This is a genomic window from Zooshikella sp. RANM57, from assembly GCF_050749885.1.
Taxonomy (GTDB): Bacteria; Pseudomonadota; Gammaproteobacteria; order Pseudomonadales; family Zooshikellaceae; genus Zooshikella.
Map to the genome: position 1 here is coordinate 173,015 of NZ_JBOIUB010000009.1, position 57,671 is coordinate 230,685.

Genomic DNA, 57,671 nt, shown 5'->3' on the forward strand with positions numbered 1-57,671 from the left:
CAATAGAAACATGTTCTGGAAATATACCAAGTAAAGCTATTTTGCCACCATGACTTATATTTTTGATAAGGGTCTGCAATGCGTAGGCATTACCTGACATTTCGAGAGCAATATCATATTCATGTTCTACACTGTCTAGGGGGGTATGTAGTACATTTACCGTGTGAGTTGCGCCCATTTTATCAGCTAATGCTAAGCGATATTCGTTCACATCTGAAACAATAATGTTTTTTGCACCAACATACTTGGCTATTTGAGTTGCCATGAGTCCTGTAGGGCCTGCTCCAGATATAAATACGGATTCACCAATAAGGTCAAAGGAAAGGGCTGTATGTACTGAGTTCCCTAAGGGATCAAAAATAGCGGCAATTTCATCAGGGATATCTTTAGGTACTTTTATAATATTTTTGGCTGGAAGAGAAACATACTCTGCAAAAGCACCTGGACGGTTTACACCTAAGCCAACAGTATGTGCACATAAGTGTGACTTACCGGTTCTGCAGTTTTTACAATAATCGCAGGTGATATGGCCTTCCCCTGAAACACGTTCACCTACTTTAATATTTTTGACATCTTTTCCCACTTCAATGACATGACCTACAAATTCATGTCCAATATGCATTGGCACGGGGATTGTTTTTTGTGCCCATTTGTCCCAGTTATAGATATGTAAATCTGTGCCACAAATTGCGGTAACATCGACTTCCACAAGAACTTCATGCGGATCAATTGTTGGTACGGGCACATCTTCCATCCAAAGGCCGGGTTCAGGTTTGGATTTAACTAAAGCCTTCATGATACACCTGCTGCGAAAATACTTCCTTATCTATGCAAACAGAAACAGATAAAAAAATTGGAGATTTCGTTAAATAATTAAAAGCGGTTTATGTGTTATGTTAAGTATCATCAACCTTGTCCAAGAATACGCTTAACCAAGTTAATACCATTGAGTTTAACCGGTTTATTTTAGGGCTAAGTATGGCAGGTTAAATAATAACTGTCCTGGGCGTATATTGACTCTCCCGTTCAAAATGATTTCTCTGATTACATGAGTTGTGATCCTTGTAAATGTTTAGTCCGTGTCATTAAATTGGGCTGCTGCATAAAATTGGCTATGCAAAAACTTATCAATGACTTTATATATAACTAACTAAGCGTTAGAGGGCTGACAGGTCTTTTGTAATAAGTCAGTGATCCACTCCTAGCTTATATATCCTACAAATAAGTGTTTATTATCTCAAAGAAATAAGTTGGTACAGACATATGCTCGGTAATGTAGAAATAAGAGATGTAAATAATATTCAAGGAATGGGAATTGACTCTACAGCAGCATATCCGGCTCTGTATAGATGAATACCCATTGCAAGTTTCGGTACCCTGCACCTTTAAGATAAAGTGAGAAGTGTTAGGTTAACCTGAGTTTTGTTTTTGTTTCAATCGAGTTACCTGCATACTAGTATCTGGCACTTACTGCTCGATTATAATCAAAATAATGACTTGTTTCGAGAGTATGAGATTTTGTAACCAATTATATGAATTTATTGTATAAGATATGTGAATATCCAACAAAATGAGTTTTGCTTAAGAATTACTCAGTGTATAGATATATACAACTAACAGTGTATAATGTAACAGTTTTATTGAATTAATGCTACTATAGAATCACGCCAATAAGGAAGTTCAAACCATTACGGATAGTAGTTACTATATGAAGTGTATAAAATTTAAACTTTTACTGCCTATATTATTGATGGTATTTGCCACTCAGGGAGCTGCATTCTCAGTAGAGCCGGAAAAGGTGCTTCAGCTTCCTACACCTGAAGAAACCTGTGAAGGTGTGCAATGGTGTGATTGGACTGCCATTAAAAAAAGTTGGCCACAAGCAGGACGCCGTAAGTCTTTGGTCAAGATTTCAAATGAGCTTTTTGAGGTGAGTATTCCACAAGGATTCAATTATCAACATATTTATGGTGGGCTCCCTTCTTACTCATTACTTTATGATGATTTTAGAATCGGTATTTCTGTGAAACAGACGCCAGAACCTATAGCAGGTAAACATGCAGATCTGATACAAGCAGCAAAAGAAAAACAAGGTAAAAATCACTTAGTACCTATTGATCTTTTTAAAATTGCTTATTTGAATACTAAAAAAGTAAAAGAGCCTGAAAATTTATATCAAAAAACAATTTGGCGGTTGGCATTTTTGTACAAAGCATCAGAACAGCTTATTAGCGTACCAGAGTATTACTCTGTTGATGATATTTCAGCGTACATGATGGAAGTTAAGCGTGGAAAAGTTAAATACAGAGTAACAATTGTGACAACAACAAATGAGCAGAATAAATATCTTAAAATAATTGATGATGGTGCGCCAAAACAACTTGTCTTAGATATCCTTAGCAGTGTGAAATTAGTTTCAAGTCAACATCGTTATGCATCAAAAAAACATGAGCCAACGTCATTGAGTGGCATTGTCTGTTGTGATGTATGAATTCTTAAATGAATATTTAGAGTTGGTGTGTCTTGCTGAGTATTGTTTTTAATTGTTGGTTTGTAAGTTGATAGCACGTAGTTTTGGATAAAAACTACCATGATCTTTATCAATCCAGCAATTTAAAATAAATATTAGATTGTCCCTTTATGGAGTAAGCTACGCTCTAATTATTTTTATCTGCCAAAACGCCAAGCAAACATAAGATAATGAGCAGTACAGGGAATAAAGTTTGGTTGTTAAATGATGAGATTGCGGCATGTAAGTATGGAGGAAAAACTATAATTGATAAGCCACTAAATATTAAACAAAGTGTAATAAGTAGTAATGACCTTAAAAAGCTATTTAATGATGATAAGCGTTTCCGTAAATAGCGGGAAAGTTGACTACCAAACATCATCAATAGCACAGCAATGATGCTTAAGGATATTTCATCAAGATAAGATCGTACCCATTGTGACATTGAGGTTACTGTGCTAATGATTACATTCATATTAATTACATAAAGTTTTCTAGTAGTGTATTAAGGTATAGCAGTCCTTTTGGTGTTGCCTGTAATTGATTTGAAAATGGCATTAACAAAGATTGCTTTTGTGCAGAGTCTAATTGATTATAAATTGATTGCAATGACTCCCCTGTTCTGTCTAAAAAATAGTGACTTGGTACACCATTATTAAGTCGTAGAGTATTCATTAAGAATTCTAATGGGCGATCTTCTGGTAGAATATCTCGATGACCAGCCAAGTAATTTTTACTAAGGTCCAGGTAGTCTTTGGGCATTCTGGTTTTCCAGAAACGATATATTTTATCTTTGTCTGGTAACGTTATTTTGCCATGTGCGCCAGCACCAATTCCCAGGTAGTCACCAAACTCCCAATAATTCATATTATGTTTAGAGCTATGCTTTTCTTTTGCATAAGCAGAAATCTCATACTGTTGAAAACCAGCTTTATGAAGCAGTTTCTGACCAGCTTGCTGGATTGCAAATAGACTATCATCATCGGGTAATTTGGGCGGTTTAGAAAAGAAAACTGTATTGGGTTCTATTGTCAGTTGATACCAGGAAATATGCATAGGTGAGAAAGAAATTGCCTGGTTTAAATCAAAGAGTGCATCATCTATTGACTGTTTTGGTAAGCCAAACATTAGATCTATGTTAATATTGTGAAAACCTGCTTTTTTCGCCATATCGATAGCTCGCAGGGCTTCTTGAGAATTATGAATTCTACCCAAGCGTTGTAATTGTTGGGATTGAAAACTCTGCACGCCAATGGATAAGCGGTTAATACCTATTTGGTAATAGCCACTAAACTTGGCTTGCTCAAAGGTTCCTGGGTTTGCTTCAAGCGTAATTTCAATATCATCAGCAAAAGGTATTTTTTGCTGTATTTCTTTTAGTAAATAATTAAAACTTTTTGCTGAAAATAAACTAGGAGTTCCGCCTCCGATAAAAATACTTTGTAGTGAACGTCCTTGGACTAAGTGAAGATCAGCTGTTAAATCATCAATAAGCGCCTGACAGTATTCCCTTTCAGGGAGGCTATCCTGAGCTGTATGAGAGTTAAAGTCACAATATGGGCATTTTTTTATACACCAGGGTATGTGAATATATAAGCTTAGAGGCGGTAACTTTAATGACATAGTGAATTCACTACTTTTTTAATTCACGTAATAGATAGGCCATTGCTTTGGCTCGGTGGCTGAGTTCATTCTTAATACCGGCAGGTAATTCAGCAGCAGAGCAGTGTTCAGTGGGTACAAAAAATAAAGGATCATAGCCAAACCCATGTTCACCACGAGGTTCTTCTAAAATAAGTCCTTCCCAGGTTCCCTGACAAATTAAAGGGGTAGGGTCATCTGCATGTTTTAAGTAAACAAGAAGACATTGAAAGCGCGCTGTACGTTGCTGTGTTGGGATATTAGCGAGTTCACTGAGTAGCTTTTCAATATTTTCTGCATCTGAGGCTTGTTCACCTGCAAAACGAGCAGAGAAAATGCCTGGAGCACCATCCAGAGCATCAACTTCTAAACCAGAATCATCAGCGATTGCTGGGAGCCCAGTAATGCGAGAAGCATGGCGTGCTTTGATGATGGCATTTTCAACAAATGACAGGCCTGTCTCCGCAACCTCGGAAACCCCCATTTGATTTTGAGGAAGCATTTTTATATTTAGACTGCCAAGTAAATGCTGTAGCTCATTTAGCTTACCTTTATTATTACTGGCTAATACAACTTGTTGGATATCTCCAGGCATAGGTCAGATTAATCCTTATAAAACTTCTTGGTGAATTTAATAGAGATTGGAGATGACTTTTCACTAGCGGTCACAGATATATTGAAGTGAAGAATTTCTTCATTGCTGTAAGGAAATGTAGCTAAGTAATAAATAGCTTTTTGTTCTTTTACTTCATTAAATGCTAATGTGCTTTTTTGTTGTAAAAGATTCACGGCTGAGCCTGAGACTTTTGCTGTTACAGCTTCAGACCCTGTATTTGTTTTGTGTTGTACGGAAATATTGATAACACCTGTTGTTCCACTTCTGGGTATATTGTAACGCTTTGCTATTTCTGGCTTAAGAAAGGTACTAGGAAAAGCACTGTAGTGGGCAGTATAGTCGCCTTGTGTTTTGCTGTTAGTTTCTTCTGCGTAAGTGTTTGGTAAGTAGAAAAGCATCAAAACAACAATAGTAAACACTTGCAACAGCTTGTTGCTTACGGAGGAGTCCTGTGAATATAAATACGTTTTTGAAAAGTTAGATTGCTTGAACATGGCCAACCTCAAGGTGTTAAGACAAGAATATTTTCAGTGTGCAGGTAAGGAAAACATTTTATAATTTGTTGATTTGTAATTTCAGCCAACATGAGTGGAACTGAATTGTTATACCAATACACTGTTTTCATTAGAGTGATTGTTATTGCTAATATATTTAGGTTTAATTCTACTTTATGACATAACAACAAGTTACTTTTCAATATCAATACTGTCCCCAAACAGCATGCTACCTATTTAATGACTTTATAAGTAAGCGTATTCAAAAAGAAAGTATAGCTAGCATTAGGCTTCTCTTCTGTCATCTCGTTGAATGTTATGTCTAACTTCTTGCTAGGCGATAAATGGCGATTTCACCAAATACATTAGGTAAAACATGAAATAGCCAGTGTCCTTGGTGAGATTGGTCTACAACCGTCCTATTCAAAATTCGCAGACGTTTTGTTTGGCACAATTCTTCAAAGTCTTTGAAGGTACAGAAGTGAATATTGGGTGTGTCATACCACGTATAAGGCATAAACTTTGAGACCGGCATTCTGCCTCGCTGAGCAAGGTAAAGTCGGCAGCGCCAGTGCCCAAAGTTGGGGAATGTGACTATGCATTCATGACCGACACGCATCATTTCATCAAGCACAAGGTGTGGGTAGTGAACAGCTTGTAGTGCTTGAGTCATTACAACAGTATCAAAGCTATTATCGGAAAAATTTGATAAGCCTTGGTCAAGGTCTTGCTGTATGACATTGACGCCTTTAGTCAGGCATTCGTTGATATAGATTTCATCTATTTCCAGGCCATATCCTTGTATGTCCTTGTGAGTCTGCAAGTGTTGAAGAAGTGTTCCGTCACCGCAGCCTAAGTCCAGTACTCGGCTATTAGGTGTAATCCAAGGCTCAATGATCGCAAAATCGGTACGCATATTATGCTACTTCCCTAATGATACGTTTCATGTATGCGTGAAAAGCTTGTTTGTAACGGGCGATAGGTAATAGGAATGCATCATGGCCTTCTGGGGCATCAACTTCCAGATAGCTGACATCTTTTTTAGCATTTAGCAGTGCATCTACAATTTCTTTAGAACGTTCAGGAGAGAACCGCCAATCTGTTGTGAAAGAGACCAGTAAATATTTGCATTGGGTATGGGCTAGTGCAGCGGTAAGGTCTCCATCAAATTCAGCGGCGGGGTCAAAGTAGTCTAATGCTTTTGTCATTAATAGGTAGCTATTAGCATCAAAGCCTTCTGAAAAGACTTCACCTTGATAACGTAAATAACTTTCAACTTGAAAATCCACATCATAGTTGAAGTTCAGGTGCCCACTGCGCAGGTCTCGACCAAACTTACTCCGCATGGCGGCGTCTGAAAGGTAGGTGATATGGCCTACCATGCGCGCTAACATCAAGCCGCTTTTCGGGTATGTTGCGTTTTCAAGATAACGACCACCATGAAAATCTTCATCCTTCATAATGGCTTGGCGTGCAACTTCATTAAAGGCAATATTTTGGGCTGATAATTTTGGTGCTGAAGCGATAATTAGCGCATACCGAAGCCGTTCAGGGTACGCCATACTCCACTGAAGCGCCTGCATTCCACCTAAACTACCACCAATAACCGCAGCCCACTGCTCAATAGCAAAGTGGTCTGCTAGTGCTGCTTGAGTATTTACCCAGTCAGTAACAGTTACAACAGGAAAGTCTGGGCCAAAAGGCTTGCTTGTTTCAGGGTTAATAGATGTAGGTCCTGTGGAGCCATGGCAGCCACCTATATTATTTAGCGAGACCACAAATAACTCATTGGTATCAATAGGCTTACCTGGGCCTATGTAATTATCCCACCAACCAGGTTTTCGGTCTGACATTGAGTGATAGCCAGCGGCATGGTGGTGTCCACTCAGTGCATGACAAATAAGTACAGCATTGGTTTTTTGGGTATTGAGGGTTCCATAGGTTTCTACTTTTAATTGGTAGCTATTCAGTATTCGTCCACAAACGAGTGTCAGTGGACTATCAAAAATAATCGTTTCGGGCGTAACGAGGCCTACAGAATCGGCAGGAATTGTTTCTGGCATATACTTCAAAAAACCAATAATGAGAGTAACAAGCACATGCTATACCCTTCATGGAGGGTACACTTTCAGTTAGCGAATGTTGTTCGTATATCACAGCATATCATCAACTGAAACAATACCATAGCGGTTGAAAGCCTATGGCACAACAAGCAAGTTAATACTATATCAGCTAAGCGTCAGATCAGTTAAAAGGCAGGAAAGGTAGGCCATGAGCTTTGTTAAGGTTTGACTATTTACACTATGGCCTGAGGAAGTACTTTTGTAGTGGTGGATATTAAAATGGCATATTGCCATTAAAATCTGTATTACCTGTTGGTGATAAGTCACTGCCCATAAAAGTATCTGCAACAGCAAGTTGTTTCTCTCGATCATTAATAAATAGACCCAACTTCTCTGCACGCCATTGCTGACCAGTATCAATCATAAGGTTTTTCAGTTGCACCATTTGCTGTTCAATCAGCTGTTTTTGTTCCAGGGTGTGCTGAGTCAGGGGTAACAAAACATCTTCGTCCCAATAAAGTACTTCTTTTTGTAGGGCGTTAAGTACTTTCTTTGTATTCAATAACAGTGCATTGAAAAAGCGTTGAACGGTTAACCCATCTTTAGTGATGTAATCCTTTAACTGGAGATTAATGCCTTCTGCACGACTCTGTAACGCTCTTAACTGACGAATAAAGCGATTGAGGTCGAATTGAGGAGGCTTAAAGGCTTCTGTATTTGTATTATTATCATGATTTCCATGCTTTCTATAAAGTGAGGCTGCAAGCTTATTTGCCATGCCAACCTCCATTTGCAGAGAGCTTAAATCAAGGTAAATCATTCTAAAGAATTCAGAGATGCCTTGAGCAAGGCTGGCACCAGGTTGCCAGTTATTAGCTAGGTCCGGCTTTATTTTAAACAGGAATTGCTCAAACTGTTTTGTTTCAGCCGCTGCCTGCAAAAGTTCAGACTGTCTGGCTAGCATCCGTCGATTTGAGCGTAATGTCAGTAATCGTTTATGGAAAAGGTCGTGTTCTTGCCGTGTTTGCTGGTTAAATGAATCAATAATGGCTTGGTTATTATGATCGTTACTGATTTTTTGTTGTTGTTCCCGTAGCTCATTGTGACGCTCAACCATACTATTTCGGCTGTTATGCATCAGATCGAGTGTACCCCGTAGAACATTCTGGTTTAGTAAGCTTTCCTTATGCTGACTAATTGCGTTGGAAATTTCTTCTTCCAAAGACTGAATGCGGCTTCGTTCCAAAAAGCGAGTATTACTTTTGGTTTTACCTAAGATTGCATGCTTGGCTGAAACCGGGAGTATTCGTGCAGCCTCAAGTGACAATTTTTTAGCCACTGTACGACAACGGTGGTCAATGGTTAAATTAGTGAACCGTTCACCTTCTAGTTCATCCCACAGTAAATCTATTTTGTTTAGAACGGGAATGAGTGATTTATCAGTCTCATCCAGAAATGTTCGTATATGTTGACGCCACAGTGTTAAGTCACCCAGCCCTACACCATTATCTGCACTGACTACAAAACAAATAGCTTGTGCGGTATTTAGAATATTTAGGGCTACTTCTGGCTCATTACCATAAGCATCTAAGCTGGGCATATCAAAGATTCGAATGCCATGACGAAGAAGGGGGTGATCAAAGTTAATGACAGCATAACGCCAGCTAGGAATAAATACGGTTCCAGGTTTGGCTTCATTGGTTTCGAGTGCTCCAGGGGAAAAGCCTAATGCGATAGCTTCTTCCACTGAGACTTGCTTTGTCCGCGAAACTTCATTGAAGGCTTTTGTTAAATCTTCAGTGTTATTTGAGCGGAGGGTAATCGTCGTCCAGTGACTGAGCACAGCCTGGTAGTATTCTATTGGTTGGTCACTTTTACGGGTTTCGATTGGAAGTAGTCGAATAGCTGGTTCTAATGCTGGGTCAAAGGTTAGCTCTGTGGGACACATAGTCGTACGACCTACCTCACTGGGCAGTAGTCGTTGTCCATACGTGGCAAAAAATAACGCATTGACCAGCTCTGTTTTCCCTCGGGAGTTTTCACCCGTGAAAACCAACCCTATTCGATCTTCATTGAGCAGCCGAGTGGTTCGAGAAATACGCTGCTCTAATTCTTGGTTATCAAGTTTATTATTTTTTAACCAAGCATTATAACGGGCTAGCTGATTTTTGAGGTCAAGCTTCCATTGAATATAGTTTTCTATTTGGCATACTAGCTGGCCACGACTCATCGATGACTACCTTCTTATCCTGTTGCCGCTGCCTTACATCCAAGCAAAGAGATTCCCGCCATTTTCAGGCATGTCATATCAATTAAACGAAGCGGAAGCGAATTGGTCAATGTAAGTAAGAGGGGAATGTGACGAGCTGCGCAAAACTGTCAAATAATTGACATTTAATCTTATATTTTAAGTCACTTGTAGTGTTTTCTAATAAAAATACTCAATCAATATAGAAGAAATGCATGGCAGCTTTTTTGAGTAACAGGGTAATTCATAGTACAAGTGTCTTGCATATTTATTGAGTAGTCTTGCGAGGATGTGCTTCATCCATTTAATAAAAAAGCGCTTGTATAAGCGCTTATGGAAAAAAAGATCGTGCTAACCGTTGTGATTAGTGAAGAGGCATTACTACACTGCGGATACTTAAAGATAGAACTTCGCTGTTGATACTTGCCAGGCTGACCAATAATCCTTGCTCAACAAAGAAAATGATAAAAATAACCACCATAACTGAAAAGTCGAGTCCGCCTAATGGTGGTATTACTCTTCTCACTATGCGTGTTACAGGTTCGGTAATTTGTTGGAGAATAATCAAGGCAGGGTTGTAGCTTCCTGGTGCAACCCAACTTGCTATCGCAATAATAATAAGTGCAAAAAAATAAAATTTAAGAACAGCGGCTAATAAACATAGAAAGGCAGTAAATATTACTGCAAAAACACTTAAATCTGTGGGGGAAATCCCATCAAAAGCAGCAATGATATACAACAGAAGTATTTGAATAATAAAAGCCAAGGCCAAACTCGCAGTATCAATCCCCCCCACACTAGGAACAATGCGGCGCAAAGGTACTAAAAGAGGATTCGTCGCTTTAACAATAAATTGTGAAATAGGGTTGTAAAAGTCAGCGCGCACAAGCTGCAATAAAAGGCGAAGCAGAACCGCTAAAATATAGAGTCCTACTACAGTCTGTAAGATGTAATTAAGTGAGCTGAGTATAGGCGAATGCATAGATTTATTAATCCTTGCTGATTTCTGGAGCGCATATTCTTGTTAGGTCAGCTTTTTACCATGTTGTGTCACTGTTATCTGTTGACGGCTGACCTTTAGTGATTAATCAAATAAGGATGTTAGCCTTTATTTTCAATAGTTGTGTTACTTAGCCTACTAAGTTCTTGTGCGCGTTGTTTTGCGGCAGTTGTTGCGTTATTGACCAACTGTCGAAGGTTATTTTGTTCAAACACACTCAATGCCTGAGCTGTGGTTCCTCCAGGCGAAGTAACGTTTTGTCGTAAAGAGGCTATTTCCTGATCACTTTCAATGGCCATTAAGGCTGCGCCTTTGGCTGTTTGCATAACCAATTGCTTTGCTATCTCAGGAGCGAGTCCATGTTGAATAGCTGCCTCAATAAGAGACTCCATAAACAGGAAAAAATAAGCGGGACCGCTGCCTGAAATGGCCGTTATTGTATCAAGCGTATTTTCATCCTCTACCCAGCAAGTGGTGCCTACAGCGTTGAATATTGACTCACAGTAAGCTTTTTGTTCCTCAGACACGCTGTCATTAGCATACAGTCCTGTTGCTCCACACCCAATCATTGCTGGCGTATTAGGCATTGCTCTAATAATGGGGAGCTCAGTAATAAAATGTTGTTGAATGAATGATGAGGTAATACCTGCGGCAATGGATAAAAACAGCGTTTTATCTAAAGAGGGTTGGTTACTTAAGCCATTGAGTACATCTGACATCACTTGAGGCTTAACAGCCAAGATGACGATATCGGCATGCTTCGCTGCTTCATTGTTATCGCTACTGGTGTTGATACCCAAGTTTGTTGCAAGAGATGTTAACGCTTCCTGTTTAGTATCTGTAGCCCAGATTAAGTTAGGTGAATAACCTTGTGTTAATAACCCGTTAATGATGCTTTTAGCCATATTGCCTGCACCAATAAAAGCAAGCGTTGGTTTGTGCATAAGAACTCCTTTTTGGTTACTTGTTGCAGGCTAGTTATTTTCTGGCGCCAAATAGGGCTGTACCAATTCGTACAATTGTGGCTCCCTCTTTTATCGCTACTTCCATATCATTGCTCATCCCCATGGATAATGTATCGAGTTTTGCTTCAGGGAATGTGTGTTGAAGGTGTTTTAACGCTTGAGCCAGTCGATGAAACTGTTGCTGTTGAACTGTTGGGTCTGATGTGGCTAAGGGTATTGCCATGAGTCCACGTAAAGACAAATTAGACAGTTGTAGTATTTCAGCCGCTAAAGGCTCCAGCTGGTCGAGTAAAACCCCTGACTTAGATGGTTCTTCACTAATATTTACTTGAATACATATATTAAGTGGGGACATACCCGAGCGGGCATTATTTAAGCGTTGTGCTATTTTTAAACGATCTACACTGTGTACCCAAGAAAAATGTTGAGCAATGGTTTTGGTTTTATTGGACTGAATAGGACCAATGAAATGCCAACTAATATTTAGGTGAGAAAGTTTACTTATTTTGAACAGGGCTTCCTGTAAATAATTTTCACCAAACAATGTCTGGCCTGCCGCATAGGCTTCTTCCAGTGACTCAAGAGGCTGGTTTTTACTAACGGCTAATAGTTGTACAGCGTTTTCACTTCGCTCAGCCAGTTGCTGAGCCGTGCTTATTTGTTGGCGTAGGGCGTGTAGGTTATTAGCTATGTTTGACATGGTAAACCACGATTCAGACTGCTTGGTAAGAGGATAATAAACCATGTCATCTTAAATCAAAATGTTCACAAAGGCTTTCAGTTCAAAAAGAAGCCATACTTATCCTTGAAAAAAGTGTGTTATGGCGAGGCTGGTCTTAAGCTGGATAGCTAGCTGCACAGGTAGATTAGGGCTTTTGGAAAGACAGAGCTAAGCTGTAAAAAAAGAAGTTATAAATGTTTGGGGAACTCAAATGGATATCACTGAGTTGTTGGCATTTAGTGCAAAACAGGGTGCATCAGACCTTCATATTTCTGCAGGATTGCCTCCTATGATTAGGATTGATGGCGATGTTCGTCGCATCAATCTCCCACCCATGGAGCATAAAACAGTCCATGGTTTGATTTACGATATTATGAATGATAAGCAACGCCGTGATTATGAAGAGTTTATGGAAACAGACTTTTCATTTGAGGTGCCAGGTGTTGCTCGTTTCAGGGTTAACGCATTTAACCAGAACCGTGGTGCAGGTGCAGTATTTCGGACCATTCCTTCTAAAGTGCTCACTATGGAAGAGTTGGGCATGGGACAAACATTTAAAAATGTCTGCGCCATTCCTCGAGGAATTGTACTGGTAACGGGACCAACCGGTTCCGGTAAGAGTACAACTCTTGCGGCTATGTTGGACTACATTAATGAACATCGTTATGAGCACATTTTGACCATTGAGGACCCGATTGAGTTTGTCCATGAGTCAAAAAAATGCTTGGTTAACCAGCGGGAAGTTCATCGAGACACATTAGGCTTTGCTGAAGCCTTGCGTTCAGCGTTGCGGGAAGACCCGGATATTATACTGGTCGGTGAAATGCGGGACTTGGAGACTATCCGCTTAGCCCTGACAGCAGCTGAAACAGGTCACTTAGTATTTGGGACCTTGCATACTACCTCAGCAGCAAAAACCATTGACCGGGTGGTTGATGTATTCCCTGCTCAAGAAAAATCGATGGTTCGTTCTATGTTGTCTGAGTCACTGCAGGCTGTTATCTCTCAAACGCTGTTAAAACGAATTGGTGGTGGTCGTATTGCTGCCCATGAAATCATGATTGGTACACCCGCTATTCGAAATCTGATTCGTGAGGACAAGATAGCTCAGATGTACTCAGCGATTCAAACGGGTGCCAGTGTGGGGATGCAAACACTGGATCAATGTCTTAAAGACTTGCTGCAACGTGGCCTGATTTCCAGAGAATCAGCCAAAGAAAAAGCCAAAATACCTGAGAACTTTTAAAGGAGTTTTCGCTATTGATTTTTCAGCATTTTCATTGGAGTTGGTTTTATGGAATTTGAGAAGTTATTACGCGTGATGGTGGAAAAAGCGGCTTCTGACTTATTTATTACTGCGGGTATACCACCCAGTATTAAAGTTCATGGCCGTATTGTACCTGTTACCAAAACAGCAATGTCTCCCGAAAAAACCAGAGAAACTGTTTTGGGGGTAATGAATGAAAAGCAGCAACAGGAATTTTTAGAAAATCATGAATGTAATTTTGCTATAAGCGCACGAGGGATTGGCCGCTTTCGGGCAAGCGCCTTTTATCAACGTAACCTTGTTGGCATGGTGTTGCGGCGTATTGAAACAAATATTCCAAAAGTGGATGATCTGGGCCTTCCTGATGTGATTAAAGACTTAGCCATGGCTAAGCGCGGATTAATCATTTTTGTGGGTGCTACAGGAACGGGTAAGTCAACCTCATTGGCTTCTATGATTGGTCACAGAAATGCCAATAGTACTGGGCACATAATCAGTATTGAGGATCCTATCGAGTACATTCATCAACATCGTGGTTGTATTATTTCTCAACGCGAAGTGGGCCTTGATACCGATAGTTTTGAAATAGCATTGAAAAACACACTACGCCAGGCACCCGATGTCATTATGATTGGTGAGGTTCGAAGCCGAGAAACCATGGAGTATGCTGTTGCCTTTGCTGAAACGGGACACTTGTGTCTTGCTACTTTGCACGCAAATAATGCTAACCAGGCTCTGGACCGGATTATTCACTTTTTCCCTGCTGATCGGCACGGGCAGATTTGGATGGATTTATCGTTAAACCTACGTGCAATTATTGCACAACAATTGGTGCCTACACCGGATGGAAAAGGGCGGCGTGCAGTTGTTGAGGTATTACTCAACACCCCATTAGCCTCAGATATTATTCGAAAAGGTGCCGTTCATGAATTAAAACCGTTAATGACTAAGTCAACTGAACTGGGTATGCAGACATTTGACCAAGCACTGTATAGTTTGTATGTGCATGGTGAAATAACTTATGAAGATGCACTAGCACATGCTGACTCACCCAATGATTTACGTTTAATGATTAAACTGGGGTCAGAAACAGACTCTGAACACCTGAATAGTGTTGCTGGTGGCCTTAGTATTCAAGAAGAAGATACGGATAGACAGCGCCTGTTTTAGCTAGAAGAAAGGAATAGCTTGTTCAATAATTATCATTAGATGAATAAAAGCCCGTGATTTTGTAAGTGCTGGTTTAGATAGGATGCAGAGCCAGCCAGGTCTCAAGAATAAGCTGTGCAGCAAGACTATCTATAGGCTTTGAAGCATAATCTCCCTTATGTCCTAGCTCAGCAGCATACTGCTTTGCTTCGAAACTGCTCAGTCGCTCATCCATAGGAAACCAAGGTTTATTGAAGCGGCCGTGAAGTCGGTTACCAAACTTTCTTGCTCTTCGGCTCATTTCGCTCTCTGTACCATCCATATTGCAAGGGATGCCTACCACAAAAGCATCTGGCTGCCATTCTTTAATGATATCAGCGATGACATCCCAGTTGGGAATACCATCACGGGCTTTGATAGGGGGTAAAACAGAGGCTGTTCCAACAAGGCGCTGACCCGTTGCCACACCTATTGATTGTGTCCCAAAGTCAAAAGCCAAAAGACTTTTTACAGTAGAGGGTATAGTCATTTTAATTTCTGAGGTATTCAAAGTAGATCAGGCGTGTCCGGCAACAGGAGAAAGCATACTGCGATTAATACCTAATGCAGCAACAGCAGCATTCAAACGGTCACCAATGGGCGTTTTGAATAGAATATTTGGATCAGCTTTGCAAACCAGCCAAGAGTTATCGAGAATTTCCTGTTCAAGTTGACCTTTATCCCACCCGGAATAACCTAGTGCGATAAGTGCATTTTCAGGGCCTTCATTTTGAGCAATGGCTAATAGGATATCTTTTGATGTTGTTAGCTGAATACCTGGAGCGACTTGCAGGGTGGCATCCCAATTACTATCACTGGGGGGGTGAAGTACAAAGCCTCGTTCAAGTTCAACAGGACCGCCCGCACAGATAATATCACTGACATGAGCATTGCCATGAGAGGGAGTAATACCCACTTGGCGAAAAATCTCATCCAAAGTTAAACCTGTTGGGCGATTAATTACGATACCCATTGCTCCCTGCTCATTATGCTCACAAATGTAAGTCACAGAGTCAGCAAAGTTTGGATCTTTTAAGTGCGGCATTGCAATTAAAAAGTGATCCTTGAAGCTTTGGGTCGATGTAGTAGTCATACTAAAAGTATTGGGGCTTCATTCTTTTAATACAAGCCCCAAATAAAGAAAAACTAAAAACTTGAAAGGTAGTTACCCTTTTCAAACCGCCAGGTGCGGATAATCTCAAGGATATCAACGTCGTTGAGGTCTCCTGTAAAAGGAGGGTATGGTGCTGCAGCTTTAACAATCTTTATTGCTGCGGAGTCAAGAACCTTATGACCTGATGATTGCATAACTTGAATATTATGAAGGCTGCCATCTGCATTTATGGCTACCAGTAAACGAAGACTGCCGTACAGTTTACGTTCTCTGGCTTCCTGGGGGTAGTTTAAGTTACCCACACGTTCAACCTTACGACGCCAAGCATCTTTGTAATATGCGCCTTTGTCCTGCATTGTGGAAGCAGCAGTTAAACGATGAATGCGAGGGCGCTTGGCATAGGTTTGTACTTGTTGGTCAAACTGAGCTTCAAGAGACGCAATTTCTGAGCTTAAGTCAATGCGTTGGCGTGTTTTTTCTTGGCTGCTTTTCTTTAATTTCTTTTTTTCTTCTTGTTGCTTATGAACCTTTTGCTGACTGCTTTGGGTTGTAGTGACGATATTAGACTTTTGCTGCTTTTGGGTAGGAGCCGCTTGTGGTTGAGGTTGAGGGATGACTTTCCTCACCTGGTTATCACGAAATTGGGCTTTTCGATTGGTTGTAGGGAGAGCTTTCTCTTTTTGTGTTCCACTACCTTCTTGGTTTGCTTGCGCTAAAAAGTCTGAATCTTTCACTTTTTTATCACTTTTATAGTTGGCTAAAGTGATTTCAAGTGTTTGAACAGGTGCACTTTTTTCAGGTAAGTCAAAGCTTACAAGTAAAATTATTGCAGCATGGACTGCTAAAGCAATAAAAAGGTTAAATAGCAGGCGATCATTGGCAGATACTAGAGTTTTCGCTTGAACCATACCGTTACTCATCCAGCTTAGTTTACTTCCATTTGGTTTGAAGCGCCTTGCCCCATATTAACCTGCAGGAGGCTGATAAAGGGGGCAAGTTTGCCAACCCTGTATGAAAAAGTCTATGAAGTACTCCGCGCTTGGAGCTTTTTTTCTATGCAATTCATCAGTTCGTTAGCGATATCTAATTGAAATATAGCGTCAAGTTCTCGAATACAGGTAGGACTTGTGACATTTATTTCTGTCAAAAAGTCGCCAATAACATCAAGCCCCACAAACATAAGCCCTTTTTCTTGTAAAACAGGGCCAACTTGTTCAGCAATCCATAAGTCTCGTTCAGAGAGAGGTTGGCCAACACCAGAGCCTCCTGCGGCCAGGTTACCACGTAGCTCACCTTTGGCAGGCACCCGTGCAAGCGCATAGGGAATTGGCTTGCCATCTATAAGGAGAATCCGTTTGTCGCCTTCTTTTATAGCAGGAATATATTGTTGTGCCATGATCTGGCGCTGGCCGTGTAGTGTTAGCGTTTCAATAATGACACTTAAGTTGGGGTCATTGGGTTGTACACGGAAAATAGAACTTCCCCCCATGCCATCCAATGGCTTGTAAATAACATCCCCATAAGTAGCAGCAAACTCTTTGAGCAGGTCTACTCGTCGAGAGATACACGTTGGAGGTGCACATTCCGGGAATTGAGTTGCAAAGAACTTTTCATTGCAGTCCCTGAGACTTTGCGGGTTATTGACAACCAGGGTGCCTTGATTGTGGGCTTGTTCTAACAAATAAGAGGCATAAATATATTCATTGTCAAAGGGTGGATCTTTACGCATTAAAATAACATCAAGGCTTGATAAAGGAATGCGTTGTGGTTCCTCCAAAGAAAACCAGTGGTTGGGGTCCTCAAACACAGTTAATGGGCTGGCAATGCCCATACTTTGTCCTTGGCTTTGGAAGATATCTTCAGGCTCCATGTAGAATAGGGACCAGCCGCGTTTTTGTGCGGCAATTAACATTGCTAACGAACTATCTTTTTTATAATTGATAGTTTTAATAGGGTCCATCACTATTCCGAGCCGTACTGTCATATACACACCCTAGTGTTGCCTTCAGTTTAAAGATATGTTTAAGGTGATGAAGTTTACCCTTATTGCCATTTGATAGCTAAACTATTTATAAGGTAAACAGTTGCTAGCTATATGCTTAATATGCTTCAAGGAATAGAAGCTCCCTCATATACTTGTCAAGAGGCTACAATAAAGGAATGTTGAACACGTAACGTTTCTTATAGATTGCACTAGGAATGTGTGTTAAAACATTTGACGGCACGGAATTCTGTCTAACTTTTAGTGGTCAAACCACTGCTAATGAGACAAAAGTAATTTCCTTTGGGCTGAAGGCTTAAGATATGGAAGATGATTTTAAGAGTTTGAAGGTGATGGTGATTGACGATAGTAAGACTATTCGTCGAACAGCGGAAACTCTGCTCAAAAAAGTTGGGTGTACAGTCGTGACTGCGACTGATGGTTTTGATGCCCTGGCTAAAATTGCAGATACGCAGCCAAACATCATCTTTGTTGATATCATGATGCCACGCCTTGATGGTTATCAAACCTGTGCACTGATCAAAAATAACAGTGCATTTAAATCGACACCTGTGATTATGCTATCAAGCAAAGATGGTTTGTTTGATAAGGCAAAAGGCCGCATTGTTGGCTCTGACCAGTATCTCACTAAGCCTTTTAGCAAAGAAGAGCTACTTGGGGCAATTCGGGCGCATGTTAATACGAGTTCTAGCGCCTCTGCCAATGCGTAATTTGACTTAAGTAATTTTTAAGAGCCATTCCTTTGTATCGGAGTGGTTTTGGTAATGTTTGTAGCTGGGGGATTTATGGCTCGAGTATTAATTGTTGAAGACTCTCCTACTGAACGGTACAAGCTTAAAGAAATGCTAGAAAAGCACGGCCATGAAGTTTTGGAGGCTGATAACGGCGCTGATGGCGTTGCACTAGCAAGAGATCAGAAGCCAGATGCCGTATTAATGGACATTGTTATGCCTGGATTAAATGGTTTTCAGGCTACACGACAGTTGACGAAAGATCCCGACACTAGTCATATACCTGTGATTATTGTTACGACGAAAGATCAGGAGACAGATCGCGTATGGGGTAAACGTCAGGGTGCAAAAGATTATCTTACGAAACCTGTCGAGGAATCTGTTTTGGTGAAAACACTCAATAATGTACTTTGAGGCTGGTTGTTAGAGTGGTTTAAATCATGTCAGAAGTGCAACATCCTTTTGAGCTTCTTCAATCGATTGCTAGGCGATGCCGTCAACATGCGGCAGGTCTTCCAGCCCAAACCGAAGTTAAAGCCCAGTGGAGTGGAATAGGTTTCCGTCTTGCTAACTTGAACTTTGTGGCCCCAATGGGTGAAGTGGCAGAAATCTTACCAGTTCCTAACTATACTCAATTGCCAGGAGTACAAAGTTGGGTAAAGGGAATCGCGAATGTTCGTGGACGATTGTTACCCATAATGGATTTACCAACTTTTCTCGGACATCAGCTGGCTTCTACACGAAAAAGCCGGCGCATACTGGTTGTTGAACATGGTGAGCTGTTTAGCGGATTAGTGGTTGATGAGGTCATGGGGATGCAACATTTCCCTGTTGATGGCTACTCAGATCAAATACCACGCAACACACCAGAAGCGCTTCAGTCTTTTCTGACGGGCTCTTATGAGAGAGAAGATGGTCGTTGGCTGATTTTTAGCCTGTATGCTCTGGCAGAGCACCCAAGCTTTTCAAAAGTTGCTGTATAGGAATTGAAGTAGTAGGAAGCAGCAGGTGGCGTAACCACCATTATTTTGTTTAACACTGTGCCATAACAAGAAGCTGTAGGCCATGTGGGGGCCAATTACATATGAAGGGTATATCTGCGAAGAATCAAACCAGCCAAATAATCGCTGCATTGTTTGTGCTGTTAATTGTCTCATTAGTTGCGATGATCGCAAACTTCCTTTATGTAAATAACAAAGCCTCTGAAGACAAGGAATATATAGGTCACTCAGGGGAGTTGCGGGTACTTTCTCAGCAGATAGCAAAAAACTCTACAGAGGCTGCAGCAGGTAAGAGTGATGCATTTAAACTTCTGCGTAAAGCCCATGATGCTTTCAGTGCCAGTTTCACTACGTTGCAGAAAGGGTCTGATGAATTACCCGCGGTAGCACAACAGAATTCAGAAACGCTAAATAAACAGATGAATTCCCTAGCAACAATATGGCAGCGAGTGAGTAAAAACGCTAATGACATCATGAATACAGAGGATACGGTACTCTCTCTGCATGATGTAGCAGGTACCTTATCTGAGACAGTCCCACAGCTCCAAATTGAATATGATGAGGTGGTGGAAATCCTTTTGGAAACTAATGCGCCTGCAGGACAGGTTGCGCTAGCCCAAAAGCAATCGTGGTTGGCAGAACGTATCCTGGGTAGCGTAAACAAAGTTTTGGAAGGTACTGAAGATTCAGTTATGGCCGCTGACAGCTTCGGTCGAGACGCAAGTTTGTTTGGTCGAGTTTTACGCGGGATGATTAATGGTGATAGCGAGCTGGGTATTACACGCGTAACGGACAGTGAAGCGCTCGACCGATTGAATGAAATTTCTGACTTGTTTGAATTTGTTGATGGTAGTGTCGATGAAATTCTTGAAACTTCCCCTGAGTTGTTTCAGGTGCGTGAAGCGTCAGATCAAATTTTTGCCGACTCACAATTACTTCTACAAGATGCTTCTAAGTTAGTAAAAATGTTTGAGAACTTGGAAGGTGAGCGGGTTATTAGTACACAAACGGGTGCCTTATTCGGCCTGTTGGCAGTATTGTCAATCGTTTTGATTGGTTTGGTTATGGTACGTGATACTCGCCAACGCCTACAAGAACAAGCAGAACATAACGAGCAAAACCAGGCCGCTATCTTACGTCTATTGGACGAACTTGCTGACTTGGCGGATGGTGACTTAACAGTATCAGCAACGGTAACGGAAGATTTCACGGGTGCGATCGCGGACTCTATCAACTTCTCTATCGACCAGTTGAGACAGCTGGTAACAACCATCAACCATACTGCGGTACAAGTGGCATCTGCGGCACAAGAAACACAGGCTACAGCGATGCATCTTGCTGAAGCAGCGGAGCACCAGGCGCAAGAAATTGCAGGGGCTTCTGCCGCGGTTAATGAGATGGCTGTTTCGATTGACCAGGTATCTGCTAACGCCTCTGAGTCTGCTGCGGTAGCGGAGCGGTCGGTGGCGATCGCAAATAAAGGTAACGAGGTTGTACAAAATACTATTGCTGGGATGGATACAATTCGTGAACAGATTCAGGATACATCTAAGCGTATTAAGCGTCTGGGTGAATCATCTCAAGAAATCGGTGACATCGTATCGTTGATCAATGACATTGCTGACCAGACAAACATTCTGGCATTGAATGCGGCGATTCAGGCATCGATGGCTGGGGATGCAGGACGTGGTTTCGCGGTGGTTGCTGACGAGGTACAGCGCTTGGCGGAACGTGCATCTGCTGCAACCAAACAGATTGAAGCGTTGGTTAAAACCATTCAGACCGATACCAACGAAGCAGTAATCTCGATGGAGCAAACAACTTCAGAAGTGGTTAAAGGTGCTCGCTTGGCACAAGATGCGGGTGTGGCACTGGAAGAAATTGAGAAAGTATCGAAAAACCTTGCTGACTTGATTCAAAACATTTCTAACGCAGCACGTCAACAGGCCTCATCTGCAGGTCATATCTCTAATACGATGAACGTCATTCAAGAGATTACAGCACAAACCTCTGCGGGTACCAATGCGACTGCTAACTCTATCGGACACCTTGCTGAACTGGCTACTGAAATGCGGAAATCGGTAGCAGGTTTTAAACTGCCAGAGGGTTAATAACCCCCTTTGGTATATAACATCGTTTAGTTTAATTCAAAGGTGGGTCGCCTGAAGTAAGTGAGCATGATAACTAAAGATTGGTCAATGCAGTCACTGCCTGACATGGACCAGCAACAGTTTGAGCAGTGGCAGTCTCTTCTTGAAGATAGGACTGGCATGCGTATTTCTGAGCAAAGAAAGTCGTTTTTACAAACCAGTGTTGGTATACGCATGCGAGAGTTGGGTTATTCAGATTACCAAACTTATTTTGAAGAGATTATGAATGGCCCTGCTGCAGCACAAGAGTGGACAACTCTTGTAGATCGTTTGACTGTTCAAGAAACCAGCTTCTTTCGGCACCGTCCATCCTTTGAAGTCGTTGAAGAATACTTGAGCCAACGTGTAAGCGAGTTCAACAAGCCTATTGAAATTTGGAGTGTTGGCTGCGCTACCGGTGAAGAGCCATATTCCCTAGCTATGCTTGCAAATGCAGTTCTCGGCAAACAAGGCAAATCTCAATATTTTGGTGTAACTGGAACGGATATTAGTGTGCCTGCTTTGGCTAAAGCCAGGCAAGGAATCTATAGTCAGCGTAAACTAGACAATATAGATACAGACATTCGTGATCGATACTTTAGAAGTATTGGGCAGCAAAAATTTGAGGTAAATCCAGAGCTTAAAGAGCGGGTTTGTTTTTCCCGCGTTAATGTTTTGGAGCTGAATAAAGCCCCAATGTACGGTATGGATATTATTTTTTGCCAAAACCTACTGATTTATTTCCGGCGTTGGCGGCGCAAAATGATCGTGAACTGCCTAGTTGAGCGTTTAGTACCAGGGGGGTTATTGGTACTAGGACTAGGGGAAATTGTAGATTGGAAGCACTCAGATCTGCGGCGCGCATACACTGATCGTGCTTTAGCTTTTATCAAGCATAAGGCAGCGAATTGATGACAAGTGGAGTAGTTATGGGTGATCGCCACGACTATGTAGCCCTGGACTGGGTTAAAGGTGAAATAGAAGAAACGCTTAAACAAGCACGCCAAGCGCTAGAGGCTTATGCGGAAAACCCCCAGGATTCTACCAAGCTTCGCTTTTGCTTGAATTATATTCACCAGGTGCATGGTACTTTGCAAATGGTGGAATTTTATGGCGCAGCTTTGCTTGCAGAGGAAATGGAGGCGCTCGCTAAAAGTTTACTGGATGAAACTGTCACCAATAAAGGTGAAGCACACGAAGTACTCATGCAGGCAATGCTCCAGTTACCCATGTATCTGGATAGGGTGCAGAGTGGACGCCGTGACTTACCTGTTATTTTACTGCCTATTCTTAATGATATTCGTGCTGCTCGCGGTGAAAGCCTCCTTTCTGAAACATCATTATTCTCTCCTGACTTAAGCCAAAAAAATCCTAAGCTGAGTGATACTGCTTTAGCGAAGTTAAAAGGTGAAAGCTTTAATACATTGGTGCGTAAACTTCGCCAGATGTATCAGTTTGCTATGGTTGGTATTTTGCGTGATCAGCATATGGCAGAAAACTTAGGCTACATGGCAAAAGTTTTTAATCGGCTTGAGCAGCTTTTCATGAAAACCCCTTTGGGGCAATTATGGTGGATTGCATCAGGCGTTATTGATGGACTCAATAATGGTTCGATTCATAACAGTTCAACTATACGTGCACTTCTAAGACAAATTGATATTGAGTTAAAACGGGTCACTGAAGAAGGGCCTGAGTCCCTAAATCAACCAGCCCCTGATGAGTTACTCAAAAATTTACTGTACTACGTCGCTAAAGCTGATAATGAAACACCTCGTATTAGAGCATTGAAAGAAGCCTTTAATCTTGTTGAGGCACTGCCTGATGAGGATACCCTAAATCAGGAAAGAGACTTGTTTTCTGGACCAGATAAGGAAGCGATGGCTTCTGTGGTCACAGTCTTAACTGATGAGTTGACAAGTATTAAGGAAGCGCTGGACTTGTTTGTTCGCAGTGACCGTCGTGATATGACGCACTTTGAAGAGCAAGTACCTGTACTAAAGCGTATTGCTGATACGATCGCAGTTTTAGGGCTTGGTATCCCACGTAAAGTGTTGATGGAGCAGCTTGATATCATGCAACAGATGGTTGCTGGTAACAGAGAGATGGATGATGCTGCTCTTATGGATATCGCGGGTTCTTTGCTTTATGTAGAAGCAACCCTGACGGGAATTATTGATAGCTCTACAGGTAAACAACGAGTCACAGAGAGTGTTGTGCCTGTCTCTGAGATGAGTGAGGCACATGAGGCAGTTATTCGAGAAGCCAGAAATGGGCTTGAGCAAGCCAAAGATGCCATTATCGAGTTTATTGCGTCGCAGTGGAATCATCAGAACTTAATAAACGTACCTGAGGTTCTGGATGCCGTTCGTGGCGGCTTGATCATGATTCCACTGGAAAGAGCTGCAACATTAATTGCAGCGTGTCGACGTTATGTAAAAGAACAATTGCTCGATAAAAAACAAGTACCTCAGTGGCAAGCGCTGGATACTCTCGCTGATGCTATCACCAGTGTGGAATACTATTTAGAGCGGCTTGCTGAAGGCAATACCAGCCAGAATGAATTGATTCTCGATGTCGCTGAAGAAAGTCTTGTTCACTTAGGTTTTAGTAGTGATGACTTGCGTCAGCCTCCAGTACGACCAGAAGCTGAAGTATTGGCAGAAGCTGAAGCCCGTCAAGCTGAAGAAGCTGCAGATACTACAGGTGAAGAAGATGAAGGCCCTGTACTAAAAGAGCCTGAAGCGCTTGAAGAGCCAGAGGCAATAACTACTGAAGAGGCTATAGAGGTCCCAGAAGAGCCAGAAACTATAGCACTGGATGATGAGTTACCCACTGAAGGTGTTTTTGAAATACCTCCTGAAGAACCTGAATCAGTAACAGTGACTGCAGAACCAGAACCTGTTGATGAAGAAGAGGAAAGCCTGATCGATGATGAAGTCATTGAAATCTTCATCGAAGAAGCAGGTGAAGTTTTAGAAACGATTAATGAATATTTACCTAAGTGGCAAAGTAACCTTGATGATGCTGATGCGCGTGGTGAAGTACGGCGTGCATTTCATACCTTAAAAGGTAGTGGTCGTTTGGTAGGTGCAACTGTTGTTGGTGAGCTCGCTTGGGCTATCGAAAACATGTTGAATCGAGTGATCGATAATACCATCAGTATCAGTGATGATATTTTTGATCTGGCTAGGCGGGTTACTGGTAGGTTGCCAGGACTGGTTAAAGACTTTGAAAACCAGCAGCAGAAACAAACGCCTGATGTAGATGCATTTGTTGCAGAGGCAGAAGCTTATTCTAAAGGACTGCCTTTTGAAAAGCCGGCAGAAGTTGAGGAGCCAGCAGAAGAGCTGGTCATAACAGAAGAAGACTTTGCTGAAGAACAGGCAACACTTGAAGCTGAGGAGTTAACACCAGGTGAAGCTATTTGGGAATCCTCAGTTCAGATATTAGAGGAAGATGAGCATAAAGCTGAGTCTGTTGAGGAAATTGAAGGGATTCCACTGCCTGAAGAAGAGGAAGGCAATGTAGCAGAAGAGCTTGAGCTGCTGCAGATGGGATTGACTGAGGAAGATTTTCCAACAACAGAAGAAGTGGAAGTATCACTACCCAGTGAGGCCGTACCTGAGTTTGATCCAGTATTGCTTGATATTTTCCACGATGAAGCGGTTTCTCACTTTGAAACGCTTAAGCAGTTTGTTGCCCAATATCATCAAGTCAAACAACCTATTGCGATTGATGAAGCACTGCAGCGAGCACTTCATACCTTAAAAGGTAGTGCTCATATGGCAGGTGTAGTTTGTATTGCTCAACTAGTTTCACCTTTAGAGCAGTTGATTAAGGATTTACGAGCGAATCTGGCTAAAGCAGATCAAGAAGTGATTCTTATCCTTCAAAGAGCGGTCGATCTTGGTGAAGTCGCTTTAGCATCAATGAAAGCTAACCCTCTTTTGCAACTTGATGGGCTTGATCAGTTTATACACGATGTAGAGCAGATCCATAAGCGACTGTTTGCTGAAGAAACATCTGACGATGAGGTGGTAGAGCAAGACACCCAAGTTATCTCTATGTTTTTAGCTGAAGGTATGGAAGTACTGCTGGATGCTGGGGAGATTCTTGAGGAATGGAGTCGTAACCCGGTTGCCGGCGATGAGCTGAATATGCTTCTGGAGGAGCTGGAAACACTAGCTAAAGGCGCAGAAATTGCTGAACTAGACCCTGTTGCAGATCTTTGTGAAGCACTGATTGATGCTTATAAAGCGGTGGTTGAAGGGCGATGTCCATTAAGTGATGACTTTTTTAAAGCTGTTCGTAATGGCCATGAACAGTTGATAAGCATGATGGATAGTATTGCTGCAGTGCAAACCGTTGAGCCTGCTACTGACTGCATTCAGCAGCTCCAGAGACTGACAGCCGAACAGGAAGAGAGTATTGAGCTGGCGGAGCCTGCTGAAGTAGAAGAAATTGATCTAAATGCAGACTTGGAAGAGTCATTAAGTCTTGATGAAGAAACGCTACCCATTATTGAAGTAGATACTGATATAGATATGGGTTTACCAGAAGGAGAGCTGGAAACCTTAAATATTGAGCCAGAAGAAGTTCCAGAAGAGCTGATTCAATTGGGTGAGCTAGGTGAAGAAGCATTAGAGTTAAGCACGCAAGAGTTTGATTCTGCTGAGCAGGCACCTGTTCAACCCCCTACTGCAGTGGTAACTGAAGAAGAAAAAGGCCCTTCGATTGATCCTGAACTTGTTGAAATCTTTCTGGAAGAGGCTGGTGATATTATGGAAAGCACAGCCAGCTCTCTGCAGAAGTGGATAGAAAATCCAGAAAGCAGCATGGAGGTGAAAGAACTACAACGGGATCTGCATACGCTAAAAGGTGGTGCCAGAATGGCTGAGATCACCCAGATTGGTGATTTTAGTCATGAGTTGGAGTTTATTTATGAAGGTTTAGGTGATGGTCGTTTGAAGACAGAAACGCCACTCTTTGATCTGCTACTGGCATGTCATGACTTATTGGCAGACATGCTTGATGAGCTTCAAACGCAAGGGCACTGCCGGAATGTTGACTGGCTTATTGATGCATTAAAAACGTATCGAGCTAATCCTGATAGTGGTATTCCAAATATACACAAGCTGTTATCACAAACGAGCGAGCTTGAGGAAGCAGGCCCACCAAAGCTGGAACAAGGACAGGCTCCGTCAGCAACTGGAGAGCCGGCGGAGGTTAGTCCTCATGAGCCTGAAACTGCTCAAGACCTCGATGATCTGGCGCTGGCGGATACCGATGTACTGGATATCTTTTTAGAAGAAGCGGTTGACTTGGTCGATGGTGTAGAACGATCAACGGATGCTTGGCGGAAAGATCCTGCTAATGGTCAGTATGCAGATGAGTTGTTACGTTTGCTTCATACATTAAAAGGGGGAGCACGTCTCGCAGGACTTTCTAAGTTGGGTGACTTTACTCATGAGTTTGAGATGTTTATTACTCAAGCTCAAAATCGTTTACCTGATTTGGAAGGTGCTTTTTTTGCTGATGTTTTCACTCGGCAAGATAAGCTACAAACCCATGTTGATCATGTGAAAAAACATATGTCAGGTGGAGAACCTGTACCTGTTGAAAAGCCTGCGCCTACAACAGAGCCATCGGCAGAGATTTTACCCTTTACACCAAAACCCAAGGTGCCGGAAGTTGTATCACCAGGAGAGACCATTCCCGCCAAAGTGAAACCGATTTCGGCAGCTAAGCTTGCGGGAGGTAAAGCCCGACAGCCCCAGGAAATGGTAAAAGTGCCTGCTGACTTGCTGGAAAGCCTGGTTAACCTTGCAGGGGAAACCAGTATTTCGAGAGGTCGGGTTGAGCAGCAAATCTCTGATATCAGTTTTACGCTTGAGGAAATGCATACCACTATTGAGCGGGTACGTGAGCAGCTTCGTCGGCTTGATATTGAGACACAAACTCAAATTATTTCTAAGCACGAAGCTGAAGCGGCTTCAATGGCCTTAGAGTTTGACCCATTAGAAATGGACCAATACTCTGAGCTAACCCAGTTATCCCGTTCGCTCTTTGAGTCTGCCAGTGACTTAATGGACTTGAAGGAAGCTCTCGTTGATAAAAACCGTGATGCTGAAACACTTCTACTGCAGCAGGCACGTGTTAATACTGAGCTGCAAGAAGGGTTAATGCAGACGCGGATGGTACCTTTTAACCGGTTAATGCCAAGGCTACGTCGAATTGTCAGGCAGATCTCCAGCGAGCTGGATAAGCAAGTTGAGTTTAATGTCGAGAACGCTGAAGGTGAGATGGACCGGACCGTATTAGAGCGTATGGTTGCACCTTTAGAGCATATGCTACGTAATGCGATTGACCATGGTATCGAGTCAGATGAGTTGCGTAAGGCTGCGGGTAAAGACGCAGTAGGGCAAGTCACACTAAGCTTGTCGCGTGAAGGTGGCGATATTCTATTGGAAATGAGTGATGACGGTGGTGGGGTTAACCTTGATGCTGTCAGAGCAAAAGCCATTGAACGTGGACTTATGGACCCCGAGGCTGACCTTTCTGACAATGAGATACTGCAGTTCATTTTGGAGGCAGGCTTCAGTACAGCTCGTGCTGTGACTCAGATTTCGGGTCGTGGTGTGGGCATGGATGTTGTGCATAGTGAGATAAAACAACTGGGTGGTTCAGTTACAATTCACTCTGCACCCGGTAAAGGAACAACATTCCGGGTTCGACTACCTTTCACTGTATCGGTTAACCGGGCATTGATGGTGTACATTGGTGAGGATTTATATGCTATTCCTTTAAACAGTATTGAAGGGGTAGTTCGGGTCAGCCCTTATGAACTTGAAGCTTATTATGAAGATGATGCGCCAGACTTTGAATACGCGGGTCAGGATTACAAGCTGAAGTACCTGGGAGACTTGTTACATCGTTCTGGTAAGCCTAATTTGCAGGGTGCATTGGCACCATTACCCGTGATTTTGACGCGCGGGGCTGAACACAGTGTTGCACTTCAAGTTGATAGCTTAGCGGGTAGCCGGGAGATTGTAGTAAAAAGTCTTGGCTTCCAATTTGCGAGTTTACAAGGTGTATCAGGCGCTACTATTTTGGGTGATGGTCGAGTAGTTATCATTCTTGATGTGGTTGCATTAATACGCTCTGACTACGCTCACCAAGGCCTTCTGCTTACTGCAGAAGTGCTTGAGGAAGAGATTGAAGAAGTACCTGTTGCTAAAGTGGATCGTGTACCGCTGGTTATGGTTGTTGACGACTCAGTGACAGTACGTAAGGTAACTTCTCGATTGTTAGAGCGTAACGGCTATGAAGTCTTACTGGCTCGTGATGGTGTAGAAGCTATTTCTTTACTGCAAGATCGCAAGCCGGATGTCATGTTGCTGGATATTGAAATGCCAAGAATGGATGGCTTTGAAGTGGCCAGTACAGTCCGCAATGACAGACGTTTAAAGAGTGTGCCCATCATTATGATAACCTCGCGTACTGGCGAGAAACACCGGGAGCGGGCATTGGCCATTGGGGTCAATGAGTACTTAGGTAAGCCCTTCCAGGAAGGTCCCTTACTTGAAACAATTGAGCGAATGGTAAAAACGGATGCCTAATGAAGGCAATAGTGGATGGCGGGGAAAAATAGGTGTTGTTGCAGATTCATCACTGCAACGGCATCTACTGCAAGTGTTGATGCAAACTCATCACTATGATGTGTTAATCAATACGTCACCTGACCGTCTTGAGCCAAGCCACCATGAACTAAATGTTGATGCGTGGTTCATTGATGTAATTGGAGAGGATGGCTGGGCTGAGCCACTGGATGACTTATTGGACGCAAGTGAAGTACCTGTGCTATTTGGCGAAGGGGAGGCACCTGCCAGAACTTCAGAGTTATATCCTCGTTGGGAACGGAGGATACTGGCAAAGCTTGAGCAAGAAGTCATTCCCACATTACAAGAGCAGGTTGAAGATAAACCATCTGTTGAACGTACAGCGATTCCTACATTATCAACCCCCGTTAAGCTTGATTTTAAGGCTCGGGAAAAGGTTATTGAGTTACCTGATTTACCGAATAGGGGTTTTGCAACAGATGAGCCTCAACGAATATGGGTATTAGGTGCATCGCTGGGAGGGCCGAGTGCTGTTAAAGCCTTTTTAGATTGTCTACCCGGTGATTTACCCATTGCCTTTGTTTATGCACAACATATCGATGTAAGCTTTGAAGAAGTATTAGTGAACTCTGTTGGTCGACATAGCTGTTTAAAAGTGAAAAATGTCATTGAAGGGGATCGGCTGCGGAGTGGTGAAGTACTTGTGGTACCTATAGAGCAAGAAATTGTCTTTGATTTTGATCAGACGGTTCAGTTTACGGGAGAAACCTGGCCTGGTCCCTATAATCCTTCAATAGATCAGGTGATGCTCAATGTGTTGGCAGGGTTTCAGGAAAAATGTGGCGCCATAATTTTTAGCGGTATGGGTCAGGATGGTGCTGATGCTGCTGAGTTTTATGCTGAACGTAAACTACCGCTATGGACACAGTGTAAAGAAAGTTGTGCAAGTAGTACGATGCCTGATGCAATAGTGGCGAAGGGGCTTAGTGCTTTTAGTGGTACACCTCAACTGCTTGCTCAACAACTGGTTGAAACATTAGTAGCTGATATAAAAAAAAATCCTGGACTAACCGCCTAGAAATGATTTGATGCGAGAGAGTAAGAGATAACGCCCTATGGCAAAAGCACAGTTAACCCAAGATCGGGATGAAGTTCTTTCAAGCTTACTAATTCCCATCCAAGATAAAATGTTGTTGCTACCCAACGTGAGTGTGGCTGAAATTATAGGCTTTCAGCAGCCTTCATCTTCAAGCGATACGCCAGAATGGCATCTTGGACAAATCAATTGGCGGGAACAGTCAATCCCTGTGATTTCATTTGAAGTCGCTAATGGTGAAGAGTATCGAGGTACCAGTCGAAACGCTAGGGTAGCGATTATTAACAGTATCAGTGGTAATCGAGAATTAGCTTTTTTTGCTATTGTTGTGCAAGGGATTCCACACTCAGTACGACTGACCGAGTCAGATGTGATTGCTCAGGATGAACCTAACCAAGGCGAGCTTGAAGCAATGCATGTGCTTGCTCATGGTGAGCCAGCTATCATTCCCAAACTTGATAGTTTAGAAACAATGATTTTGGCTTATGGTTTAGCCTAATTTCGCGCTATTTTATTTTTAAGTAAAAAAGCCTGCTGGTAGCAGGCTTTTTTTGTTATTTATGCTGCGTATTTTACTGCCAATCGCCCCAGCAATATTGAAGTACTGAGAGTGCGGCTACTGGTGCAGTTTCTGTTCTCAATACCCGTGGGCCAAAGGTTGTCGAATGAAATTGGTGCTGGTTAGCCAGGTTGACTTCTTCCTCCGTTAACCCGCCCTCGGGACCGATCAGTAACGCAATATCATTGGGTTGTTTATGGTTGCCCAGTGGGGTTGCTGCGTGGTGATGCAGCACTAATCGTAATGCCTCCGAACGTTGAGTTAACCATTGATCAACAGGTAAAGGTGCATGGATTTCTGGCAATACATTGCGACCACATTGTTCGCAGGCGCTTATAGCGATTTGTCGCCAATGTTGTAGTTTTTTCTCTTGTCGCTCTTTGGGTAGCTTAACTTCACAGCGTGTACTAAAGAGCGGAGTGATCTGGGTAACGCCCAATTCAGTGGCTTTCTGGATAGCATAGTCCATGCGTTCACCACGAGATAAGCACTGCCCAATGTGAATGGATAATGGTGATTCACACTGCGCTGAGTTTTTTTTCAGCACATTGGCGACAACTGTTTTCTTGGAGACTTCTGTGAGTTCTGCTAAATAACAGTCTCCAGTGCCATTAAATAAATATATCTGCTCTCCTGGTTTCATTCTTAGCACTTTACCTACATGGTTGGCTGCTAAGGAATCAAGCATTAGATGTTCAGTGTGGGAAAGTGGTTGGGAAGTATATATTCGAGGAATTCGCATGAAGTCAATCACTAAGCTATATTGCCAGAACGGCAACTATAGCATAGTGAGAGATCTGGATTAACGTCGATTTGATAGGTTGAGGTTATTCCAAACAGCCAAACTGGGATCAGCCTGATTGAGTGTATAAAAGTGAATACCAGGTGCTCCAGCATCTAACAGTCGCTCACAAAGCTGAGTGATAACATCCTCCCCAAACTGGCGAATACTTGTTATATCATCCCCATAAGCTTCAAGCTGTTTTCTTATCCAGCGGGGTAATTCTGCACCACACGCATCACTGAACCGAGCTAGCTTGGTGTAATTCGTGATTGGCATAATGCCAGGTGTAATTGGAATGTTTATCCCCAGTTTTTCACAGCGCTCAACAAAATAAAAATAACTGTCGGCATTATAGAAATACTGTGTAATTGCAGCATTGGCACCTGCATCAACTTTGCGTTTAAAGTTTTCCAGGTCTTTTTCTGCATTAGGCGCCTGAGGGTGAATTTCAGGATAGGCCGCTACTTCTAAAATAAATTGTTGTTGGGTTGTTTCCCGAATAAAGCTGACGAGCTCATTTGCATAACGTAGTTCTCCAGAAGCCAGCCCCATACCTGAAGGCATATCACCACGAAGTGCAACAATGCGCTTAATCTGGTGTGCTTGGTAGTCTTTTAATAAATCTGCGATTTCTTCTTTATTTGCACCAATACACGATAGGTGTGGTGCAGTATCAACGTGTGTCGCTTCAGTAATAGCGAGCACGGTTTCTTTGGTTCTATCCCGAGTGGACCCTGCGGCACCATAGGTGACAGAAAAAAAGTCAGGTTTATACTCAGCCAGTCGTTTAGCTGTTGTTAAAAGTTTTTCTTGGCCTGCAGGCGTTTTGGCCGGGAAAAATTCAAAGCTAAAGCGTTTCGGGTGTTTTTTTTGTGATTCCATAGTTGTGGCTATACGACAGTTTTACCATGTTTTCCTGGCCAGAGAAGGCGATTGGCCAGGAAGTGCTCTGGTATATAATTAATATTTATAGCTGTCGGGTTTATAAGGACCTTCTACAGCTACATTAATATATTCAGCTTGTTTAGACGTAAGTTGGGTAATAACACCGCCAAAGCCTTCCACCATATAACGAGCCACTTCTTCATCGAGTTTTTTAGGAAGTACTCGTACGTAAAGACTTTTGGTCTTTTCAGTTGGGGATAGGTCTGCAAACTTAGCTTGGAATAAATGAATTTGTGCTAAAACCTGATTGGCAAAGGAGCCATCCATAATACGAGAGGGGTGGCCAGTGGCATTACCCAGGTTGACTAGCCGTCCTTCAGAAAGCAATAGGATGAAGTCTTTGGCATCATCGCTGCGATAAATCTTATGTACTTGAGGCTTAACTTCTTCCCAGCGCCAGTGCTGGCGCATGTAAGCAGTATCAATTTCAATATCAAAATGACCTATGTTGCTGACAACGGCACCAGGCTTGAGAGCAGCTAGCATGAAACGATCACAAACATCAGCATTACCGGTAGTGGTAACGATTAAATCCGTGGTATTTAACAGGGCTTGATTAATGCACTCGGTATTGCCTGTGTTTTTGCCGTTGATGTAGGGGGATACCACTTCAAAGCCATCCATGCAGGCTTGCATTGCACAGATTGGATCAATTTCGGTCACTTTAACAATCATGCCTTCTTGTCGAAGAGACGCTGCAGAACCTTTACCAACGTCACCATAGCCAATGACAAGCGCTTTTTTACCTGCTAATAAATGGTCTGTTCCACGTTTAATCGCATCATTCAGACTATGGCGGCAGCCATATTTATTGTCATTTTTAGATTTAGTGATGGCATCGTTAACATTAATGGCGGGTACTTTTAAGGAGCCTTGCTCAAGCATTTCAAGCAAGCGATGAACACCTGTGGTTGTTTCTTCAGAAATACCATGTACAGCATCTAATAATTCGGGATATTTGTTGTGGAGAATTTCAGTGAGATCGCCACCATCATCAAGAATCATATTTCCACCCCAAGGTTTACCATCCTTGAGTATGGTTTGCTCAATACACCACAAGTATTCTTCTTCTGTTTCACCTTTCCAAGCAAAAACTGGAACACCTTTATCAGCCATAGCCGCTGCTGCATGGTCTTGAGTTGAGAAAATATTACATGATGACCAGCGAACTTCAGCACCCAGGTCAACTAAAGTGTCAATCAATACAGCCGTCTGGATAGTCATGTGAATACAGCCCATGATCTTTGCACCAGCCAATGGCTTTTGATTTTTATACTGGGCACGAATAGCCATGAGGGCTGGCATTTCTGTTTCAGCAATCGCTATTTCCTGGTGCCCCCAATCCGCCAGAGAAATATCAGCTACTTTGTAATCATTATGTGCCATAGGTTTTGTCCTGTGATTCGTCCTTTTATGATTTAACATGCAATGTTTATTGAATTAGCGCAGGTTAGTGTGTTGCAAAAATACGACTACAGCGGTGTTTTATTAAAATGCTTATGACTACATTAAAGCCAAGAGCTGTAACTATTTCTGCAACACGGTCATCCTTGATCGGTTAGTAATCAGCTTACTGCATCACGAAGAATTTGAGCTTTGTCTGTTTGCTCCCAAGAGAATTCAGGTTCTTCACGGCCGAAGTGCCCGTAGGTAGCCGTTTTCTGGTAAATAGGACGGCGTAGATTCAACATGTCGATTAAGCCTTGTGGCGTTAAGTCAAAATGTTCACGTACCAGAGCCTCAATTTTCTCATCAGATGTTTTACCTGTACCAAATGTATTAACGCTGATAGAGGTTGGATCAGAGACACCAATAGCGTAAGAAACCTGAATTTCACAGCGGTCAGCCAAGCCTGCAGCAACAATATTCTTGGCAACATAACGACCAGCATAAGCTGCACTGCGGTCTACTTTTGATGGATCTTTACCAGAGAATGCTCCACCACCGTGACGTGCCATGCCACCATAGGTATCAACGATGATCTTCCGGCCAGTTAAGCCACAGTCACCCACAGGACCACCAATCACAAACTTGCCTGTTGGGTTAATAAAATATTTTGTTTGTTTGCCTAGCCACTCTGCAGGTAAAACAGGTTTGATAATTTCTTCAAGTACCGCTTCACGAATATTTTCTTGGCTAATACCGTCTTCATGCTGAGTAGAAAGGACGACAGCATCGATGCCAACAGGTTTGCCATAGCTGTCATAGTGGAAGGTGACCTGACTTTTTGCATCGGGACGTAGCCAAGGCAAAATGCCGCTTTTACGAACGTGGGCTTGACGTTCTACTAATCGGTGAGCATAAGTAATAGGAGCCGGCATCAGTACATCGGTTTCATTGGATGCATAGCCGAACATCAGGCCTTGGTCACCAGCCCCGAGCTTTTTACTGTCATTTTCATCTACACCTATTGCGATATCAGCAGACTGTTTACCGATCGCATTTAATACGGCACAAGAGGCACCATCAAAACCCATGTCTGAATGGTCATAACCAATTTTTAGTACAACGTCGCGCACGAGGTCTTCAATATCAACATAGGTTTCAGTACGGACTTCACCTGCTACCAATACCATGCCTGTTTTAACCAGTGTTTCCACAGCAACACGTGCATTAGGGTCGTCTTTTATAATGGCATCAAGAATGGCATCGGATATCTGGTCCGCTACTTTATCAGGATGTCCTTCTGAGACGGATTCTGACGTAAACAAAGAGTATTCAGCCATAACGGCATATCCTTTTCTTAAAATTAAGTGATACTAGGGCCTAGATCATTTGGCTTTGATTGTTTACGAAAGCAGCGTACCTGGATCTGGAAACCATTACGCAGCCCAAGGTACAGGCTTTCTCCCGTTTCCAACTGAGCGTTGTATGCCCACTCGGAAAAGTCTTCACTGGCAAACCCCAACCATAAGTCGCCACAATTATCCCTGACCCAGCTTTGGTCATGACGACAAAGGTCACATACCACCAGATGCCCTTCTGGTTTTAGAAGTTTGCCAATGGTGATAAACAGCTCTGCGGGAGAGGGAACATGGTGTAATACCATGTTCATCACCACGCAGTCTGCTTGTACTCCAAGCTCAAGTGCCTGCTGGGCTTCACCATGAATAAATTCAATGTTGGTAAGCTGATTAGCCTGAGCAAAGGCTTGAGCGCGATCTAACATTTGTTGTGAGTTATCAACGGCATAAATCTGCGAAAATTGTGGTGCTAGCTCCGCGAGAAAGACACCTTCGCCTGGGCCTATTTCAATCGCTGTATCTTTTGACTTGAAGTGAAGGCCATGAACAGCATCAGCTGCAACACGCGCATATTGGCCATATTCAGCAATAAGTACTTGTTGTTCATTAAACCGGTCAGCATGACGAGCAAAAAAAGCCTGTGAAGATTCAGCTCGCTGAGCGCGAATGATGTCGACTCCCTGCTGATACTTTTCTTCCAGGGGGAGTTGATCGAGATTATTGAATAAGCCTTGAATAACAGATCGAAGTGGATGCGTTTGAGGAATCACCGCTCGTCGGTAAAAGATCGAATTACCTTCACGATGGTGCGTAATTAATTCAGCTTGAACTAATACTTTTAGGTGATGACTGACACCAGATTGTCGGCAATCCAAAACAGCGGATAACTCAAGAACCCCAAATGAGTTGTTTTTCAACACCCGCAAAATAGCCATTCGCTGAGGGTCTGCACAGGCTTTACATAGCCTGACCAACCGATCAATTGAAAGGCTGTGAGTATCATTGAGTAGAGGGTCTTGGGATTTCATGTGGAGCAGTCTAGCAACATTAAAATGTGATAACAATATCTATATCTAATCTCATTGATATAGATATTATTTATTAATTTCTAGTTTTTAATATTTGATGGTCAGTAGGTGGTTTTAACGTGCAAGAAATTTGCTGTATAGACCAGAAAAAGCGAAAATGCCGTTCTTTGGTTGCTACTTGAACATCCTAGGAGTTTTCCATGCCGTCTAGTGAAGCCATGTCACCTCGGAAAGAATGTGCTAATGCAATTCGTGCACTTAGCATGGATGCAGTACAAAAGGCTAAAAGTGGCCATCCGGGTGCCCCCATGGGCATGGCAGATATCGCAGAAGTACTTTGGCGCGATTACCTGCAACATAATCCTGTGAATCCTAAGTGGAGCAATCGTGACCGCTTTGTATTATCCAATGGTCACGGTTCCATGCTGCTGTACTCTTTATTGCATTTGAGTGGTTATGAGCTGTCTATTGATGACTTGAAGAATTTCCGCCAATTGCATTCAAAAACAGCAGGACACCCAGAGTATGGTTATGCGCCTGGCGTTGAGACAACAACAGGTCCTTTAGGACAAGGTATTGCCAATGCAGTAGGTTTTGCAGTTGCAGAAAAAGTATTGGCAGGCCAATTCAACCGTCCGAATCTTTCGATTGTTGACCACTATACTTATGCATTCTTAGGTGATGGCTGCCTCATGGAAGGTATTTCCCATGAAGTGTGTTCTCTAGCCGGTACGTTAGGGCTTGGTAAGTTAATTGCCTTTTATGACGATAATGGTATTTCCATTGATGGTGAGGTAGAAGGCTGGTTCACTGATGATACTGCCAAGCGTTTTGAAGCTTATGGCTGGCAAGTTATTCCTGGTGTTGATGGTCATGATCCTGAAGCCATTAAAGCGGCGATCGAACAAGCTCGTGCTAACACGGATCAACCCACGTTAATCTGCTGTAAAACCATTATTGGTTATGGTTCTCCCAATAAGTCTGGTAAAGAAGAGTGTCATGGTGCACCACTGGGTGATGATGAAATTGCCTTAACACGTCAACAGCTGGGTTGGCAGCATGCACCTTTTGAAGTACCTGCAAGCATTTATAGTGCTTGGGATGCTAAAGAAGCGGGTGCTAGCCGTGAACAACAGTGGAATGAATTATTCGCAGCGTATCAAAAAGAGTATCCTGATTTAGCGGCTGAATTTAGTCGTCGTATGAGTGGTGAATTGCCATCTGACTTTTCTGCTAAAGCAGAGCAGTATGTCCGTGACTGCCAATTGACAGGTGAGACAATTGCGAGTCGTAAAGCATCGCAAAATACACTTAATGCCTTTGGTCCACTGTTGCCTGAATTTATGGGTGGCTCTGCTGACCTTGCGGGTTCTAACTTGACCCTTTGGAAAGGCTGTGTGGGTGTAAGCAAAGACATGCCTGCAGGTAACTACCTGTTTTATGGGGTTCGTGAGTTTGGCATGTCTGCGATCATGAATGGCTTAGCGCTGCATGGTGGTTTTGTACCTTATGGTGCGACATTCCTCGTATTCATGGAGTATGCGCGTAATGCCGTGCGTATGGCTGCTCTGATGAAAAAACGCAGTATTTTTGTATACACTCATGACTCAATTGGTCTAGGTGAAGATGGTCCAACTCACCAGCCTATTGAACAGCTGGCAAACTTAAGATCAACACCTAACCTGGCAATGTGGCGTCCATGTGACACGGTTGAAACGGCGGTAGCATGGAAATCTGCTATAGAACGTGCTGATGGTCCTTCAGCATTGATTTTCTCTCGTCAAAATCTGCCTCATCAAGCACGTACTGATGCTCAAGTGGCGGATGTAGCTAAAGGTGGTTATGTACTTCGTGATAGCGAAGGAACGCCTGACTTGATTTTGATTGCGACAGGTTCAGAAGTTGGCTTGGCAATGGATGCAGCTGATGCATTATCCGTTAAAGGTCATAAGGTACGTGTTGTATCAATGCCTTCTACTGATGTGTTTGATGAACAGTCAGTTGAATACAAACAGTCGGTTCTGCCTTTAGAAGTGACTGCGAGAATTGCTATTGAAGCTGCCCATGCTGACTTCTGGTATAAATATGTTGGCTTGGATGGTCGTATTGTCGGTATGACCACCTATGGCGAATCAGCACCTGCAGGTGAATTATTCGAGATGTTCGGCTTTACAGTAGATCATGTCGTTAATACCGCAGAAGATTTACTTTCTGATATTTAATACAGAAAAGTAGAAATGGGCGGCGTGAGTCGCCCATTTTAGTTGTAGAGCAAATTTTTATATGCCCAGTAAAAAGCATTTAGTAGAGGTTAATTCGTTACTTTGCTAAGCTTGACAGTGACTAATAAGTGCTACTAAGTAGTCTAATGCAAATATTACAAGGCTATTAATAACAACATATAATAGGCGAGTCGTTCTTAAATAAAGTGTTTACCTGATTGGAGTTTATTTTCAGAAGTGAAGCTTAGAGTGAGGTATCCAGTAACTTAATGGCCCACCGTATAGCAATTAATGGTTATGGTCGAATTGGGCAGTGTGTATTAAGGGCGCTATATGAAAATCGATATCGCCAGCACCTGCAAGTAGTAGCCATTAATGAGTTAGCTGACCCAGAAACAATTGCCTACCTTACCCGTTTTGATACTACGCATGGTTATTTCCCTGCTCAGGTCAGACAAGAAAATAATTCTTTAATTGTTAATGGGGACCAAATTCAGCTGCTTAATCATCCCGAACCTAAAAATTTGCCTTGGGAGGCACTCGGGATTGATTTGGTTTTGGAGTGTACGGGCTCTTACACTGATAGAGAAACTGCCGAAGTGCATCTGCACAGTGGTGCTAAACGGCTATTATTTTCACAACCAGCAGAATCTACAGTTGATGCCACCATCGTTTATGGTATCAACGAAGTACAATTAAAACCTTTCCACAGAATTGTTTCCAATGCATCTTGCACCACCAATTGTATTGTTCCTGTACTAAAAACATTAGACGACCATTTTGGTATTGAGCATGGGACGATTACCACTATCCATTCAGCTATGAATGATCAACCGGTTATTGATGCGTATCACCATACAGACTTGCGTCTGACACGAAGTGCAATGCAGTCAATTATTCCGAGAGATACTGGATTGGCTAAAGGAATTGATCGTCTGATGCCACACTTAGCTGGGTGCTTTGCTGCCTTATCAATGCGTGTGCCTACGATCAATGTGTCGGCAATGGACTTAACAGTACAGGTAAAACGTACAACAACCGTGGCGGAACTTAATGACATGATCCGTCAGACGGCTCGAGGTCCACTAAGAGGGCTGATGAGATACGTTGAAGAGCCACTTGTTTCATGTGATTTTAACCATGATTCACACTCATCTATAGTTGACTTGACCCAAACCAAAGTTATTCGTGGTCAGATGGTGAAAATGGTCACCTGGTTTGATAACGAGTGGGGATTTGCCAATCGTATGCTGGACGTCAGTCTACATTGGCTTAAGCAGATGGCTTGAAACAACATAAAAATTCTCGATTACACTACATCTTATAATTTTGTCGAGGCTCCTATTACATCACATAAACTAATAAATACAGTGAGTAGGGTGCTCTCAACATGGCCGCAAACAGATGTGTGTCGAGTAATACGTTGCAACAAGAAGGTATATAGGAAACAGCATGACCATATTGAAAATGACTGATCTTGATCTAGCGGGCAAGCGAGTACTTATTCGTGAAGATCTAAACGTTCCCATAAAAAATGGAAAGGTAGCCAGTGATGCTCGTATCATGGCTTCTTTGCCAACGGTTAAGCAAGCCATCGCTGCCGGTGCAAAAGTGATGCTGATGTCTCACTTAGGTCGTCCAACAGAAGGTGAATATGCTGAAGAGTTTTCTTTAGCGCCTGTTGCAGAATATATGGGTGAAAAACTTGGACAGCCAGTTCGCTTGGTGAAAAATTGGCTTGATGGCGTTGAAGTAAGCGCTGGAGAAGTTGTACTGCTGGAAAATGTTCGCTTTAACAAAGGCGAGAAAAAGAATGATGAAGCGTTAGCTAAAAAAATGGCTGCGCTGTGTGATGTATACGTTATGGATGCATTTGGTACTGCTCACCGTGCACAAGCTTCTACTCATGGCGTGGGACAATATGCTCCAGTAGCATGTGCGGGACCTTTGTTAGCCAATGAATTGGATGCTTTAGCCAAAGCATTACTGAGTCCAGCTAAACCTGTCGCTGCTATTGTGGGTGGCTCTAAGGTATCCACTAAGCTGACCGTACTTGAGTCGCTATCAAATGTCGTTGATCAGTTGATTGTCGGTGGTGGTATCGCTAATACATTTTTAGCCGCTGCTGGTAAGCCTGTAGGTAAGTCTCTGTGTGAGCACGACTTGATTCCTGAAGCTAAAAAGCTAATGGCAAAAACCAACATTCCATTGCCTGTGGATGTTGTTACGGCTAAAGAATTTTCTGAATCTGCTGAAGCTACAATTAAGTCTGTGGATGATGTTGCAGATGACGATATGATTTTAGATATTGGTCCTGAAACTGCAAAACAGTTTGCTGCTTTGCTGGCTGAAACCAAAACCATTATTTGGAATGGACCTGTAGGTGTTTTTGAGTTTGATCAGTTTGGTGAAGGTACAAAAGCGCTTTCACTAGCCATTGCAGATAGTGATGCTTTTTCTCTGGCGGGTGGTGGTGACACGCTTGCAGCAATTGATAAGTATGAAATTGCTGAGAAAGTGTCTTACATCTCAACAGGTGGTGGTGCTTTCTTGGAATTTGTAGAAGGTAAAAAACTGCCTGCTGTGGCCATGCTTGAAGAGCGTGCTCAAAAAAGTTAATTATTGATAACTTCTTATAACCAAGTGCTTTGCACTTGGTTGTTAAACATTTTAGGGTAATAGTCTCCTCGCTAAACTGAACTCATTACCCGGCCAACTTTTTAAAATAATTGGAGAAAACGCATCATGCCAGTGGTTAATTACCAACAGTATTGTCAAATGCTGGATAATGCCAAGAAAAATAAATTTGCTTATCCAGCGATTAACGTGTCTTCCAGTGAAACAGCTAATGCTGCGTTGCAGGGTTTTAAAATGGCAAACTCTGATGGCATTATTCAAGTATCAACGGGTGGTGGAAAATTCGCTTCAGGTCAAGCAGTGGGCTCAATGGCTAAAGGTGCAATTGCCCTGGCTGTTTATGTCCATATTCTTGCTGAAGAATATGATATTAACATTGCACTGCACACTGACCACTGCCATCCAGAGTATGTTGACTCATTTTTGAAGCCGCTGATTGAAGAAACAAAAAAACGCCGTGCAGCAGGCTTACCTAACTTGTTTAACTCTCACATGTATGACGGTTCTGCATTGCCAATGGAGCAAAACATTGCAGAGTCGAAAAAAATCATGGCTGACTGTGTTGCTAACGAAATTATTCTGGAAATTGAAACAGGTGTTGTAGGTGGTGAAGAAGATGGCCACGACACTTCAGGTGTTTCTGCTGACAAGCTTTATACTACTCCAGAAGATATGGTTATGGCTGCAAAAGAAATTGGTTCAATGGGCCGTTTCTTGTTAGCTGCTACGTTTGGTAATGTACACGGTGTTTACAAGCCAGGTAACGTTAAACTGAAACCCACAATTTTGCGTGACGGACAGGATGCTGTAGCAAAAGCATTAGGCAAAGATGCTCGTTTAGACCTAGTATTCCACGGCGGTTCAGGTTCTGAATTACATGAAATTCATGAAACGTTGGAATACGGTGTTGTTAAAATGAATATCGACACTGATACACAATATGCATTTACACGTCCTGTTGTAGATCATATGTTTAAAAACTATGACGGTGTATTGAAAGTTGAAGGTGAAGTAGGAAACAAAAAAGTTTACGATCCTCGCTCTTGGGGTAAAGCGGCAGAGCAAGGTATGGCTGAGCGTATTGCTCAAGCATGTCGTGACTTGCGTTCTGAGAATACATCACTTGGTAAAAATATCTAAGCATTTTAGTTTAGGTATTCAAAAAGGGGCCTTATGGCCCCTTTTCTATTGGTATGAAAACTAGAGTGAAATTAGCAGTATTGTTTAATATAGCTATTCATTTCTTGAGTAAGCTGCGCTGAAATAGCAGTAAAAAAATAACAGATGTCATTAATTGAACTAAAGTATTAACTATATTTGTGAATATAGGTGCTTTGAAGAAAGAAAAATGTAATGACATATATATTGGGTATTTCTGCTTATTATCATGACAGTGCTGCAACCTTACTGAAAGATGGACGAATTCTATGTGCTTTACAAGAAGAGAGGTTTAGTCGTGTAAAGCATGATGCTGGATTTCCTGTAAATGCAATAAAGATGTCTTTGTCATTGGCAGGTATTCATTTATCAGATGTTGACTGCGTAGTTTTTTACGATAAACCCTTATTAAAGTTTGAACGTTTAGTAGAAAGTTATTTGGCATATGCTCCAAAGGGATGGCTGTCATTTAAAACATCAATGCCGATCTGGCTTAAAGAAAAGCTTTATCTTAAAAAAGAAATTAAACAGCAGCTTAGTCGTATTGCTGAGGAGAAGTTTAAAGGAAAATTACTTTTTTCTGAGCATCATTTATCCCATGCAGCTTCAGCATTTTATCCCTCCCCATTCGAAAAGTCCGTTATTCTTTGTCTTGATGGGGTTGGAGAATGGGCAACGTCGAGTGCATGGCTAGGAGAAAAAGAAAAAATAACACCCTTATGGCAAATAAATTTTCCTCACTCTATTGGGTTACTTTATTCTGCGTTTACCTATTTTACTGGTTTTAAAGTTAATAGTGGTGAGTATAAATTAATGGGGTTAGCTCCTTATGGTGAGGCAAAGTACAGTAATTTAATTAGGGAAAAAATTATTGAGATAAAAGAGGATGGGTCATATAAGTTAAACATGGAATATTTTGACTATGTTACTGGGCTTAGGATGACAAATGATTCATTTTCAAAGTTATTTAATGCAGAACCAAGAAAGTCTGATCAGCCCATTCGGCAGTTAGACCTTGATATTGCTGCATCAATACAGGAAGTGACTGAGGATGTTGTTTTAAAACTCGCTTGTACTATTAATAAAGAAGAGCCAACAAATTCTATTTGTTTAGCTGGAGGTGTGGCGCTTAACTGCGTGGCCAATAGTGCTTTATTAAATAATGGGCCCTTTTCTAACATTTGGATTCAGCCTGCTTCAGGAGACGCAGGAGGTTCTCTTGGTGCTGCATTAGCATTGTGGCATTTACATTTTAAAAAAGAAAGGAGTATTAATGATAAAGATAGTATGCGGGGAGCATTTCTTGGAAATTCATACACTGTAGCAGAAATAACGCAATATCTGGATAGTCTTAATGCAGTTTATTCAGTGAAATCAGAAGAGGAGCTGTGTATTGATGTTGCAAATGAAATCAATAATCAAAATGTCATTGGTTGGTATCAAGGGGCAATGGAGTTTGGACCAAGAGCTCTAGGAGGCCGATCTATCATTGGAGATCCTCGTTCTCCTGAAATGCAGATGAAAATGAATATGAAGATTAAATTCCGAGAATCATTTAGACCATTTGCTCCTTCAGTATTAGAAGAGTATGCAGAAGATTATTTTAATTTTTCACAGATAAGTCCTTATATGTTATTTACTGCCCCAATAAAAGAAAACCATCGGAAAAATATTCCTGAATATGTAAAAGGATTAGAGTTGCTAAATATTGAAAAATCTGATGTGCCTGCTATTACTCATGCAGATTACTCTGCACGATTACAAACAGTAAACAAAGAAACCAATCCGAAATTTCACAAACTAATTTCTAGTTTTTACCAGCTTACAGGTATTCCGATGGTAATTAATACCTCTTTTAATGTGCGAGGAGAACCGCCTGTATGCTCTCCACAAGATGCCTTTGAATGTTTTATGGCCACCGATATGGATATACTGGTTTTAGAGCAAGCTGTTATTTATAAAAATAAACAGCCCAAAGAACTTTTATCAAGAAACTGGAAAAAGAACTATGAACCAGACTAATAAAAAAGAAGTTAATACTTTTTTTGTTACTTTTGGCGGTATGGTTATTTTGATTTTTGGCTTTCTTTTGCCATGGTTGTTTGAATATAGTATTCCCGCATGGCCTTTTATAGCTGCAGTCGTTTCATTTTCATTTTTGTTGGTAAAGTTTAGGATCAAAAAAAAGGTGTTTGATGGATGGATGAGGTTTGCGGGAGTGCTTGGAAAAATTAATACTTTTTTAGTATTAGGTTTACTTTTTTTTGTTGTGATAACACCTTTTGGCTTTGTTATGAGAAAGTTGAAAAAGTTAGAGATTTTACCTGAGCAAAGTGAGTCAAAAAATAGCTATATAGTACAGTCTGATCGTATGAAAGTATTTGACTTTGAGAGGCCTTTCTAATGTGGGATTTAATGAAAGACCTATGGGGATTGATGAAAACGCGTAAAAAATACTGGTTAATGCCAATTATCACAGTATTTGTATTGTTGGGAGCTTTGATTGTTCTATCCCAAGGCTCTGCTATTGCTCCGTTTATTTATACGTTATTTTGATTATGAACGAAAAGCTAAAAGAGTATACTGCCATTGGCTTAATAACCTTACTGTTACTGGCTGTCGCATTACTTATATTAAGATATTTAGCACCAGGTTTACTTGGTAAAGGAACTGACTTACAGTTAGTTCAAATAGATAAGAAAGTTCCTCCTTTCTTCGACAATATTTTTAGGGAAGAGGACATTAAGTCTGTAGATTTTCTCATACAAGATCCAGTTTTCAAAGTGAGAGCTAAGCCGTTATTACCTGATATGAGTGGTATGGGACCTCATGATATTTTAGGGTTTAGAAACTTTGGTGTGCCCAATCAAGCAGAAATAGTGATTGTAGGTGATAGCCAAACTTATGGTAATAATGCTCCCATTATATATAACTGGCCACATATTTTTAATAATTTTTTAGAGTTTAATAAAAAGTATGTAACGCAGTATGCAATGGCCACTGGAGGGTGGGGAGCCATTCAATACTTTGAAGCTGCAAGAAATGCTTCAGTGTTTCAACCCCTTATTCTGGTTGTTGCTTTTTATACGGGTAATGATCCTTTAGAATCCTTTAGTTTGGCCTATGGATCTGATCTTTGGGCGCGGTATAGGCTTGATACCCATTTATCTTCAAGTGATGCGCCTGTGGTTGAATTTCCTGAGCCTAAAAAGTATCAGTGGCCTGTTAGTTTTTCTGATGGTGTTTCCACTATATTTACGCCTAAATTACGAGGTGAGAATAACCTGAAGTCACCTGTCGTTGATGTAGGTTACAAAATTATGCTGCAAGTAGCAAAAGATATTAGAAGTATTTTAAAACCGCTCAATATTCAAGTCATATACACAATTATTCCAACGAAAGAGTTAGTTTATAAAAATAAAATAAATACAGAAAAAAAATTAGATGTTCCAGAACACTATAAAAGGTTAATAACAGATGAGGAAGCAAGGATTAAGTGGTTTAGTAAAGAATTGAGTGAGTTGGGTGATGGAAGTATGTATGTTGATATTGTTGATCCATTTCAAAAAGCGGCTTTGAGTCGAGTTATGCTATATCCGAAGAATGAAAATGGTCATCCTGTATTGTCTGGATACAGCGTGATTGCTCAGACTATAGCTGATACGGTGGCTAAAGCGTTACCAGAGTTTATTCAAGGTTTTGCTTTAGCAAAGAGTGAATTGTATTCTGGTGTAATTTTTATCAATAAGAAAAACTACTGGATGGTTTTTGATCGAGCACTAGTTAGTAATTTGGACGCAAGTAATTTACCTACCTTGATGACAAAAGAGTTAAAGTGGTTGAAACCAATGGGAAACTTTGCTCAGGTTAAACATATTTATATGAAGAAATCCGAATAAAAAAGGATTTCTTTGTATATTAAGTTGCTCTAGTGGAACCTATTTTAGGTTTTAATAAGAAACTGTCAGTTACATTTTACAGATATCCCATATCTTACTCCTTTATTTATCAAACACGTATAATTAACTTTATGTATGTATTTGGGTTGGTAGATCATTGCTTATTGAGTGAAGACTGTTCTTTTGAATTACTCCTTATGTTATAAGTAACTATAAGAGTAATACTATAGTATTTTGTACGATGGTTTTGTTATGGCGGCATAAGTTTCTTCTATAATTATTGCGTATAAGCGACATTTTTTGTTAAAATAATGTGACATAAAGAGCTGATGAAGTTTATTTGTCAGTCATAACAGGGGGTAGGCATTCTATTAATACAGGGCTTTTGAGTATAACTATTTCATTACGTAGAGCTTAACGTTTTAATTATTATAATTACGTTACTTTTTTATATTAATTATTTTTTTGAACTCATAATAATCCCCGACAAGCGTTTTCTTATTTATTCGTTTTAGTAGATTAAACCCACGTTCAATATAGATTCATGCTCTTAATGTTTGAACATTACTTCGCTTTGGAGTGATTGAAGTGTTAGACATTACCTTATGAGGTTTACTGCAAAGGGGATTGATAAAAGCTATGTCAGCGCTGTACTCTTGCCCCATGTAGCGCTTATTAAATACTTAAGGTTGTTATCGCTAAGCATACAGCAGTTGATTAGCTCTCATGTATGGCTTATACACTGCGGTCCTCTATGCAGTGCTTCCTTACTCTCACAATAAATCACTATTTTTAGAGGTGCCCATATGTGAGTAACCTCAAATTGTTGATGAGTTTCTTCGGTGAGTGATCCATGACTACCTTTATAGTGTAGTATGTACAAACATAGTGATCGTTTATAAGGTGTTATTTTATGAATAAACCACCATTAGTCATAGGCCTACATGCCAATCCGCCCGTATGGCTAAAGCGTTTGCTAATATTATTGCCTTTTGTCCTAGTAATAATTGCTTACTTATGGGCCTCAGATGCACGTTTGGCTGAAAACCCAGCGGATAAGATTCTTCCTAGTTTATCGCAAATGGGAGATGCTATTCAGCGAATGGCTTTTGCTCCTGACCGTCGAACTGGAGATTATTTGTTATGGCAAGATACACTTGCGAGTTTGACGAGAATAGTTATTGGTGTAGGGAGTGCATTACTTGTTGCGATTCTATTAGGCTTGAATATTGGCTTGTTTGTTGGCTTTAGGTCAGTATTGTTAGCGTTTATCACAATGATTGCGATGGTTCCTCCTCTGGCGATTTTACCTATTTTATTCATTGCTTTTGGCGTTGATGAGTTTGGAAAAATTGCACTTATTTTTATAGGTACGTTTCCAGTAATGACTCGTGATATATATTTATCGGTGATCAAGGTACCAAGGGAGCAGTTGGTAAAATCACTGACTATGGGGGCATCATCAATGGCTTTAACCTATCGTATTATTTTACCGCAGGTGTTGCCTAGGGCGATTGACTCGTTACGTTTGTGTCTTGGTGCTGCATGGCTCTTTTTAATTGCTTCAGAAGCAATAGCGGCAACGGAAGGGCTAGGATATCGTATATTCCTTATGCGCCGATATTTAGCAATGGATGTCATTATTCCGTATGTTGCCTGGATTACTTTTCTGGGTTTTACCCTTGATTTCCTGTTAAGTCTGCTTAATCGGAAAATGTTTAGCTGGTACGCAGAGAGCAAAAAGTAAAGGTAAATCATATGACTTCAACAGGATCCGGTACAGCTTTCAAAAAGCTTGAAATAACAGATGTAGTTAAAAGCTATGGCTCCAAGTGTGTGTTAGATGATATTGACCTACACGTATCACACGGTGAGTTCTGTACACTTGTGGGACCGAGTGGTTGTGGCAAGTCTACATTACTACGTCTGATACTTGGACAGGAACAGGCTAATCAGGGATCAATTTTGGTTGAAGGACAACCTGCAGGTTTTCCTGATCCATATCGAGGGATTGTCTTTCAGAGATATTCACTTTTCCCACATTTATCAGTTTTAGATAACGTTTTGCTAGGAAAACACCTTACTCATCAACGTTGGTGGATGCCATGGCGACGGCAGTCTGGGTGGGAAGAAGAAGCAATGAGTTTACTTGAAAGGGTACGTCTGACCGAGGCTGCTGAAAAATACCCTCATGAGTTGTCGGGTGGGATGCAACAGCGTGCTGCTATTGCACAAGCACTCATTATGAAACATCCTGTATTGTTGATGGATGAGCCTTTTGGTGCTTTAGACCCTGATACACGAGAAGATTTACAGATTTTTTTATTGGATATTTGGGAAAAAGAACAGCTGACAATATTTTTTGTGACTCATGATTTAGAAGAAGCCTGTTTTTTAGGATCACGGTTATTGGTGTTATCTCAATATTATACTGATGATCGAGGTAATGGTCCTGATGTAAACCGGGGTGGCAAGATAGTAGCCGATCACCCATTGAAGAATATTGCAGGTAGTACGGTGATTAAAGACCAAGTGGAGTTTAGGGATCTTATTGAGTCAGTTCGACGAGAAGGATTCAATCCAGAAATAAGACAACATGTTGATAATTTTAACTTAAACCACCCTGACTCATTTAGAACGTTAAATGAGTATTAGATTCGAAATAAATGACATATTTTCAACATACACTGTTATTGTGAGTAATTGTTTAGATTTGCTTTTTTGCGATTAAAAATTAAGAAATATGTAAAAATATGTGCCTTTCACTGTCTTAAAAAAGTAAACAGCGTATGATTTCGCCGTTTTATTTAGCTAAGAAGTATCTTAAAACAGCTATAGTGTAGATCATATACTCAATGTGAAGGGTAGAATACCATGATCAAGAATGAGCCTGTCAGTACAAAGGCTGTAATAAATCAATTTGTATCCGCAAAAATACTGCATATTAAAGATTGATAACAACAAGATTCAAAATGAAAGGAGAGGCATATGCTGCGAGCATTAGTAGTGACCGCAAGCCTACTATTAAGCAGTTTAGCTGTAGCGGTTGAATACATAAATATTAAGCCTTTAAACCAAGTAGTATCAGCCAAGGTAGGGCCTGTAGAAGGTGATGTATTGCAGGTGCCTTTTATTAGCTGGGGGGGAGATATTGCTGTTATTCACGCTAATGGTAACAACCTTTCTACTCAAGCAAACTCGATAGTAGCACAGCAGGGACTCAAATTAAGGTTAACCCGTGAAGATGATTTTGCTAAACAAGTTCAACATTATTTGAAAGGTGATTCACCTTTTCTCCGAGGTACTATCGGTATGTTGAACATGGCAATGGATGTTATTAGTAAAGACGCAAAGACAAAGCCTATTGTTATTTACAAATTAACCGATTCGGCTGGTGGGGATGCACTTGTCGTTAAATCCGGGATTAAAACGGTTAAAGATTTAAGAGGCAAAACAGTCGTATTACAGGCTTATGGTCCTCATGTGGATTATTTATCTCGAATTCTTGCTGATGCTGGCTTAACGTTTAAGGATATTAATGTCCGATGGGTCAAAGATCTCACAGGCACTGACAATAGTCCCATGGCGGCATTTTATGAAAAAGATATTGATGCTGCATTTGTCATTATTCCTGATGCATTGGCATTGACGGCCGGTGGCAATGTAGGAACAGGTGCAGAAGACTCTGTTAAAGGTGCAAAAATTTTATTATCGACAAAAACAGCAGATACGGTGATTGCAGATGTTTATGCGGTGCGTAGCGATTTTTTCAAACAGCATCGTGATGTAGTAGAAAAATTTGCACGAAGCTTGTTACTTGGACAAGAGTCTATGAGCAATATTGTCAAGCAACGTACAGCGGATAGCAAAGCCTATGAGCAAATGATGCGAGCAGCAGCGAAAGGACTGCTGGATAGTGAGCAGGCGCTGGCTGACGCTGAGGGCATGTATCAGGATGCTCGACATGTGGGATATGATGGAAATGTTAAGTTTTTTGAAAATAATGCTTACCCACGCCGCTTTGTAGTTATTGTAAAAGAAAGTCAACAAGGCTTACAGCAAGTAGGTTTATTACAGCAACAACAGGAAATTGCACAAGCAAGGTGGGATTATGACAAGCTTAAAAAGGGCTTGTCACAAGTTAATGTGGCTGAAGCGCCTAAGTTTGATGAAAGCAAAGTCGCTGCATTGGTTACTCAAAAACAGCAACAGGGAAATCTTGATCAAGGAGAATTATTTTCGTTTGAAGTATTCTTTAAGCCAAATCAAAAAACATTTTCTGCAGAATTGTATGAAGACGCATTTAAAAAGGTAATGGATTTAGCCAGTACTTATGGTGGCGCTATTATCACCATAGAAGGGCATAGTGATCCGATGAATTATTTACGAAAGCGCAAAGCCAGTGCTTCGCGGATGGTATTAGGTCGGATAAAACAAGCAGCACGTAATTTAAGTTTGAGTAGGGCACAGGAAGTGCGTGATAACATTATTGATTTTGCTAAAAATAAAGGCGTATCACTAGATCCTTCCCAGTTTGCTGTTGTCGGCCATGGTATTAGTGCTCCCAAAACAGGAGTGTGTGGCGCTGATCCTTGTGTACCAAAAACAGAAAAGCAATGGCGGTCAAATATGCGGGTGCAGTTTAGAATTCTGCAAGTAGAAGCAGAGTCATCCGTGTTTAGACCATTATAGGCAATCTGAAAAGTAGTCAAGGTAAGGAATGGTCACATGGATAAACGCTTATTTATACTGCTTGTGTTGTCGTTTTGGCTAACAGCTTGTGAAGAGTCAGGAACAAACACGGCACAAAATAATTCAGCTGCGAGCAGTCCAGCAACAACTTCAGTTGCTCATGAGGGAGATAGTCAGTCTATCCCTCCAAGTCGTGATGATGGCCGCCCTTATAATATGCAGCCATTACTCAATACTTGGCCAAAGCTGCCAGAAAATAATCCAGTCGCTGAGGATTTATTACAAACAAATTATTATGTTGTGCTTGACGGCAGTGGCTCAATGGCGGGTGGGGAATGTGGTGGTGGAAAACTAAAAATATACGCAGCGATGGAAGCGTTAGAAGTTTTTGCCAGTCAGATCCCAGCCAGTGCTAATTTGGGATTATTAGTATTTGATAAATCAGGGCTTTCTGAGCGGGTTGCATTATCTTCAAATAACAAAGATCAGTTTGTAAAAGCAATTAAATCTGTCATTGTTGAAGGTGGTACACCTTTATTATCAGCTATTCGTACTGGCTACCAGGCACTTTCTCAACAAGCAAAAGCGCAGTTAGGCTATGGTGAATATCACTTAGTGATTGTTACCGATGGTGAAGCAAATCTTGGTGAAGAACCTGAGTCCATTGTTGAAAAAATTGGACGTGAATCTCCGGTTATGATTCATACCATTGGATTTTGTATTAATGAAGCTCACTCACTGAATCAGCCAGGTATTATTGACTATAAAGCCGCAAATAATCCGCAAAGTTTACAGCGTAGTTTAGAGCAAGTGTTGGCTGAATCCGAGGATTTTCCGCTTGATACGTTTGGTGAGTAGTTATGTCAAAGCACGTTAAAGCAACCATTTTTTTAATTATTTTAGGGCTGATTGTTATGGGAGTAACCAGCCTGATAAAACCCTGGTTTTCGGAATGGGAGCAAAAAAAAACAAGTGATGCACGTGTAACAAAAGGTGAAATAAGTATTGCCGTTGATGATTGGGTGGGTTATTTTCCATTATGCTCACCTCATATTAAGTCACGGCTGCGCCAGGAAGGTTATCGGTTAAATTGTATAAATGATAAGGCTGATTATGCTCAACGGATGAAAGGACTTGCTAAAGGTAAGCTTGATTTTGCGGTGGCTACGGTTGATGCTTATGTGCTCACAGGAAGTGATGCGAATTACCCTGGAACCATTATTAATGTGATTGATGAGTCAAAAGGTGGAGACGCGCTGGTTGCACGAGAAAGTAAACTAGCATCACTGGATGAATTAAAAACGAAAACCAATGTAAAAATTGCATTTACACCTGACTCACCCAGTGATCATTTACTCAAGGCTCTTTCAGTTCACTTTGATATTCCCCATCTTCGTCAGCGAGATGACTGGGCAGTAACTGCGGAAGGTTCAGCACAAGCTTTGGATAAATTGTTAGATGGTGAGGCAGATGCTGCAGTGCTTTGGGAACCACATGTCAGTAAAGCATTAAAAGAAGATGGTATTATTCGAATACTGGGGAGTGATCAAACGGCACAAGTTATAGTGGATGTACTTTTGGTGAATCGAGAATTATCAAAAGATCAACCTGAAAAAGTAAACTTATTTTTACAAGCTTACTATCAAACACAAAAGTATTACCGCGATAATCCAAAACAGTTGCAAAAAGATTTGAAAAAAAATCTGCGACTTGATGATGACGAAATCAGTACTGTGCTTGATGGGGTGCGTTGGATTTCATTGACTGATAATGCGCGTATTTGGTTTGGTACACATGCTCAAGGTTATGCGAATGAAGCATTAATTAATACGATTGAAGGCACAATTGATATATTGCGTGAGTATGGGGATGTGACGCATAACCCTTTACCAGATGAAGATCCTTATCGAATTACCAATAGTCAGTTTGTTGCTAGCTTGTTCGACCAGTTTTCACAACAAGGGCAACTGGACCATGCGCCTCAAAATATAGCAACCCCAACATTTGCTGCATTAACGGATAAACAGTGGAATCGCTTAGTGGGTGTGGGTACCTTAAAAGTACGTCCTGTCGTGTTTTCGTCGGGTACCGATCAGCTTACCTTAGAAGGAAAAGAGCAACTTGATCGTGCTGCAGAAAACTTAAAACACTATCCTCGTTTTCGTATTGAGGTTCGCGGACACACATCTACAAGAGGCGACAAAGAGGCTAATTTAAGGCTCTCTCAAGAACGTGCTGATGCGGTTCGTCGTTATTTATTAATTACTCATGCTATTGATGAACACCGTATTCGAGCAAAAGGATTTGGAGGAACAAAGCCACTTGCTAAGCGTCCAGGCGAGTCTTCTAGGGCCTATTATTATAGGTTACCTCGTGTTGAACTCGTATTAGTAGGTGAGAATTTTTAACACAACTTCATACTGAATGAACTATAAATATCAAACAAGAATTATAGGCATTATGAAAGTGATGATTGCTGAAGTATATAACAGTAGGTATATCTCATGTTGGTAGGTAAAAAAGTAGACCTATCTAAAAAGGCAATTAGTAAAGCGGTTTTAAAACGTTCGCTACAAAGTCCATTTTTATTATATCCCACCGTTGTGGGGGTACTCTCCACTGCGGCAATGCTATTTTTTGACTTTTCAACTATTGCGTTAATGGGAGCAATTACGGGCTTTGCTGGTGCATCCTTAGGATGGATATATGAATATTTTATTCAAGAGAATAATCATATTATTGCTTTTTTAGGGCAAATCCATGAATCCATGGTTGTTAAACGGAATGAAATGCTCAAAAAACTGGAAAGTGAACTGAATAGTGTTGACTCAAAAGAGGGAATTAGACAATTAGAACTGTTTAAAAAGAAATTTGATAACTTTCAAGATATTTTGCAGAAAAAGTTTACTTCAACAGAGTTGACGTTTAGTCGATACCTGGCTATTGCCGAGCAGGTATTTTTGGCTGGATTGGATAACTTAGAAGGTGTGGCTCTTGGTTTAAAAAGTGTGAGTGCAATGGACACTGAAAGCTTACATAAAAAAATCGTTAAGCTAACTGAAGACGGTTCAGCAACTGCTGAATTGGAAAGAAAAACATTGCAAAGTCGTTTGGACATGTATGAAAGTCAGTTGCAACGAATGCATGATTTATTGGTGACAAATGAACAAGCGTTAACTCAAATTGATAATGTCTCGACCCAGCTTGCAAATATTAAAACAACGAGTGGGAGAGCCAAAGTCGATATGGATATAGCAATGCAAGAGTTACAACAAGTAGCAGAGCGCGCAACAGATTATAATTTGCAGCAATAGTTGGAGCATATAGTTATGGTACAAGTGTCAACAGAGCAATCGTTGAATACCTTTGATGTGGAAAGTGTTCGTAAAGAATTAATGACTGGGGATGAAGCGGAAAGAACAGATTTATCCAATGAGTTAATGACCCAAGCGGCATCTGTTGTTGATAATTTGCTTAGTGTGAGCCCTGCAGATTTAAATCAGAAAAATCAAGCAATAGCGGCAGTTGAGCAAGTTGGCGGAAAGCTTCAACGTGAAGCTGCTTCGCGTTCTGATATGTTAAAGCAACCCATTCATAATTTAGCTCAAGCGGGTGAAGATGGTGGGCCTGTTGCAGATTCATTATTGCAATTACGTAATACAGTAGAATCGCTTGACCCGAATAAATTTGAGTTTTCAGCCAGCTTTATTCGTCGACTGTTGTGTAAATTGCCTTTTGTGGGTTCCCCTTTAGCCCGCTATTTTGCAATGTATCAAAGCTCAGGACGTGTTATTGATGACATTGTCGAGAGTTTGGAAAAAGGTCGTGAGCAACTGAAGCGTGACAATATTACGCTGCAAAAAGATCAGTCGGCTATGCATGATCTAACAGTACGCTTGAAAAAAGCCATTACGTTAGCGCAAGCAATAGCTGAAAAATTAAACGAAAAATTGGAAACAGAGATTCCAATGGATGATCCGAAACATAATTTTATTAAAGAAGAAATTTTGTTTCCGTTGACTCAGCGTATTATGGATTTACAACAGCAGCTTGCAGTTAACCAGCAAGGTATTCTCACGATTGAAGTGATTATTCGAAATAATAAAGAATTAATTCGTGGAGTTAACCGTGCGGTAAGTGTCACTGTACAGGCATTACAGGTTGCAGTGACGTTAGCGCTTGCGCTTGAAAATCAACGTATTGTACTTAAAAAGGTCGCAGCCGTTAATGAAACGACCAATAACCTTATAGCAGGTACTGCTTCACGGTTACGTCAGCAGGGTGCTGAAATTCATAAACAAGCAGCATCCACTCAGTTAAATATGGAAACACTGAGAAAGGCATTTGATGATGTAAATGCAGCTATTGAAGACTTATCTAAATTCCGTCAAGAAGCACTTCCAAAAATGGCTCAAACTGTCTTGGAAATGGATCAATTAAATGAAAGGGCAGGTAAAGCCATTGAAAAACTTCAAAAAGGTAAAGCTGTAGAACAGGAATTTGGCTTAGAAATAGTTGATGTTGAAAATGGTCGCTAAAAGATTCCATTAAAAAATAATTAAGGAGCAAAAATGATTAAATTTTGTAAAAAGGCTATGCTCTTTGGTGCAGCATCGCTATTAAGTACATTAATACACGCTGCCGATACCTTTAATGTTGCCTGGTCGCACTATACGGGTTGGGAGCCTTGGGCCTATGCAGATGAAAAAGGTATTTTAAAGAAGTGGGCTGATAAATATGATATTGAAATTAAACTTACACTAGTCAATGATTACATTGAGTCAATTAATCTTTATACCGGTGGTAAGTTTGATGCGTGTACGATGACGAACATGGATGCGTTGACTATACCCGCTGTAGGAGGAATTGACTCAACGGCTATCATCATTGGTGATTACTCAAATGGTAATGATGGCATTGTACTTAAAAATGGCAAATCAGTTAAAGATCTTAAAGGTCGTGAAGTTACGTTGGTTGAGCTTTCTGTTTCTCACTACCTTTTAGCAAGAGCACTGGACATGAATGGCATGTCAGAGCGGGATGTTAAAGTGGTTAATACCTCTGATTCTGATATTGCTTCACTTTTTATAGCCAATGACAATGCTGCAACTGTTACTTGGAATCCGCCTTTACAGCAAGTAAGAAATAGTAAAGGTGCAAATCTGGTGTTTGACTCTTCAAAAATTCCAGGTGAAATATTAGACCTAATGATCGTTAAAACTGGTGCTGATGAGCGTTTAAAGAAGGCATTAACAGGTGCCTGGTATGAAACCATGGCGATTATGTCTAAGCGTGATAAAGATGGGAAAGAAGCTATACAGCTTATGGCGAGTAACTCCGGTGCAACTGAAGCAGAATTTAATGCTCAGCTAAAGACAACTCGTATGTTTTATACCGCAAAAGAAGCTTCGGAGCTAGCAGCCAGTGGTGATGTGAAGAAGACAATGGAACATGTTAGGCAGTTTTCATTTGATAAAGGTTTATTTGGTGCAAATGCTTCTTCCCCTGACTTTGTTGGAATAGAATTTTCTAATGGTGAAGTGTTAGGTAATAAAAAGAATGTTAAGCTTCGCTTTACAAATAAATATATGAAAATGGCTGTTGATAATAAACTGAAATAAAAAAGAGAATATACCGAGTATACTCGGTATATTTCTGATTTCTATATACACGACTAGCTAAAAGCAATATATACTTATGCAATATAAGTGTTGCAATAATAACGGTAAAAAATAACTAAGATATGATGTATACCCTAAAGTAGAGGTGCATCACTGAGAGTATAAGTGGAAAATGTGGTAGGTTTAAACATGTTAAGTCAAGTTGAAACTGTTATGCCCCCATATGCTGCATATAGGCATACCTTCTGTCTTGGCTGTTGTTTAAAGCCCAGTTGAGTTTTCTCACTGGGCTTTTTTAATTGGAGTGCTTATTTGTGAAATAAAAGGTAGCATTATGGATACGGCCCATAAAATACTGAAACTCGACAAATCAGGAAAACCTGTGCGATGGCTTACAACTGAAGAAGCCGTTATCTTACATGTTAAGCAGCAAATTCTATGGAGCATTGGTGAAAAAACATTTGTAATGAGAGGAGGGATATCTCGTACGGGGCAGCGCTCAATCATTTATCTACCCAGTATTATGGCTGTAGATGGTAAAGTGCAGGATAAAAGTAACGCACCACCGCTAAAAAACATATATTTATTCCGGCGCGATTACTTCATGTGTATGTACTGTGGCAAACAGTTTGGCTACAGTGATTTATCAAGAGATCATGTTAAACCGAGATGCTTAGGTGGAAAAGATCATTGGACAAATGTCGTGACTGCCTGCAAACGGTGTAACATGCGTAAGGGTAATAAAACACCTGAAGAAGCCGATATGGAATTATTAGCTGTGCCTTTCCAACCTAATATTTATGAGTTTTTATATTTAGCAAATCACCATGTGTTAGTGGATCAAATGGAGTTTTTGAGAAATAGGTTTAGCAATAGAACTCATTGGGAAATGTTCATGCACTGATATAGAAGTATATTTTGAACTTTATGATTGTTGGAAAATTGCTTTTCTACTTGTTGGTTAAAATGATTTTCTAA

At 41.2% G+C, this 57,671-nt stretch carries 48 protein-coding genes (1 of these 48 cut by a window edge); 28 read left to right on the top strand and 20 right to left on the bottom strand.

Annotated features, from left to right (window positions below; genetic code table 11):
* Positions 1-796, bottom strand: partial view of an L-threonine 3-dehydrogenase gene (tdh, locus tag ACQ96U_RS18650; protein ID WP_431722777.1) — the 5' portion only. 215 nt of this gene lie to the left of the window's left edge; only the first 796 of its 1,011 coding nucleotides appear in the window; the start codon lies at positions 794-796; the stop codon falls past the left edge of the window.
* Between the two features lie 912 nt (positions 797-1,708).
* Between tdh and ACQ96U_RS18655 the strand changes: the two genes are divergently transcribed.
* Positions 1,709-2,491 carry a hypothetical protein gene (locus ACQ96U_RS18655; protein ID WP_431722778.1) on the top strand — a complete coding sequence of 261 codons (783 nt, stop codon included), beginning with the start codon at positions 1,709-1,711 and terminating at the stop codon, positions 2,489-2,491.
* Between the two features lie 166 nt (positions 2,492-2,657).
* On the opposite strand, the gene ACQ96U_RS18660 is transcribed toward ACQ96U_RS18655, so the two are convergent.
* From ACQ96U_RS18660 to ACQ96U_RS18705, 10 genes are all read right to left on the bottom strand, one after another.
* Positions 2,658-2,984 carry a DUF3392 family protein gene (locus tag ACQ96U_RS18660; protein WP_431722779.1) on the bottom strand — a complete coding sequence of 109 codons (327 nt, stop codon included), beginning with the start codon at positions 2,982-2,984 and terminating at the stop codon, positions 2,658-2,660.
* A gap of 5 nt (positions 2,985-2,989) precedes the next feature.
* Positions 2,990-4,132: a radical SAM family heme chaperone HemW gene (gene hemW / locus ACQ96U_RS18665; RefSeq protein WP_431722780.1), complete on the bottom strand. Its 1,143-nt coding sequence runs from the start codon at positions 4,130-4,132 to the stop codon at positions 2,990-2,992.
* A gap of 10 nt (positions 4,133-4,142) precedes the next feature.
* Positions 4,143-4,745, bottom strand: a complete 603-nt coding sequence (gene rdgB, locus ACQ96U_RS18670) for an RdgB/HAM1 family non-canonical purine NTP pyrophosphatase (RefSeq protein WP_431722781.1) — start codon at positions 4,743-4,745, stop codon at positions 4,143-4,145.
* Positions 4,746-4,753: 8 nt separating this feature from the next.
* Complete coding sequence (locus ACQ96U_RS18675) at positions 4,754-5,260, bottom strand: DUF4426 domain-containing protein (protein WP_431722782.1); 507 nt, start codon at positions 5,258-5,260, stop codon at positions 4,754-4,756.
* A 322-nt stretch (positions 5,261-5,582) separates the two neighbouring features.
* Positions 5,583-6,176 (bottom strand): methionine biosynthesis protein MetW, encoded by a 594-nt coding sequence (gene metW / locus ACQ96U_RS18680; protein ID WP_431722783.1) that lies wholly within the window; start codon positions 6,174-6,176, stop codon positions 5,583-5,585.
* 1 nt (position 6,177) lies between these two features.
* Complete coding sequence (gene metX / locus ACQ96U_RS18685; RefSeq protein WP_431722869.1) at positions 6,178-7,323, bottom strand: homoserine O-succinyltransferase MetX; 1,146 nt, start codon at positions 7,321-7,323, stop codon at positions 6,178-6,180.
* Positions 7,324-7,597: 274 nt separating this feature from the next.
* Positions 7,598-9,553, bottom strand: coding sequence for a dynamin family protein (locus ACQ96U_RS18690; protein ID WP_431722784.1), 1,956 nt, complete (start codon positions 9,551-9,553; stop codon positions 7,598-7,600).
* 382 nt (positions 9,554-9,935) lie between these two features.
* On the bottom strand, positions 9,936-10,553 hold the full coding sequence (locus ACQ96U_RS18695) for a YggT family protein (protein WP_431722785.1): 618 nt from the start codon (positions 10,551-10,553) through the stop codon (positions 9,936-9,938).
* 119 nt (positions 10,554-10,672) lie between these two features.
* The gene (gene proC / locus ACQ96U_RS18700; RefSeq protein ID WP_431722786.1) at positions 10,673-11,515 is read right to left on the bottom strand and encodes a pyrroline-5-carboxylate reductase; all 843 of its coding nucleotides are present in this window, start codon (positions 11,513-11,515) and stop codon (positions 10,673-10,675) included.
* A 34-nt stretch (positions 11,516-11,549) separates the two neighbouring features.
* Positions 11,550-12,236 (bottom strand): YggS family pyridoxal phosphate-dependent enzyme, encoded by a 687-nt coding sequence (locus tag ACQ96U_RS18705; protein WP_431722787.1) that lies wholly within the window; start codon positions 12,234-12,236, stop codon positions 11,550-11,552.
* 232 nt (positions 12,237-12,468) lie between these two features.
* Here ACQ96U_RS18705 and ACQ96U_RS18710 point away from each other — a divergent pair, with 232 nt between their 5' ends.
* Both ACQ96U_RS18710 and ACQ96U_RS18715 read left to right on the top strand, forming a co-directional pair.
* Positions 12,469-13,503 carry a type IV pilus twitching motility protein PilT gene (locus tag ACQ96U_RS18710; RefSeq protein ID WP_431722788.1) on the top strand — a complete coding sequence of 345 codons (1,035 nt, stop codon included), beginning with the start codon at positions 12,469-12,471 and terminating at the stop codon, positions 13,501-13,503.
* A gap of 48 nt (positions 13,504-13,551) precedes the next feature.
* Positions 13,552-14,694: a PilT/PilU family type 4a pilus ATPase gene (locus tag ACQ96U_RS18715; protein WP_431722789.1), complete on the top strand. Its 1,143-nt coding sequence runs from the start codon at positions 13,552-13,554 to the stop codon at positions 14,692-14,694.
* Positions 14,695-14,767: 73 nt separating this feature from the next.
* Here ACQ96U_RS18715 and ruvX read toward each other — a convergent pair whose 3' ends face one another.
* From ruvX to gshB, 4 genes are all read right to left on the bottom strand, one after another.
* Complete coding sequence (ruvX, locus tag ACQ96U_RS18720) at positions 14,768-15,202, bottom strand: Holliday junction resolvase RuvX (RefSeq protein ID WP_431722790.1); 435 nt, start codon at positions 15,200-15,202, stop codon at positions 14,768-14,770.
* A gap of 27 nt (positions 15,203-15,229) precedes the next feature.
* Positions 15,230-15,805, bottom strand: coding sequence for a YqgE/AlgH family protein (locus tag ACQ96U_RS18725; protein ID WP_431722791.1), 576 nt, complete (start codon positions 15,803-15,805; stop codon positions 15,230-15,232).
* Positions 15,806-15,858: 53 nt separating this feature from the next.
* Complete coding sequence (locus ACQ96U_RS18730) at positions 15,859-16,734, bottom strand: energy transducer TonB (protein WP_431722792.1); 876 nt, start codon at positions 16,732-16,734, stop codon at positions 15,859-15,861.
* Between the two features lie 113 nt (positions 16,735-16,847).
* Positions 16,848-17,810, bottom strand: coding sequence for a glutathione synthase (gene gshB, locus ACQ96U_RS18735; protein ID WP_431722793.1), 963 nt, complete (start codon positions 17,808-17,810; stop codon positions 16,848-16,850).
* Positions 17,811-18,130: 320 nt separating this feature from the next.
* Between gshB and pilG the strand changes: the two genes are divergently transcribed.
* From pilG to ACQ96U_RS18775, 8 genes are all read left to right on the top strand, one after another.
* Positions 18,131-18,538, top strand: a complete 408-nt coding sequence (gene pilG, locus ACQ96U_RS18740; protein ID WP_027706675.1) for a twitching motility response regulator PilG — start codon at positions 18,131-18,133, stop codon at positions 18,536-18,538.
* Between the two features lie 75 nt (positions 18,539-18,613).
* Positions 18,614-18,973 carry a twitching motility response regulator PilH gene (gene pilH, locus ACQ96U_RS18745; protein ID WP_094789489.1) on the top strand — a complete coding sequence of 120 codons (360 nt, stop codon included), beginning with the start codon at positions 18,614-18,616 and terminating at the stop codon, positions 18,971-18,973.
* Between the two features lie 26 nt (positions 18,974-18,999).
* Entirely contained in the window at positions 19,000-19,542 is a 543-nt protein-coding gene (locus ACQ96U_RS18750) for a chemotaxis protein CheW (protein WP_431722794.1), read from the top strand.
* A gap of 101 nt (positions 19,543-19,643) precedes the next feature.
* A complete protein-coding gene (locus tag ACQ96U_RS18755) occupies positions 19,644-21,671 on the top strand; it encodes a methyl-accepting chemotaxis protein (protein ID WP_431722795.1) in 2,028 nt (675 codons plus the stop codon).
* A 66-nt stretch (positions 21,672-21,737) separates the two neighbouring features.
* Positions 21,738-22,601, top strand: a complete 864-nt coding sequence (locus ACQ96U_RS18760) for a CheR family methyltransferase (protein ID WP_431722796.1) — start codon at positions 21,738-21,740, stop codon at positions 22,599-22,601.
* 17 nt (positions 22,602-22,618) lie between these two features.
* Positions 22,619-29,308 (top strand): Hpt domain-containing protein, encoded by a 6,690-nt coding sequence (locus tag ACQ96U_RS18765; protein ID WP_431722797.1) that lies wholly within the window; start codon positions 22,619-22,621, stop codon positions 29,306-29,308.
* Entirely contained in the window at positions 29,301-30,386 is a 1,086-nt protein-coding gene (locus ACQ96U_RS18770) for a chemotaxis protein CheB (protein ID WP_431722798.1), read from the top strand. The genes ACQ96U_RS18765 and ACQ96U_RS18770 overlap by 8 nt, the downstream gene beginning before the upstream one ends.
* Positions 30,387-30,423: 37 nt before the next feature.
* The gene (locus ACQ96U_RS18775; protein ID WP_431722799.1) at positions 30,424-30,903 is read left to right on the top strand and encodes a chemotaxis protein CheW; all 480 of its coding nucleotides are present in this window, start codon (positions 30,424-30,426) and stop codon (positions 30,901-30,903) included.
* Positions 30,904-30,976: 73 nt separating this feature from the next.
* Here the strand turns inward: ACQ96U_RS18775 and ACQ96U_RS18780 are convergent, their stop codons facing one another.
* The 5 genes from ACQ96U_RS18780 to ACQ96U_RS18800 form a co-directional block, all read right to left on the bottom strand.
* On the bottom strand, positions 30,977-31,705 hold the full coding sequence (locus tag ACQ96U_RS18780; protein ID WP_431722800.1) for a 16S rRNA (uracil(1498)-N(3))-methyltransferase: 729 nt from the start codon (positions 31,703-31,705) through the stop codon (positions 30,977-30,979).
* Between the two features lie 60 nt (positions 31,706-31,765).
* Positions 31,766-32,629, bottom strand: coding sequence for a methylenetetrahydrofolate reductase [NAD(P)H] (gene metF / locus ACQ96U_RS18785; RefSeq protein ID WP_431722801.1), 864 nt, complete (start codon positions 32,627-32,629; stop codon positions 31,766-31,768).
* A 78-nt stretch (positions 32,630-32,707) separates the two neighbouring features.
* On the bottom strand, positions 32,708-34,078 hold the full coding sequence (gene ahcY / locus ACQ96U_RS18790; protein ID WP_431722802.1) for an adenosylhomocysteinase: 1,371 nt from the start codon (positions 34,076-34,078) through the stop codon (positions 32,708-32,710).
* Positions 34,079-34,257: 179 nt separating this feature from the next.
* The gene (gene metK, locus ACQ96U_RS18795) at positions 34,258-35,418 is read right to left on the bottom strand and encodes a methionine adenosyltransferase (protein WP_431722803.1); all 1,161 of its coding nucleotides are present in this window, start codon (positions 35,416-35,418) and stop codon (positions 34,258-34,260) included.
* Positions 35,419-35,441: 23 nt separating this feature from the next.
* Positions 35,442-36,464, bottom strand: a complete 1,023-nt coding sequence (locus ACQ96U_RS18800) for an ArsR/SmtB family transcription factor (protein WP_431722804.1) — start codon at positions 36,462-36,464, stop codon at positions 35,442-35,444.
* A 218-nt stretch (positions 36,465-36,682) separates the two neighbouring features.
* On the opposite strand from ACQ96U_RS18800, the gene tkt reads away from it, so the two are divergent.
* The 17 genes from tkt to ACQ96U_RS18885 all read left to right on the top strand — a co-directional run bounded on the left by tkt (position 36,683) and on the right by ACQ96U_RS18885 (position 57,597).
* Entirely contained in the window at positions 36,683-38,686 is a 2,004-nt protein-coding gene (gene tkt / locus ACQ96U_RS18805) for a transketolase (RefSeq protein WP_431722870.1), read from the top strand.
* Between the two features lie 269 nt (positions 38,687-38,955).
* A complete protein-coding gene (gene gap / locus ACQ96U_RS18810; protein WP_431722805.1) occupies positions 38,956-39,975 on the top strand; it encodes a type I glyceraldehyde-3-phosphate dehydrogenase in 1,020 nt (339 codons plus the stop codon).
* 163 nt (positions 39,976-40,138) lie between these two features.
* Complete coding sequence (locus tag ACQ96U_RS18815) at positions 40,139-41,305, top strand: phosphoglycerate kinase (RefSeq protein WP_431722806.1); 1,167 nt, start codon at positions 40,139-40,141, stop codon at positions 41,303-41,305.
* 126 nt (positions 41,306-41,431) lie between these two features.
* The gene (gene fbaA, locus ACQ96U_RS18820) at positions 41,432-42,463 is read left to right on the top strand and encodes a class II fructose-bisphosphate aldolase (protein ID WP_431722807.1); all 1,032 of its coding nucleotides are present in this window, start codon (positions 41,432-41,434) and stop codon (positions 42,461-42,463) included.
* A 213-nt stretch (positions 42,464-42,676) separates the two neighbouring features.
* A complete protein-coding gene (locus ACQ96U_RS18825; protein WP_431722808.1) occupies positions 42,677-44,503 on the top strand; it encodes a carbamoyltransferase family protein in 1,827 nt (608 codons plus the stop codon).
* Positions 44,490-44,885 (top strand): SxtJ family membrane protein, encoded by a 396-nt coding sequence (locus ACQ96U_RS18830; protein ID WP_431722809.1) that lies wholly within the window; start codon positions 44,490-44,492, stop codon positions 44,883-44,885. The genes ACQ96U_RS18825 and ACQ96U_RS18830 overlap by 14 nt, the downstream gene beginning before the upstream one ends.
* An 11-nt stretch (positions 44,886-44,896) precedes the next feature.
* Positions 44,897-45,037: a DUF5989 family protein gene (locus ACQ96U_RS18835; RefSeq protein WP_431722810.1), complete on the top strand. Its 141-nt coding sequence runs from the start codon at positions 44,897-44,899 to the stop codon at positions 45,035-45,037.
* 2 nt (positions 45,038-45,039) lie between these two features.
* On the top strand, positions 45,040-46,380 hold the full coding sequence (locus ACQ96U_RS18840; RefSeq protein WP_431722811.1) for a hypothetical protein: 1,341 nt from the start codon (positions 45,040-45,042) through the stop codon (positions 46,378-46,380).
* 913 nt (positions 46,381-47,293) lie between these two features.
* The gene (locus tag ACQ96U_RS18845) at positions 47,294-48,127 is read left to right on the top strand and encodes an ABC transporter permease (RefSeq protein ID WP_431722812.1); all 834 of its coding nucleotides are present in this window, start codon (positions 47,294-47,296) and stop codon (positions 48,125-48,127) included.
* Between the two features lie 11 nt (positions 48,128-48,138).
* Entirely contained in the window at positions 48,139-49,035 is an 897-nt protein-coding gene (locus ACQ96U_RS18850; protein WP_431722813.1) for an ABC transporter ATP-binding protein, read from the top strand.
* Positions 49,036-49,368: 333 nt separating this feature from the next.
* Entirely contained in the window at positions 49,369-51,072 is a 1,704-nt protein-coding gene (locus ACQ96U_RS18855) for an ABC transporter substrate-binding protein (protein WP_431722814.1), read from the top strand.
* A gap of 36 nt (positions 51,073-51,108) precedes the next feature.
* A complete protein-coding gene (locus ACQ96U_RS18860; protein WP_431722815.1) occupies positions 51,109-51,930 on the top strand; it encodes a vWA domain-containing protein in 822 nt (273 codons plus the stop codon).
* Between the two features lie 2 nt (positions 51,931-51,932).
* A complete protein-coding gene (locus tag ACQ96U_RS18865) occupies positions 51,933-53,480 on the top strand; it encodes an OmpA family protein (protein WP_431722816.1) in 1,548 nt (515 codons plus the stop codon).
* A 96-nt stretch (positions 53,481-53,576) separates the two neighbouring features.
* Positions 53,577-54,386, top strand: a complete 810-nt coding sequence (locus ACQ96U_RS18870) for a hypothetical protein (protein WP_431722817.1) — start codon at positions 53,577-53,579, stop codon at positions 54,384-54,386.
* A gap of 15 nt (positions 54,387-54,401) precedes the next feature.
* Positions 54,402-55,610 (top strand): toxic anion resistance protein, encoded by a 1,209-nt coding sequence (locus ACQ96U_RS18875; protein WP_431722818.1) that lies wholly within the window; start codon positions 54,402-54,404, stop codon positions 55,608-55,610.
* A 33-nt stretch (positions 55,611-55,643) separates the two neighbouring features.
* On the top strand, positions 55,644-56,693 hold the full coding sequence (locus tag ACQ96U_RS18880; RefSeq protein ID WP_431722819.1) for a putative urea ABC transporter substrate-binding protein: 1,050 nt from the start codon (positions 55,644-55,646) through the stop codon (positions 56,691-56,693).
* A gap of 334 nt (positions 56,694-57,027) precedes the next feature.
* Positions 57,028-57,597, top strand: a complete 570-nt coding sequence (locus tag ACQ96U_RS18885) for an HNH endonuclease (protein ID WP_431722820.1) — start codon at positions 57,028-57,030, stop codon at positions 57,595-57,597.
* Positions 57,598-57,671 lie beyond the last annotated feature (74 nt).

Excerpts from the sequence above, each read along its gene's own strand:
- ACQ96U_RS18660 (WP_431722779.1), bottom strand. The coding sequence starts at position 2,984 with ATGAATGTAATCATTAGCACAGTAACCTCAATGTCACAATGGGTACGA.
- gap (WP_431722805.1), top strand. The coding sequence starts at position 38,956 with ATGGCCCACCGTATAGCAATTAATGGTTATGGTCGAATTGGGCAGTGT.
- ACQ96U_RS18725 (WP_431722791.1), bottom strand. The coding sequence starts at position 15,805 with ATGACTACTACATCGACCCAAAGCTTCAAGGATCACTTTTTAATTGCA.
- ACQ96U_RS18765 (WP_431722797.1), top strand. The coding sequence starts at position 22,619 with ATGGGTGATCGCCACGACTATGTAGCCCTGGACTGGGTTAAAGGTGAA.
- ahcY (WP_431722802.1), bottom strand. The coding sequence starts at position 34,078 with ATGGCACATAATGATTACAAAGTAGCTGATATTTCTCTGGCGGATTGG.
- tkt (WP_431722870.1), top strand. The coding sequence starts at position 36,683 with ATGTCACCTCGGAAAGAATGTGCTAATGCAATTCGTGCACTTAGCATG.
- ACQ96U_RS18755 (WP_431722795.1), top strand. The coding sequence starts at position 19,644 with ATGAAGGGTATATCTGCGAAGAATCAAACCAGCCAAATAATCGCTGCA.
- ACQ96U_RS18695 (WP_431722785.1), bottom strand. The coding sequence starts at position 10,553 with ATGCATTCGCCTATACTCAGCTCACTTAATTACATCTTACAGACTGTA.
- ACQ96U_RS18865 (WP_431722816.1), top strand. The coding sequence starts at position 51,933 with ATGTCAAAGCACGTTAAAGCAACCATTTTTTTAATTATTTTAGGGCTG.
- ACQ96U_RS18775 (WP_431722799.1), top strand. The coding sequence starts at position 30,424 with ATGGCAAAAGCACAGTTAACCCAAGATCGGGATGAAGTTCTTTCAAGC.
- ACQ96U_RS18780 (WP_431722800.1), bottom strand. The coding sequence starts at position 31,705 with ATGCGAATTCCTCGAATATATACTTCCCAACCACTTTCCCACACTGAA.
- ACQ96U_RS18730 (WP_431722792.1), bottom strand. The coding sequence starts at position 16,734 with ATGGTTCAAGCGAAAACTCTAGTATCTGCCAATGATCGCCTGCTATTT.
- gshB (WP_431722793.1), bottom strand. The coding sequence starts at position 17,810 with ATGACAGTACGGCTCGGAATAGTGATGGACCCTATTAAAACTATCAAT.
- ACQ96U_RS18885 (WP_431722820.1), top strand. The coding sequence starts at position 57,028 with ATGGATACGGCCCATAAAATACTGAAACTCGACAAATCAGGAAAACCT.
- ACQ96U_RS18710 (WP_431722788.1), top strand. The coding sequence starts at position 12,469 with ATGGATATCACTGAGTTGTTGGCATTTAGTGCAAAACAGGGTGCATCA.
- ACQ96U_RS18880 (WP_431722819.1), top strand. The coding sequence starts at position 55,644 with ATGATTAAATTTTGTAAAAAGGCTATGCTCTTTGGTGCAGCATCGCTA.
- hemW (WP_431722780.1), bottom strand. The coding sequence starts at position 4,132 with ATGTCATTAAAGTTACCGCCTCTAAGCTTATATATTCACATACCCTGG.
- ACQ96U_RS18825 (WP_431722808.1), top strand. The coding sequence starts at position 42,677 with ATGACATATATATTGGGTATTTCTGCTTATTATCATGACAGTGCTGCA.
- fbaA (WP_431722807.1), top strand. The coding sequence starts at position 41,432 with ATGCCAGTGGTTAATTACCAACAGTATTGTCAAATGCTGGATAATGCC.
- ACQ96U_RS18850 (WP_431722813.1), top strand. The coding sequence starts at position 48,139 with ATGACTTCAACAGGATCCGGTACAGCTTTCAAAAAGCTTGAAATAACA.
- rdgB (WP_431722781.1), bottom strand. The coding sequence starts at position 4,745 with ATGCCTGGAGATATCCAACAAGTTGTATTAGCCAGTAATAATAAAGGT.
- ACQ96U_RS18770 (WP_431722798.1), top strand. The coding sequence starts at position 29,301 with ATGCCTAATGAAGGCAATAGTGGATGGCGGGGAAAAATAGGTGTTGTT.
- ACQ96U_RS18675 (WP_431722782.1), bottom strand. The coding sequence starts at position 5,260 with ATGTTCAAGCAATCTAACTTTTCAAAAACGTATTTATATTCACAGGAC.
- pilG (WP_027706675.1), top strand. The coding sequence starts at position 18,131 with ATGGAAGATGATTTTAAGAGTTTGAAGGTGATGGTGATTGACGATAGT.
- ACQ96U_RS18760 (WP_431722796.1), top strand. The coding sequence starts at position 21,738 with ATGATAACTAAAGATTGGTCAATGCAGTCACTGCCTGACATGGACCAG.
- ruvX (WP_431722790.1), bottom strand. The coding sequence starts at position 15,202 with ATGACTATACCCTCTACTGTAAAAAGTCTTTTGGCTTTTGACTTTGGG.
- metW (WP_431722783.1), bottom strand. The coding sequence starts at position 6,176 with ATGCGTACCGATTTTGCGATCATTGAGCCTTGGATTACACCTAATAGC.
- ACQ96U_RS18840 (WP_431722811.1), top strand. The coding sequence starts at position 45,040 with ATGAACGAAAAGCTAAAAGAGTATACTGCCATTGGCTTAATAACCTTA.
- ACQ96U_RS18860 (WP_431722815.1), top strand. The coding sequence starts at position 51,109 with ATGGATAAACGCTTATTTATACTGCTTGTGTTGTCGTTTTGGCTAACA.
- ACQ96U_RS18750 (WP_431722794.1), top strand. The coding sequence starts at position 19,000 with ATGTCAGAAGTGCAACATCCTTTTGAGCTTCTTCAATCGATTGCTAGG.
- ACQ96U_RS18830 (WP_431722809.1), top strand. The coding sequence starts at position 44,490 with ATGAACCAGACTAATAAAAAAGAAGTTAATACTTTTTTTGTTACTTTT.
- pilH (WP_094789489.1), top strand. The coding sequence starts at position 18,614 with ATGGCTCGAGTATTAATTGTTGAAGACTCTCCTACTGAACGGTACAAG.
- ACQ96U_RS18815 (WP_431722806.1), top strand. The coding sequence starts at position 40,139 with ATGACCATATTGAAAATGACTGATCTTGATCTAGCGGGCAAGCGAGTA.
- proC (WP_431722786.1), bottom strand. The coding sequence starts at position 11,515 with ATGCACAAACCAACGCTTGCTTTTATTGGTGCAGGCAATATGGCTAAA.
- metX (WP_431722869.1), bottom strand. The coding sequence starts at position 7,323 with ATGCCAGAAACAATTCCTGCCGATTCTGTAGGCCTCGTTACGCCCGAA.
- ACQ96U_RS18800 (WP_431722804.1), bottom strand. The coding sequence starts at position 36,464 with ATGAAATCCCAAGACCCTCTACTCAATGATACTCACAGCCTTTCAATT.
- ACQ96U_RS18655 (WP_431722778.1), top strand. The coding sequence starts at position 1,709 with ATGAAGTGTATAAAATTTAAACTTTTACTGCCTATATTATTGATGGTA.
- ACQ96U_RS18835 (WP_431722810.1), top strand. The coding sequence starts at position 44,897 with ATGAAAGACCTATGGGGATTGATGAAAACGCGTAAAAAATACTGGTTA.
- ACQ96U_RS18715 (WP_431722789.1), top strand. The coding sequence starts at position 13,552 with ATGGAATTTGAGAAGTTATTACGCGTGATGGTGGAAAAAGCGGCTTCT.
- metF (WP_431722801.1), bottom strand. The coding sequence starts at position 32,629 with ATGGAATCACAAAAAAAACACCCGAAACGCTTTAGCTTTGAATTTTTC.
- ACQ96U_RS18855 (WP_431722814.1), top strand. The coding sequence starts at position 49,369 with ATGCTGCGAGCATTAGTAGTGACCGCAAGCCTACTATTAAGCAGTTTA.
- ACQ96U_RS18845 (WP_431722812.1), top strand. The coding sequence starts at position 47,294 with ATGAATAAACCACCATTAGTCATAGGCCTACATGCCAATCCGCCCGTA.
- ACQ96U_RS18875 (WP_431722818.1), top strand. The coding sequence starts at position 54,402 with ATGGTACAAGTGTCAACAGAGCAATCGTTGAATACCTTTGATGTGGAA.
- ACQ96U_RS18705 (WP_431722787.1), bottom strand. The coding sequence starts at position 12,236 with ATGTCAAACATAGCTAATAACCTACACGCCCTACGCCAACAAATAAGC.
- ACQ96U_RS18870 (WP_431722817.1), top strand. The coding sequence starts at position 53,577 with ATGTTGGTAGGTAAAAAAGTAGACCTATCTAAAAAGGCAATTAGTAAA.
- metK (WP_431722803.1), bottom strand. The coding sequence starts at position 35,418 with ATGGCTGAATACTCTTTGTTTACGTCAGAATCCGTCTCAGAAGGACAT.
- ACQ96U_RS18690 (WP_431722784.1), bottom strand. The coding sequence starts at position 9,553 with ATGAGTCGTGGCCAGCTAGTATGCCAAATAGAAAACTATATTCAATGG.